Below are 55,172 nucleotides of genomic sequence, written 5' to 3' on the forward strand. Positions count from 1 at the left end.
GGCCGCATGGTCGCCTTCCATGGGCAGATGGGCATGTTCACCCGAGCCCTCGCCTATATGATGAGCCATGGCGCGGACGGCCTGAAACAGGTGGCCGAAGATGCCGTGCTCAACGCCAATTACCTGCTGCGCAGCCTCGAAGATGTGCTCGACGCGCCCTTTGGGGCGAGCGGGCCGTGCATGCATGAGGCGCTGTTCTCGGACAAAGGCTTTGCGGAAGGCTTCACGACTCTCGATCTCGCCAAGGCGCTGATCGACGAGGGCTATCATCCGATGACCATGTATTTCCCGCTCGTTGTCCATGGCGCGATGCTCGTCGAACCGACCGAGACTGAATCAAAAGACGCGCTCGATCAGTTCATCGGCGCGCTGCGTTCGGTCGTCGAACGGGCCAAGGCCGGAGACGAGACGATGCACGGTGCGCCAGTTCATGCGCCGCGCCGTCGGCTGGACGAGACCGCGGCGGCGCGCAAGCCGATCCTCGTTTGGCAGGAGCCGGAGCAGGCCGAAGCCGCCGAATAGTGGTTCAGCGGCTTACCGGGCTGTTCGCGCTGTGGACGATACTTGGCACGGCCTGGGCGTGGTTCATTCCCGAACATTTCCTCTGGGTCGTGGATGGGCGGTTCCAGCCATTCGGACAGCCGCTGATCAGCGTTCTGCTCGGCGTGATCATGCTTGGCATGGGGCTGACCCTGTCGTTTGACGACTTCAAACGGGTCGCGCAGATCCCGAAATGCGTAGCGGCCGGGGTCGCACTGCAATTCACCGTGATGCCACTCGCCGGGATCGCTATTGCTACCGGTTTTGCGCTGGAAACGGGCCTCGCGGTCGGACTTATCCTCGTCGCCTGCTGCCCGGGCGGCACGGCGTCCAATGTCGTCGCCTATCTGGCACGCGCCAATCTCGCCCTGTCGGTCACGATGACGATGGCGTCGACGCTGGTCGCAGTGATCGCGACGCCGCTGCTGACGGGCTGGCTTGCAGGCAAATATGTCGAGATCGATCGCTGGAACCTGTTCGTGAACATGGTGTCGATCGTGCTGATCCCCGTTGTTGCCGGCGTGCTGCTCAACCGCTTTTTCCCGCGTGCGACGGCAAGGATTGCAACGGTATCACCATTGGCGTCAGTCTTGGTCGTGGTGCTGATCGTCGGTGGGATTATCGCCGCTTCCAAGCCGTTGATCGAAACGCATTTCGGAACTTTGCTGCTCGCAGTCCTGCTGCTGCATATCTTCGGTTTCGGGCTGGGCTATCTGATCACACGCATGCTCGGTTTCGGCGTGAGCGAGCGCCGCACCATCAGCATCGAGGTTGGCATGCAGAATAGCGGGCTGGGATCGAGCCTCGCCTCCACGCCCGGTTTCGCGGCGCAGTTCGCAACGCCGATGCAGGCCGCGCTCGCACCGGTGCCGAGCGCGATCTCGGCTGTCTATCATGTCGTCATTGGCAGCTTGCTCGCGGCGATCTGGCGCCGCCGGTCAGCCGACACACGGTCAGAGAGCGTCCATGGAGGGTAACGAGATTTCGAGCGTAAAGCGCCATGCGCCGGCCACGCTGCGCAATCGCGAAGCGATAGCTACGGTCTTGCAGCGGATATTACCGGATGCGGGCCGGGTGCTGGAAGTCGCCAGCGGTTCGGGTGAGCATATCGTATATTTTGCGGACCGCTTCCCCGAACTCCAATGGCAGCCCAGCGATCCCGATGCGGCAAGCCAGGCATCTATCACCGCCTGGTCGGCGGATGCGCATCTGCCCAATATCGAGCCGGTGCTGGATCTGGATGCAGCGAGTGATCGATGGCCGGTTGCATCGGCCGATGCCATTTTGTGCATCAATATGATTCATATCAGTCCATGGGCGGCGACCGAGGGGTTGTTGAAGGGTGCCGCGCGGCTGCTTCGCTCGGGATCGCTGCTCTATCTTTACGGGCCGTTTCTCATTCCGGAGCGCGAAACCGCGCCCAGCAATCTGGATTTCGATCGCAGTCTGAAGGCGCGCAATCCGCACTGGGGCCTGCGTAGCATTGCCGATATCGAGCGCGCAGCGGCCGAGCGGGATTTCGTGCTCCAAGAGAGCGTCGACATGCCTGCCAATAATCTGTCCCTGATTCTGCACAAGCGTTGAAAAGCGCGGAAAAGAGCGGATTCCGGCAAAGCTTTCCGGTTTCTTTACCTTCTTCTGCTAGCCCTCGAAACTCCTGAAATCGCTATTATTTCCGCCGTTAGGAGTGGTTATGCGAAGCGCATCTCAGGGGGGCAAACGCAAGCGGGCGAAGCGTACGGCTTTGCTCACCAAGACCGCGCTTCGGGACGAGGCGGGCGGCGCCGGCGACGCGCGCATTCGCAATCTCTCCGAAAAGGGTCTTGGCGGCGTGACCAATATGAAGCTTGCGCCGGGCCTTACGGTTTCGATTACGCTGAAAGGCATCGGCTCGGTGAAGGGTCGCGTCGTGTGGACCAGCGGCAAATCCTTCGGCATGGAATTTGCCGAACCGATCGACCTCGATCAGCTGCACATGCCGAGCGGCGACATTGTCCAGGCGCCACCGCCATTTTCCGTCGCATCGCGCTATCAGCCCGTACAAGACTATAAACGCCCCGGCTTCACCCATCGGCGCTGATGCAATTCGAGAAAGATATAGGGAAGGTGGTAAGCCCTGCTGGGCTGGAACCTCAAAGGCTTCGATGCGCGTCCACCGTTTTGAGCTTAAGTTGGCCGACGCAAGGTCTGCGTCTGGGCCGAAAGCGGACATTCTGGAAGCAGGCTAGTTTGCGCGCTGTGAAAACAACGCAAGTCTGGCCAGTCACTAAAGAATGAGAAACTGCAGCCCGGGGTTTTCAAAACCCGATACTGGCGACAAAGTGGATGTGCGTCTCTCGCCCGCCAAGGAATGATCCGATGTTGAACTTCCTAAGATTTCCAATTGTCATAGTTCTCAGTTTTTTGGTGACAGTGGCTCTAGTCATTGCATTTCAGGCATGGATACCTTCTGTCGGAGGGCAAATCCTTGACCGGGTTTCTTCGATTGAAGATACGACTGCGTTGCTTTCGACAATGACCCAAGATCAGAAAGACAGTCATTTTTGGATGACCCTGCTGCTCGATTATGCGTTCCCGATCGCATATGGGGCGTTTTTTGCTGGCCTAGCGCTTCAGTTCCCTGGTCGCGTTGGCGTGGCCTTGGCAATTCCGGCCCTGCTGGTCATCATAGCGGATTTTGCCGAGAACACCGTGCAGCTGGTCGCCCTCAGCGGCAATGACGCGATGATATTCGCCAAGGAAGTGCTGACACCAGCCAAGAGTCTGTTTTTCCTCATTGCCGGAGTTATCGCCATCACATCATTGGTCTGGATCGCCGGTAAAGCTGTCTGGGCGCGACGGAATCGGACGACCGCGAGCTAGTCCGCGATCGGACTTCGCGATTACCGAGCTTGACACTGCTAGCCCAGACAGATTTGGACACCTCTGAAGTTCGAGAGGCACTGCTCACTGCGACGTATGATCAAAACGCTTATGTTAGGCTGAAGCTATCTGTGGGCTCGCTGAGCGCCACAAACCGACCGCGCTGCCACTTGTTCAGCGCGAGCTGCGTGAAGAGAATGTGGCCTTGCAGATATTTGAAGCGGCTGAGCTACTGGCAGACCCCTCTCTCATTCAGGATCTGCGAGATTTTTCGTCTAACTCGGACGACAGTCAGTTTAACGCACTCGTGGAAAGAGCCCTTGCTCCTTGCGAAGCTGCTTGTTGACGAGGTTATGTCTTTAAATGAGGCGCAAAGCGGACATTCGAGGTACCGATTGACTGCGTGACGGGCCGGCTAGTTTCGACGCCGCAATGCCCATCAGGTCGAAGCTCTAGGCTGAATCGCCAATTGTGCTACATTTGTGTGATACAAATCAGGAAATTTGCTCATAAATCATTGATATTATTACGGTGGTGAGCCCTGCTGGGTTCGAACCAGCGACCTACTGATTAAAAGTCAGTTGCTCTACCAACTGAGCTAAGGGCCCGACCACCGCGTGCGACCTAGGGACGGTTGGGCTTGCGGTCAACCGGTGTGTTGCGCTGCAGCCGGCGATAGAGCTGGCGGATCGTGCGGCCGCTCACCGGATGACGCCAATCCGGTGCGATTTCGACCAAGGGCGCCAGCACGAAATGGCGTATCGATAGTAGGGGGTGCGGAATAGTCAGCGCATCATCCGCCCAGCATCCGCTGGACCAGAGCAATATGTCGATATCGATGACCCTGTCGCCCCAGCGCTGCCCGGCGCGGCGGCCGAGTTCCCGCTCGATCACCTTGCATAGCGCGAGCATAGCGGGCGGATCATGATCCGTATGAATGCGCGCGGCAGCATTGGCATAGTTACGGCTGCCGGGTCCGAGCGGTGGCGTCGCGCGGATTGCCGAGCATCGTTCGATCTCGATGCCATGGGACTGTAAGCCCGTTATAGCTCGCGTAATTGTGCGACGCGGCGGTCCGCCGCGATAGCGGTTCGATCCAAGGCCGATCAGATAGCTTGTTTTTGACACGTCCGCCCGCCTATCGCAGCGCGATGACTGACGCCAGCGCCGCGCCATCGCCCGATTGCCAGCTTTGTCCGCGGCTGGCCGGTTTTCGCGTCAAGCAGCGCGTCGCGCATCCGGACTGGTTCAATGCGCCCGTGCCGGGGTTCGGCGATCCCGATGCCTGGCTTGCAATTGTGGGCCTTGCGCCCGGCCTTACCGGCGCGAACCGCACCGGGCGGCCCTTTACCGGCGATCATGCCGGCGGATTGCTTTACAAGACATTGGCCAAGGTCGGGATGATGCGCGGCGATTATGGTGGGCATGCTCAGGACGGGGTTACACTGGATGGCGCGATGATCCTCAACGCCGTGCAATGCGTTCCGCCGCAGAACAAACCGACTGCGGCCGAGATCAATATGTGCCGCCAGTTTCTCGTCGCGGCGCTCGAGTGCCTTCCGCGGCTTTGCACGATCATTGCGCTCGGCACCGTGGCGCACGCGTCCGTCTTGCGCGCGCATGGCGAGGTGCCGGGGCGATACAAATTCGGCCATGGCGCGGAGCACGCGCTGCCGGGCGGACATCTTCTGATCGATAGCTATCACTGCTCGCGCTACAACCAGAACACCGGTCGGTTAACCGATACGATGTTCGAAGCGGTGTTCGCGCGAGCAGTGGCGTTGCGATCCTAACGCGCCTTGCGGAAGAGCAAAGTCATCCGGTCGCTTTCGCCGATAGCGGCATATTCCTCGCGATTTTCGTCGCCGCGCGCGAAGGTGGGCGGCAGACGCCATACGCCGGTGTCGGTATCCGCCGGGTCGTTCGGATTGGCGTTGATCTCACTCGAATCGACCAGTTCGAAACCGTTGCGCTCCATCAACGCGATGATGTCGGCTTCGCGGACATAGCCATTGCTGCCATCGGCATGCTCATCGGCCCAGTCGGCGGGCGCACGGTGTTGCACCACGCCGATCATGCCATCAGGGACGAGCGCGTTGCCCAACATCGCAATCTCGGCATCGGCGATGCCCCAGCGCATCATATTGTGCAGCATGCGCACGATCAGGACGCGATCGACCTGGCCATTTAGCGCGGCAGGGATTTCGTCGGTGAAGTGGATGGGCAGCGCGGCGGCGTCGATGCCCATGGCCTCGGCCATGCGCGCGCTCCAACTGGCCACACCCTCGCGGACGCGTGTGCGGGTGTCGTCGTCGAAAACCTCGATGCTGTCGGGATTGAAGACGACACCGACAAACTGGCCATCGTCTACGAGATAGGGCGCCAGCACGCGGGTGTACCATCCGCCGCCAGGCGCATACTCGATAACAGTATCGCCCGGCCCGGTCTGGAAGAATTCCAGTGTCTCGGCGGGATGGCGATACTGATCCCGCGCCCGGTCGTCGGCGCGAATGTCCGAAGCGAGAACGGTTTCCAACGCCGCGGACGCATTACCGGATTGTGCCTGTGCCGGAACGGTGCCAGCGGCAAGCGGCACCATGCCGATAGCGAGCAAGGTAAAAAAATGAGTCTTCATTGTGCATCTCCTCTGAAACCCGCGATTGCCGGGTGCGCAAAAGAAATGCGGCCCAGCCTTCTATTGTGTGTCGGAAGATAGCGTGCGGACTGGAGATCGGCAGAGTCGTTTGTCGAAAAACCTGCCGTTGATCGATGGCTGCGTGCGATACATCGCAGGCGGCCAGCGATTTCGGCGCAGACTGCGGCCAGGCTGTGGTTGCGATATCGCTTCGGCACCGGGTGCCGGGATTTCATTGTCAGAACACTGCAACAGCAATGTTCTGACAATAAGGCCCTTTAGCGCGCCTTGCGAAACAGCAGCGTCATCCGATCGCTCTCACCGATCGCCATATAGCGGTCGCGATCCTGATCACCATGCGTCAGAACAGGCGGGAGCGCCCATACGCCCGGATCATGATTGGCGGCATCGTTCGGGTTGGCGTTGACTTCGGACGTCGAAACCAGTTCGAAGCCATTCAGGCGGAACAGGTCGATGACGTCCTGCTGCTTCAGATAGCCGCGGGTGCCGCGCGAGCGTTCCCAGGTTTCGCTGGCTGGCGCGCGATGCTGCACGACACCAACCATGCCGTCATCGGCGAGCATGGCGCGGATATTGCGGATCTCGCTATCGGCGATCGTGCCGTTGCGCAGGCCATGGATCGAGCGGAAGATCAGCACGCGGTCGATGGTGCCGGCCAGTCCCTCAGGCACCTGGTCGCTTTCGAAAGCTGTGACCGACGCGGCGGAGACGCCCGTCCATTCTTCGACACTGGCTGGGAAACGCTGTGGCCAGCTTTCGACGCGGGCGCGCTGTTCGTCCGTCAGTTCACGGCGCGCACTATCCGCGGTCACGGCCAAATAACGGCCTTGCGGCGCGACATAGGGCGCGAGCACGCGCGTATACCAGCCACCGCCCGGCGCATATTCCGCTACAGTCATATTGGGCTGCACCTGGAAGAAATTGAGCGTTTCGGCCGGATGGCGATACCGGTCGCGCGCGCGGTCGTCGGCACGGAAATCCGCTGCGAGCACCGTATAAAGACCGCTCTGCGCCGGGGCCGTTTCCGTCGCTGCCGATTCAGCCTGTGGCTGCTCTGCCGGACCCAGAACGCGGTCGAGTACGCGATCGAGCACCGATCGTTCGCGCGGCTGTTCTTCGCCCTGTGCCTGAAAAGCCAGGGCAGGCGTGGCGACAGCCGCGCCGACGGCAATCATCAAAGCAATAGTGCGGGTCATTCTACTCTCCTGTTAAGATCGTCGTTCTCGATAATGTGGTACGGCGCTTGCCGCACCCTTTAGCGGTGTTAACTACCCGCAGCCGGATCAGTTCCGCAATCGAAAAGCGCGTGATGCCAGTATAGACGACCTCACTCGTTGTACGAAGAAATCTGCCACAGCAGCTTTTGTTCGAACGATTGCAGCGGTATAGCGCGCGGTTTATTCGGGACATGAAGCAGTTAGGGGCTATCATGGACATAAGGATGAGCGCGTTCGCGGCGGCGCTGGTCGTCGCGACGCCGGTATCGGCACAACAACTCGACAATCCGGCCGAGGCATTTGGCAGCCGCGAGGCGGTCCGCTCGATCGCCTTGTCGCCGAGCGGCAACCGGGTCGTCTATCTGGGGCCGGGGCCCGGTGAGGAAACTCGGGCCTATGTTGCAGATGTTGGGGCAAGCCGCTCCCAAATCGTGACGTTGACAGACGGCGACCCGATGGAGCTCGACTGGTGCCGGTTCGTCAGTGAAGACCGGGTTGTGTGCCAGATTTACGCGATGGTGCAGGATCCCCATCAAATCTATCCGGTTACCCGGCTGTTTGCGGTTGACGATGATGGTTCGGACGCGCGGACACTTGGGCAACGCGACAATATGTATCGCAACAACCGGCAATTTGACGGCTCGATCATCGACTGGCTGCCCGACGAAGAGGGCGTCGTGATGATGACCCGCGTCTATGTGCCCGAGCAGTATCGTGGTGCGACCCGGGTCGTTGACGATGACGAGGGACTGGGCGTCGTTCGCATCGATACCGTGGATGGCGATTTCAATCGTATCGAGCGCCCGATCTGGCAGAATGTGCGATTTCTAAGCGACGGACATGGAACGGTCCGCATGCGCGCAACGATATCCGTGCGGGGCGCTACGGGCATGGCCGGAGCGAACCGCAACTATTATTACCGTTTGCCGGACAGCAATGCGTGGCGCAATTTCGGCACTTACAACGGACTCGAAAATACCGGCTTCCTGCCTGTAGCAATCGATCGCGATCTCAACGCGGTATACGGTTTCGAACGGCACAACGGCCGCGATGCTGTGTTTCGCGTGACGCTGAACGAAACGCTGGATCGGGAGCTTGTCTATGCCCATCCGGAAGTCGATGTCAGTCGATTAGTCCGGATCGGCCGCGAACGCCGCGTGATCGGAGTCGGCTATTCGGAAGACGAGAATGTCGTCGAATATTTCGATCCTGAGTACCGCGCGTTGCATCGTGCGCTTGTGAGCGCCTTGCCCGGCAATCCCCAAGTGACGTTTCTGGATGCGAGCGACGATGAGAACCGTTTACTTGTGCGTGCCGGCGCAGCCACAAGCCCTGGGCGCTATTATGTGTTCGACAAGACAGCCCAATCCTTGAACGAGATATTGCTCGCGCGCCCGGAGCTAGAAAATGTGGCGCTCGCGGAGGTGCTACCCGTTCGATATCCGGCCACGGATGGAACGATGATCCCGGCCTATCTGACGCTTCCACCCGGCAGCGATGGCAGGAATCTGCCCGCAATCGTAATGCCGCATGGCGGGCCTGAATCCCGGACTACGCTCGGGTTCGACTGGCTGCCGCAATTCTTCGCGCATCAGGGTTATGCGGTTTTGCAACCAAACTTTCGCGGCTCCTATGGCTATGGCGATCAATGGCTTGTGGAAAATGGTTTCCGCAGTTGGGAAACTGCGATCGGCGATGTGAACGATGGGGCCCGCTGGTTGATTTCTGAGGGCATAGCCAATGCCGATCAGATTGCCGGAGTCGGTTGGTCCTATGGGGGCTATGCGGTGTTGCAGTCCGGCGTTTTGGAACCCGGATTGCTCAGGGCGATTGTTGCCGTCGCCCCGGTAACCGATTTGCCCGCGCTTCGCCAGGACGCAATGGCGTTCAGCAACGGCCGCAATGTCGCGGAATATATCGGATCGGGCCCGCATCTGACGGCAGGTTCGCCCGCGCGGCATGCCGATCGCATAACCGCGCCCGTACTGCTGTTTCACGGCGATCAAGACATCAATGTCGATATCGGCCAGGGGCGCCGCATGCATGACCGGCTGAACGATGCTGGCCGCGTGAGCGAACTGATCGTCTTCGAAGGGCTCGATCATGGGCTTCGCGATTCCGACGCGCGGACCCGCATGCTCGAGCGCAGTGACAGCTTCCTCCGCGAGGCGCTGGGGCTTTAGGTCAGTATTCGCAAGGCTCGCCGTCCGGAGTGCGTCCCGCTTCGCCGGGCCGGTACTCGCAAGCGACATTTGGGGCGAGATCGGCGGCGGCGAACCATGTATCCTTCATTTCCATGGCGGCGAACATCGGGGCCTGGTCGGCATAGTGCGGTGAATCCGGGCGGGTAGTCGCCGTGCCGAACTGGTGCACGCTGCGCGAATAGACGCGGCCTCCGGCATCCCAGCCGATCTCCATGATATAGCTGTCGCCGGCCCATGCCGCATGGGCGCCATCTTCCGGGTCGCCCCAGTAGATCGCCCGGAGCGCGTCGGGACCGCCGGTTATCGGCAAATCCGTCTCGCCACGCCGCAGTCGCAGAACATCGCCGAGCGGCACGTCGAGCCGGCCATGCGTCTCTATCAGAAAGCGGACAGCACCTTCGAAAGTCTCGCGCGGGTCGGGGAGCGCATCGCCGCGATAGGCGGCCATCATGATGTGGCGCAGGACGAGCGCGGCAAGTGCGTCGGCAGAACCTTCGCCGTCGAGCGTCCAGTCCCAGCTCGCGAGCAATTGCTGCGCATCCGACAGATCGCCCGGTTCGAAATTCAGGCTCGCTATCTGCCGGAAATATGAGCCGGCTGCCGATTGCCGGGAATAGCCGGCATCATATTTGATCCGGCGGAGCTCGGGCCAGCCGATCATGCCCTCGATTGCCGCGAGCAGCTCGGCCGCGCGGTACATGCGGTTCGTTTCGTTACTTTCGACGCCGAGCAGTGGCGAGAAGCTGGCGCAATCGAGATTATCGGCTTCGGCGGTCGCGATGCAGGGTGTGCTGTTCGTGTCGAAAAGATAGCCGGACGCCGGATCGACCAGAAAGGGCATAGCTTCGAACGACGCATCGTCAGTCCACAAGGTGTCGCTCGTGTCGCCTGGTAAGATGCCGCGCCAATCGAAGCCTTCGGCACGCGCCGGGAAGCGGGCATTGTAGAGCCGCGCGATCCGGCCATCGGCATCGGCGTAGATGAAGTTGGTGGCCGGTATCGCCTGCATCCGCATAACCTCGAGCCATTCATCGAAATTCTGCGCACGCGTGAGGCGATAATATTGTTCGACCTGCCGGATCTCTCCAATCCCGGCATAGCGGATCGCGAAGGCGCCATTGTCGTTGACCATCACCGGACCGTGAATCGATCGATAGACGGTTTCGGGAATGGGCAGCACGAATGGCCCCATGCGGACATGCAGCCAGATGCGGCGGCTTTCCAGCTCCCGCCATTCGCCGTCGAAACGATAAGCGTCGCCATCTTCGTTCAGCGTCAATTCGTAGACATCGACGAGATCGGGGCGGTTGACCGTATTCGCCCAGCCGATCCGCTGATTATGACCGAGCAGGGGGACTGGCGCGCCCGGAAACAGGCCGCCCATCATGTCGAGCCCCTCGGCGCTCGTCACATGCGCTTCGTACCAGGCGACGGGACCGGTCCAGGGCTGATGCGAGTTGACGATGAGCTTGGTCTCGCCATCCGGATCGCGGCTCGGCGCGACGGCGAAGGCGTTGGACCCGCGCTCATCAGGCGGTTCGCCATTGCGCGGCGGGTCTTCGCTCGCCGCAAGCGCACTCAGCGTCCGGTCGATCCCGTAGAAGAAGGGGGAGGTGAAGGCGAAACCGGTCGCCACATCCTGGCCGGTTACCGGAAACAGTCCGCGCAGACGCAACTCTTCGGGATGCTCGGACGCATAGAGGTTGATGCCATCGGCATAGGCCTCGATCAGCGCGCGGGTATCGGTCGAGAGCTCTCTTTCATAGCCCTCTTCGACATCGCTGCGTGCATCGAACAGGTGGAAAGCATAATCCTGCGCTGCGCCTTCCGCCCCCGTGAGTTCGCCAAGCCGGCCGTGCGAACTCGCAAGTACCTCCTGCAGTGTCGCGAAATCGTCTTCGGCATGGGCATAGGCGAGGCCGAACGCGGCATCGGCATCCGTCTCTCCCATTATGTGCGGAACGCCCCAGCTATCGCGCCGTATTACGACATCATATTCGGCTTCGGGCGCGGCGATCTGTTGCTGACGGGCATACCATTGGCTGTTGAGCGCCGCGTTGATGCCCGCCAGCAAGACGAGAATCGCCACTATGACCCCGAGGATCCTCGCCAGTTTTCTTATCATGATTGCCCGTCCGATTTCCCGCCTGCCACACCATTGGCGCACGCGGGCGTCAGATCAAGCGCGGAAAGCGGGTCAGAGATCGCCCAGCCGGCAGCCCCGGGCTTCGAGTATCGGTTTCATCTCGGCATAGACGGCTGGGTGACGGGTCAGCGGGATCGTAGGATAGAGATGATGGATCAGGTGAAACTGCATACCCAGCGAACCGATATTGCCCAGCTTGCTGCGCCAAGACCGGGTGTTGCGATAGCGCCCTTTCTCCTCCGCCGGATGATGCGGCGCCCAGGAAAGAAAGAAGATGATGTAGATCAGGCCGAATTGGCGGGGTAGCCACCAGAGAAATATGGCTTCGAGCGCATAACCGCTCCACGCCAGAGCACAGAGCGTGCCGAAGAATAGGAGCTTATAGATCGCCCCGTCGAGGATCACGTCCTCGCGCCCCATCTGTTGCAAGACGGCGCCATAATTGTTGAGGCCGCTTTGCGAGCCGGGTTGCTGGCTCAGGATGGTTCGGCGGATGGAATCCAGGGGGCCTTTCGCCTTCGTGCCATGATCCGGATCGCGGTTGGGATCGTTGGTATGCTTGTGATGCTCGTAATGCGTGAGCCGCGCGACGCGATAGGGCAGGACGAGCGGGATCAGCGAGACATGGCCGATAAGCTCGTTGAGCCAGCGCCATTTGGTGCCCTTGCGGCCGATAATGTCATGCTGGGCTTCGTGCGAGGGCAGATAGCATAAGGTCACATTGGCGCAGGCGATCAGAAAGCCAACCCCTAGCGGCAATGTGCCGGTCATCACGAGCGGCCAGAGTGCCAGCCAGATCGCAAAATTGCCAAGGCCCCAAGCGACCATCAGCCACGGGACGCCGCCCATATATTTATGCGCGATCGCCTGTTCTGCGCGGATCAGCTCTTTTTTCGTCATGCCGGCGAACCGTCCGCCGTGCGACGTTACGGCGTCCATGAGACCCAGCTCCCTCTGATTTGCGCGTAGAGCCCCCATAGCCCGCCCAAAGCGAATCCGGCGGCCAGCGGGCTCAGCCCCAATGGCGGCGCCCAGTCCAGCGCGCCGAGAATCTGGGCGGTCGCGGGCGGTATAAACAGCAAACCGAAGAGCAGGGGGCCAAAGCGAAAGCCGGTCTTGAGTATCTGCAACAGCATGCGCGTCTCCTAAGCCGCCTTGACCACCACGCGGGATTCGGCAAGCGCCGCTATCCGGTCGAGAAGTGTCGTGCGAAACGCGTCCGTGGCATCTGCCGCCATACACACGTAAAAACCGCGCAGGGCGATACACCGAAACTCTTCGATCGAAATCATCCGATGAGTCCAGTCATACAAGGCCGTCCGGTATAACGCGTACATCTGTTCACCGAGCGTGCCGCTGGCGATATCGCCCCGCAACAAGCCTTCGCGCTGGCCCGCGCGGCAGGCCTGGGCCGCCATCTCGGTCGATCGCGCGTGAATCCAGCCCGAACGGCCCAGATGATCCTCCCGGGAATCGATATGCTCGCCGGCAATCATGGCGGCGCGGAAGAAATTCTCATCGGCTTCGAAGATGGCGGTCGACTGGATCACGACGGCCTCGGCTTGTTCGAGAGCTGGCACGTCGCCGAAACTCTCCAGCGCGTCTTCGATCCGGGTTACGGCCTGCTCGATAAGGGCGACGAGCACCGCATCTTTGGAGCCTATCAGATTGTAGATGGTAGGAACGGTAACCGATGCGGCCTCGGCTAAGGCGCGCAGGTTCAGCGCATCAAAGCCCTGTTCCCCAATCACACGCTGCGCCTCTCCGAGAATGGCGTCCCGGCGTCGCTGCTTGTTTACAGATCGCGTGGTCGATTCGGCCATGCGCATTAATTTGCACAGCGTTATAATTTAATCAACGTTAAAATTATTTGGCGCGCCGCTAATGATCTTCGAGCCGGCAGCCACGGGCCTCCAATATCGGGCGGAGTTCGCGATAGGCGGCGGGTGTCCGTGTGAGAGGAATCGAGGGATGGAGGTGATGGACGATGTGATACTGCATGCCCATTGATGCGATATTGCCGACCGCGCTCCGCCAATAACGGGTGTTCCGGTAGCGTCCGGTTTCGACCGCCGGGTGATGCGGAGCCCAGCTTAGGAAGAACTGGATATAGGCTGTGCCGATATGGCGGGGCAGCCACCAAAGGAGCAGCGCCTCGATGCCGAACCCGGCCCAGGCCAGCGCGCAGAGAATACCGTAAAAGACGAACTGATAGATCAACCCGTCAACGACAACGTCCGGGCGGCCGATCTTGATCAGGGCGTCGCGATATCCGCGCAGACCGCGATTGGAACCCGGCTGGCGGTTTTTGAGGCTGACCCAGATCATATGCCAGGGGCCATTGGCGCGCATGCTGTAGTCGGGATCGCGTTCGGGATCGTTGGTGTGCTTGTGATGCTCGAGATGCGTGAGCTTGGCCGCGCGATAAGGCAGGACTAGGGGAATGGTCGACACATGGCCCACAAGCTCGTTGAGCCAACGCCATTTCGTACCCTTGCGGCCGATAATGTCATGCTGGGCCTCGTGCGAGGGCAGGTAGCAGAGAATGACGTTGAGCGTCGCGATGGGGAATGCCGCCCAGACCGGAACGATACTAAATATGACGAGCGGCCACAGCGAGAGCCAGATTGCGAAATTGCCCAGCCCCCAGGCAACCGCGAACCAGGGCACGCCGCCCATATGGGCGCGCGCGATATTCTGTTCGCGCTGGGCGAGCAGTTTGTTGCCCTCTGCGGCGATGGATTTGAGTTCGCTCAGGGCCGCCATGTCAGCCAGCTTCCCCGCCATTGGGCATAGACGCCCCAAATGCCGCCGAGCAGAAATCCAGCGAGCAAGGGTGTCATCCCGAGCGGCGGCGTCCAATCTAGCACGGTCAGAATCTGTGCCGTGACAGGCGGAATGAACAACAGCCCGAACAGCAGCGGGCCGAGTTGAAAGCCAGTCTTGAGAACAGCAATCAGCATCGCGTCTACACTATTCCGTTCGTTTTCGTATGAGCGGATGTGTAGGGAAGATTGCTAAATAACTGCCTAACAACGGTTAATTTTTGCTGCGCTAGCGAAAAAAGGCGATCTGGCTCGTCAGGGCGAGCAGCGCGCCATCCTGCGACCAAATCCGCGTATGCTGGTCGCTCATGCCACGGCGCACGCGATTGCTGTCGCTTTCCACCAATATATGGTCGTTTCCGATCGCGGCGAGTTCATCTTCGGTCGCAAACTGAAAGAAGCTGTACGATACGGTCGAGCTGAAACGCGGGGTATCGGCCAGGAAGAAGGCGCGCGGCATCGGCACATCCGAGATGGCCGCCAGGCCTTTGCTATCCAGAGGACGGCCGTCTCCGTCGCGTATCCACACAGCGCTGCGCGGCCGGTCCTGCACGGTAAAGGGTGCGCCGATGACGATGCGCTGATCGAAATGTCCGAACCAGCGTGGGCCCATTCCGGGAGGAAAGGCCAGTCTTTCTGTGTCTTCGGGCGCTTTCACCTCCGGCATGACGGGCTGATAGGCGAGATCGGTTTCCTGACGGTCCGACAGGACAATATCCGCACTGAATACCAAGGGGCCATCGAGGGTGTCTTGCCGCAATTCTGAGCGATAAAAGCTGGTGCGTTTGCCAGATCGCAGGGTCTCGACACGAACGAAAACGGTACCGCCCTGGATGGCTGAAACGAAGACGGCATTGATGTTGGCGAGCGTACCCGCGACACCAGCCTCGCGTGTCACCGCACCAAGCGCCAGCGCAATTGCCCATCCGCCAAAGGCGCTGTCCATGTTCCAGAATATCTCGGTCATAGCCCGCGAATAAGCGCCGTCGCCATGCGCGCGCAGTTTCGTCTCGGTGTCGAGGATGTATTTCATTCTTTGCTCCAATCCTGGGCGGTTGCATAGCGGCTTCAACGATGCGTTGATCAATGGTCGATCGCAGTTTCCGGGAGTTAATGCTAATGAAACTGTGATGGGTCGAATTCTGCTTTCCGCAATTTTCCTTTTTTGCGCCGTTGCCGCGACTATTCGTCCTTCGGCGGACGCCGCCATGACGGTCCTTTGGCAGAATATGGGACCTTTCGAATCGCCCGAAAGCGCAGCTATCGATCTCGTGCAGGAGGCGATATTTGTCTCGAATGTCAGCGGGTACGAACGAAACGGGGCCGGTTTCATCAGTCGCTTGTCGCTGGATGGCGAAATGGTAGACCGGCAATGGCTCGCAGGGCTGAATGCGCCGACCGGACTTGCGGTACAAGGCGAGACGTTGTGGGTTGTCGATTTCGATCGACTTGTCGAAGTGGATATTCCAACGGCGTCTGTCCGCCGATCCTACCCCGTCGCCGATACTGATCCGCTTTTGAACGACATATCGGTTGGTCCGGATGGCAATGTCTTTGTAACCGGCTCAGCGAGCAACACAATTTACAGGCTTTCCGATGACCAACTCCTTGCTTGGCGAAGGGACGACGAGATTCTCCGGTTCGCGAACGGTATCTCGGTGTCAGCGGATCATGTCATTGTTGCTGCATACCATTTGGTGAAGATTGATCGCAGTGACGGCACCATCACGGAACCTATCGGTGATCCCGAACATTTATACGATCTTGAATCGGTCGTCTCTCTATGTCCCGGCCGTTATCTGATTTCGGTAATCGGAAACCGGCCGCTATACAGTTTGGAGGCTGGTGGCCGGACGGTCGCCATTGCAAGCCATGAGCCCTATTTGGCGGATTTCGATATTGCGAGAGATATGCTTGTCGTGCCTAGCGGAGATATGGTCGTGGCGTTCCGACTGTCCGAAAGTCTGCATTGCGATGGCTGACGATTTCGACTTGGCCTAAATGAAAAAGGGCGGCCCGCAAGCCGCCCTTTTGGAATGGGATCCTCCCCGAACCTTTAACGCGAATAGAATTCGACGACGAGGTTGGGTTCCATCTTCACCGGATAGGGCACTTCGTCGAGCGTCGGTACGCGGGTGAAGACGACTTTGGACGTACCGTCGGGCACGACATATTCCGGAATCTCGCGCTCGTTGAGGCTCTGGGCTTCGAGTACCAGCGCCATTTCCTGGGCCTTGGCGCGGAGGGTGATTTCGTCGCCCGGCTTGATCGTACGGGATGGGATGTTGCACTTGCCACCATTGACGCGGACATGGCCGTGATTGACGAGCTGGCGCGCGGCGAAGATCGTCGGCGCGAATTTGGCGCGATAGACGATCATGTCGAGCCGCTGCTCGAGAATACCGATGAGGTTCTGCGACGTATCGCCCTTCATCCGGCTCGCCGTGGTATAGGCGCGCTTGAACTGTTTCTCGGTGATATCACCATAATAGCCCTTGAGCTTCTGCTTAGCGCGCAGCTGTACACCGAAGTCGGACAGCTTGCCCTTGCGGCGCTGGCCGTGCTGGCCGGGGCCATATTCGCGGCGGTTTACCGGGCTTTTGGGGCGACCCCAGATGTTTTCACCCATCCGGCGGTCAAGTTTATATTTGGCGCTCTTGCGCTTCGACATCAGTCGTCTCCAATTTGCTTCATGTCAGGGTCCCGGAACGCACCGCCATGCCTGATGCATAACGCGGCCACCACTTCACCGGGGTGCGGGGCCAATTGCGAAGGCGCGCATGTGGCGTCTGTAAGGCCCAAAGTCAAGGGATTTCGGGCGGTATGAACCCGCCGCGCCGCTTCAATGCACAATGAAAAGCGGCACCGGCGGACGCCGCAGCATATGACGCGTGACGCCGCCGAAAATCAGCTCGTTCAGTCGCGAACGGCTATAGCCGCCCATCACGATATAGTCGGCCGCCAGATCGCGGGCTTGTCCGGCGAGCGTCGCGGAGACATCTTCGGCTTTTTCGGCGTCGATATGGTCTATCTTTGCAACGCCATGATCGGCCAGATATTCGACGGCCCGCGCGGCGGGGAAGCGCCGGATATCCTTGTCAATCGTCACGACGTGAACATCCGCTGCCGCGCGCAGTACGGGGAGCGCGGCGCGCATGGCGAGGGCGGATTGCGCGCTGCCGTTCCAGGCGATCATCGCGGTGCCGCTGCAATCAAAGGTTTCAATGTCTGTCGGCACGATCAGGATGGGAGTAGGGCATCGCAACAGCAGCGTCTCCGCAATCGGCTCGACCATCGCGCCGCCGCTGCTTTCCCGCATCGGACTGATGACGACGATATCGGCCAACGGCGCTTCCTCGACAAGCGCGTCCACCACATTGCCGCGATGTTCGTGCCACTCCCATTCCACATCGTAGTCCGCCATACGGGCCTCAATGATCTGACGGATCTGGCGCGCTTCGCGCTGTTCGTCTTCGGCAAGGCGGGCCATGCCGCTGGCGCTGATCGCCTGTCCTGCGCTTGGCGCCGTATGCGCGTACACGCAGACCAAAGCGCCGTTGAATGATCGTGCCAAGGCGGTCGCTGCAGTAAGGCGCGATTCCAGCCCATGATCATCATGAACCGGTAGCATGATCCGCTTCGGGCCGATGGTCGCCATGTTGGTCATTCTCCTTTTCCAATAATCATCAATCCGCGCTGTTCATCGACAATGGTGCGCGCTGCATCGTCCGGGAATCCGATGCCCGTCAGCACCTGTTCGCACAGTTCCAGACTGGCCTCGACGGTTTCCGGAACGGCGCTCGCAGCACCCTGTTTCTGCAACTCGTGCGCATGGCTGGCGTCGCGCGCCCGTGCCATAATCGGCACGTGCGGCCATTCCGCGTGCACCGCCTGGATAACATGAGCGGCGGACCCTGGCTCGTCCATCGTCGTGGCGAAGGCCGATGCGCGCTCGATCCCGAGATGCCTTAGCAGGTCGGGCTGGCTCGCATCGCCGAAATAGACACTTGCGCCGTCCGCGCGTTCGCGCGCGACCAGCTCCGGATCGCTGTCAATCGCGACATAGGGCACCCGCTGTTCGTCGAGGAGTTGCGCCAGCATCTTCCCGACGCGGCCGAAACCGCCGATGATAACCGGATTGCCGTCCTTCATCGGTTCGTCGTCGGCAGACAGGTCAGCGTCGCGTGCCCGGATCGCTTTGCCGGCGCGCCGCCCGGCGATCGCGAGCAGCGGGGTCAGGAACATGGTGACGATGACGACGAGCAGAATGAACTGGGCGACTTCCGGATCGAGCAGCGCATAGGACAGAGCGGCTGCGATGACGACGAAGGCGAATTCGCCGCCCTGGCTCATCAATATGGCCGTTTCCGCGGCCACATCCTTGGGCAGCCGCCAGATCCGCGCCAGCGTGTAGATGATCGTGCCCTTCAGTATCAGCAGGCCGAGTACCGACAGCAATACCCAGCCGATACTCGCCCAGACCGCGAGGATATCGAGGCTCATGCCGACGGAGATGAAAAACAGGCCGAGCAGCAGGCCCTTGAACGGTTCTATATCGCTCGCAATCTGATGCCGGTATTCGGTACCGGCGAATAACAAGCCGGCGAGGAACGCCCCGAGCGCCATGGAAAGGCCGGCCTCGGCAGTCAGCGCCGCCGTGGCGAGAACCAGCAGCACAACGGCGGCCATAAACACCTCGCGGCTGCCTGTGCCGCCGACGAACTGCAGGAAGGGCCGCACGATGACCCGGCCGATCAGGAAGATAGCACCGATGACGAGTAAAGCTTCGCCAATCGCCCAGACCGCCGCCAGCGCCAGCGATCCCTCCACCGATGCTCCCGCGACGCCGACGAAGAAAAGGATCGGCACGACGGCCAGATCCTGGAGCAGCAAGATACCGAAGCTGGACCGGCCGGCGGGTGCGCTGAGCCGCCGGGTTTCGGTCAGCAATTGCATCACGAGCGCCGTCGAGGAGAGGGCAAGGCACAATCCGAAGATGGTCGCGGCAACGAGCGAGTTGCCGAACAGATAGGCGATAACGCCGATCGCGATGGCGCTCACCGTGACCTGAGCGGCGCCGAGGCCAAAGACGAGCCGCCGCATACCCCATAATTGTGCGACCGACAGTTCGAGCCCGATGGTGAAAAGCAGGAAGATTACACCGAGTTCGGCGACCCGGCTGACGCCCTCGATATCGGCGATCACCATATATTCGAGAACCGGTGTATCGCCGACCAGCCGACCGATTCCGTACGGTCCTATGATGAGGCCAACGAACAGAAATCCGAGCACCGGACTGATGCCAGCACGGCGCACCAGCGGCACGACGAGCCCGGCCGCAACGAGGAAGATGATGATTTCCCGGAGGTACGGGATTTCGGGATGCACTATGGAGTCCTTGTCTCGCTGCTCTCGCTCTCGACTTTCAAGCTAGGCCGTTTAGAGACGCTCGACATGACCGAGATCAAAAGTGTCGAAGAAACCGTCGACCCAAACGACACAACGACTATGGCAGAGGTGCGCGACGGCGTCGACGCCATCGATCGCGCGATCGTGACGCTGATCGCGCGGCGGTTCGGCTATATGGACGCTGCGGCACGCATCAAGCCGACGCGCAACACGGTGCGTGACGAGGGTCGCAAGGCGGATGTGATCGCCAATGTAAAAGCCCATGCTGCCGAACTCGGCGTGTCCGTGCCTCTCGCCGCGGCGCTGTGGGAGATGCTCGTCGAAAATTCGATCGCCTATGAATTCATCCGTTACGACGAGATTCGCGATTAACGCAAAATCGGCGAAGACCTAGTGCCGGCGATAGATACACATTGTCACGCCGTCGGGCGTTGCAGCGCTCTTCGCGAGCGTCAGGTTTCGAAGCGTGACGCCGTTCTCGAACAGCCGTTTGCCCTTACCTAGAACAACCGGGAAAATCCAAAGCCGGAACTCATCGATCAAGTCATGCGCAAGCAGTGTTTGGATCAGGCACCAACTGCCGTGAACTTGAAGCAGTGGGCCGCTCTGGGCCTTGAGATCGGCAATTGCGTCGGGAACATCGCCCGTGATCGCGTGTGAATTCTGCCAGTCAAGGCCATCCGGATTCGAAGTTACGACATATTTGGTGGCCATATTCAGCATGATGGCTGGACGCTCTTCGGCGGGCGCAGTCGACCAATGTGGCGCGAACAGGTCATATGTCTTGCGTCCGAGCAGAAGGTCATAGGGTTCGTTCATCGCCTCTTCTGAGACCTGCTTCATGACTTCGTCCCAGTAATCTCTGGCCCATCCCCCTTGCGCGAAGCCGCCTGAGTCGTCCTCGTCCGGGTTGGCTGGTGCTTGCATTACGCCGTCAAGGGTCAGGAAAGTGAGTATGGCGAGCTCGCGCACGGTAATCTCCTTTTGCGTAGATCGCTGTTCTACATCGGCAATTCCATATCAGGCGCGACTTCGATTGTGCCGCCAAGCGCGATATGCGGGCAGGTGGCGGCGATCTCGATTGCCGCGTCGATAGTGTCCGCTTGTATTACCGTGTAACCGGCCAGCGGATTGGTGCCGCCGCCATCGGTTACGCCGTCAGTACCGACCGTCTTGGAGGGGCCAACGGCGAGACCGGGGTCTACGGCAGCTTCGCCAAGCCCTGCCATCCAGGCCTTCCAATCCTCCATATGTTTGGGGCCGTCCGCAGGCGGATTGAAGCTTGGGCCCGTATGATAAGCGAGTACGAATTTCGGCATGATGTTCTCCCTATAGCCGTCGATTGAAAGGACGGTGGCCGAGCTATGCCGGATATTTTAATATGTTAAAGAACATATTTTGGCCGATGCTATGGAGCTCCTGAAGGGTTGACAAACATGCCTTATAGTGCCGCTCATAAACGCGAAACGCGCGCGAAAATCGTCGAAGCTGCGCGGATTCTGTTCAATCGTCACGGGTTCGATGATGTTACGATCGATATGATAATGCGTGACGCTGGGCTCACCCGCGGCGGTTTCTACAACCATTTCGATAGCAAGGAGGCGCTATATGCGGCTGCCGTGTCGAGCTTTCTAATGGGACGCGGAGCACAATGGCGCGGCGATGCCGGAGTGGACCCCGCCAAGCCTGGCCCGGACATGGCAGAGCGGATGATTTCTGGATACCTGTCGCCGGATCATCTTGGCGATCTCGATGGTCAATGCCCCATGATCGCACTGCCGTCCGATATTGCTCGCACGAATCCACAAGTGCGCGAGGCGTATCAGTTGTTGCTAACTTCCATGGTTGGCTTGTTTGAAAACGGCCTGTCGAAAGGTTCGGATTCAATGCGTGAAACTGCCCTGTCGCTCGCGGCATTGTGCGTTGGAGGCATGGTGCTTGCGCGAACCTTGCCTGACTCTGAGCTTGCAGAGGAAATACGGGCAGCCGCGCACAGGACGGCGGTTGCAATGGCACGCAGTGCCTCAGAACTTGCCTAGCGCTTCTTCTCCAATGCCGCGATAACCCCCCGCAGCGCCTGCACATCTGGAGACGTCCATTCCGGCTTGGTGAGGATGGTTCTAAGATTGCGTTTGGTGGTCGGTGTACGGTCTGGCGGAAAGAAATAGCCGGTTGGTTCAAGCGCTGTTTCCAGATGTGCGATCAGTGCTTCAAGTTCGGCGTGCGGGGCAGGGGGCAGGCGCTCCTTCTCCGTAGGTACGGCAAGATCCGCGCCTTTCGACCATTCATAGGCGAGCAGGATGACGGCTTGGGCAAGGTTGAGCGAGCCGAAGTCCGGATTGATCGGCACCGTGACGATCGTGTTGGCGAGCGCGACATCTTCGGCGTCGAGGCCTGAACGCTCGGGGCCGAACAGGATCGCCGACGGTGCGGGTAGGGCATGGATGGCGGTCGCGGCGTCGACCGGCGTCACCACCGGCTTATCGAGTCCGCGCTTGCGAACAGTCGTTGCATAGACATGGCTGCAATCGGCAACCGCGTCGGCGACCGTATCGAACAGTTGCGCATTCTCGATCACGCTGTCGGCGCCGGATGCCGCGGGCAGGGCGCTTTCGTTCGGCCAGCCGTCGCGCGGTGCGACGATCCGCATCTCGGTCAGCCCGAAATTGAGCATCGCGCGCGCCGCTTTGCCGATATTCTCGCCAAGCTGCGGACGGACGAGGACGATCTTGGGCGGCGGGGCCTGCGCTTCGCTCACTATTCGAACAGATCCTTTACCGTTCCCGCAAACTCTTCGAAATCCTTCGCTTCGCGGAAATCCTTATAGACGCTGGCGAAGCGGATATAGGCGACGCTATCGAGCTGTTGCAGGCCTTCCATGACCATCTCGCCGATCCGTTTCGATTGGATTTCCGTCTCGCCGCTGGTTTCCAGCTGGCGCTGGATACCCGAGACCAGCTGGTCGATCTGCTCGGGTTCGACGCCGCGCTTACGACAGGCGAGGGACACGGACAGATGGATTTTGTCGCGATCGAACGGCTCGCGCCGATCCTTGCTTTTGATAACCGTCAGCTCGCGCAGTTGGATACGCTCGAACGTCGTGAAACGCGCGCCGCAGCTTTCGCATTGCCGCCGCCGCCGGATGGTCGTGCCGTCTTCGGTCGGGCGGCTGTCCTTTACCTGACTGCCGTCATGGGCGCAGAACGGGCAGCGCATCGGTGGCCTTTACAGCTCGGGATAGATCGGAAAGCGCGCACACAGCGCTTCGACCCGCTCACGGACTTCGGTTTCGATCGCCGGGTCGCCATCCTCGCCCTTTTCGCGCAGACCTTCCAGCACATCGGCCACCATATCGCCGATCTCGCGGAATTCGGCCGGACCGAAGCCGCGGGTCGTCCCGGCCGGTGAACCGACGCGGATGCCGCTGGTTTTCGCTGGGGGCAGGGGGTCGAACGGGATGCCGTTCTTGTTGCAGGTGATACCAGCGCGTTCGAGCGCCTCGTCGGCATCGCGTCCTGTCACGCCAAGTGGCCGCAAATCGATAAGCGCGACATGAGTATCCGTGCCGCCCGCGACGAGATCGGCACCGCGCTCCTTCAGCCGGCTGGCGAGCACTTTGGCGTTCTCGACCACCGCCGCTGCATAGCTTTTGAACTCTGGGCGCAGCGCTTCGCCGAATGCGACTGCCTTGGCCGCTATTACATGCATCAGCGGTCCGCCCTGGAGACCCGGGAAGACAGCCGAGTTGATCTTCTTCGCAATGGCTTCGTCATCGGTCAGCACCATGCCGCCGCGCGGTCCGCGCAGCGTCTTGTGCGTGGTTGTCGTGACGACATGGGCATGGCCGAAGGGCGTCGGATGGACGCCCGCCGCCACGAGCCCGGCAAAATGCGCCATGTCGACGAGCAGATAGGCGCCGACCATATCGGCGATCTCGCGGAAACGGGCGAAGTCGATGATCCGCGGATAGGCCGATCCGCCGGCGATGATGAGCTTGGGCTGATGCTCCTTGGCCAGCGCTTCGACCTGATCGTAATCAATCAGATGCGTGTCTTCCTTCACACCGTACTGGATCGCGTTGAACCATTTGCCCGACTGGGCCGGTTTCGCGCCATGCGTCAGATGGCCGCCCGCATCGAGCGACATGCCGAGGATTGTATCGCCGGGCGTGGTCAGCGCCAGCATGACTGCGCCATTGGCTTGCGCGCCCGAATGCGGCTGAACGTTCGCGAAGCCGCAGCCGAAAAGCTGTTTCGCGCGCTCGATGGCCAGCGTTTCAACGGAATCGGACGGGGCGCAGCCCTGATAATAGCGGCGGCCCGGATAGCCTTCGGCATATTTGTTCGTGAGCACTGATCCCTGCGCCTCGAGCACCGCCTTGGAGACGATATTCTCCGACGCGATTAACTCAATCTGCTTTTGCTGCCGCGTCAGTTCGGCTTTCAGTGCATCGGAGACGTCCGGGTCGGTTGCGCTGACCCGGTCCGAGAAAAAGCCGTCGGGCTGGACGTCGTTGAGATTGGCGGGGTTGGTGCTCATTCGAATTCCTTCAGGCGGGTTCCCGGACGGGAGCCGGATTGGAAAGCTTATCGACGCGGCGCTGATGGCGGTCGCCGCCGAAATCGGTGGAGAGGAAGGCGTCGAGACAGTCCTTGGCGGTTTCGACGCCGATCAGCCGCGCGCCCATCGCAATCACATTCGCGTCGTTATGTTCGCGCGACAGTCGGGCAGCGAGATTGTCCGATACCAGCGCGCAGCGGCAGGCGGGATTGCGGTTGACCGCCATCGAAATGCCGATTCCCGATCCGCACAGCGCGACGCCGAACTCCGCATCGCCTGCCGCAATCGCCTCGGCCAGCGCATAGCCGTAATCGGGATAATCCACGGACTGGTGATTGTGTGGCCCGAGATCAGTCACATCATGGCCGTGCGCGTCCAGCCATTCGGCGAGGGCCGCTTTCAGTTCGATGGCGGCATGATCGGACGCGATGGCAATGCTGTGCGGCATGAAACCCTCCATGGGCGGTGCATGTGCCCATTTAGTCCCGCCGGGCCGCTTTCGCCACCACCCATTGTGGTTTTTTCCACATACTATCTCTGTCCCTTGATCAGGTCTGCTAATTGTGTATTGGTGTATTAATACACAAAGACAAACAGGGAGACGTCCAATGCGCTTTCTTCGTGGCCTGTTCCTAATGGTCCTCGCCCTGCCGGCGACCGTTGTCTACGCCGAGGACGACCCAGCACCAGTCGAAGTGATGATTTTCGGCACCTATCATTTCGCCAATCCGGGTCTCGACGTTGTGAATATGGAAGCCGACGATGTGTTGGTTCCGCGTCGCCAAGCCGAACTTGAGGCGCTCGTCGCATCGCTTGCCGAGTGGGCGCCGCATCGCGTCCTCGTCGAGCGCGAATCGGATGCACCCGGCTTTATCGACCCCTCCTATGCCGAATTCGGGCCGGCGATGTTGGCCGAGACTCGTAATGAGCGCGTGCAGATCGGCTATCGGCTGGCTGGGCGTCTGGGTCATGAATCGGTGTACGGCTTTGACGAGCAGCCGGGTGAGGGTGAGCCTGACTATTTCCCGATGGGCCGCGTCAATAGTTTTGCCGAGGCGAACGATATGCAGGGCGAACTCCGGCAACTGTTCGCGATGGTGCAGGCGGTAAATGCAAGGCAGGAGGAGGCGCAGGCCACGCAGTCGCTCGCGCAGCTTCTCATGACCCACAACGATCCCGCGCAGATTCTGCCGATGCACCGCGCGCTCTATTACGGACTGCTGCAGTTCGGCGATGGCGACGATCAGCCCGGCGCCGAACTCAACGCCTATTGGTATATGCGCAACGCCAAGATGTTTGCGAAGCTGCAAATGATCGCGCAGCCCGGCGACCGCGTTTTCTTGCTCGTCGGCAGCGGGCATGCTTATTGGCTGCGCCATTTCGTCGAGGAAACGGACGGTTTCGAACTGGTCGAAGCAATGCCCTATCTGGAAGCGGCCGTCGGAGCGGAAGGAGCCGAATAGCCGCTAAAGCCGGAATTCAGTTTTCGAAACCGACGAAACGCACCGTTTCGTCGAGCGGCTTGCGGTTCGAATAGACGGCGTTGGCTGGAAAGTCCGGGTCCGGCCAGCCCATCGCGACGGCCTTCATGATGACCTGATCGTCGGGGATATTCGCATGTTCGCGTACCACTGGTGATTGCATGATGCCCTGCGAATTGATCACGCAGCCCAGCCCGCGCGACCAGGCGGCGTTGACCAGCGCCGTAGTCACCGCGCCGCAATCGAAGGCGGTGTCGTCGCTGCTCGCCAGCTCGCGGTCGTAAGTGACGATCACGCAGACCGGCGCGTCGAACTGGCGGAAGCCGCGCAACACCCAATCCTGCCGGCCTTCCTTGTCGTCGCGCGCGATACCCATCGCGCCGAACAGTTGCTTGGCGACCTCGATCTGGCGTTCCCGGTGGACGCCGGCAAAGGGCTCTCCGCGGCGAAACTCACGGCTATCCGGGACACCGGCCAGAATGTTTTCGGTGTTACCCTTGCGGATCCGGTCGAGCGGTTCGCCGGTAATGACATGGAAATGCCAGGGCTGGGTGTTCATCGACGTCGGCGAGCGCATCGCGAGGCCGAGTATCTCCTCGATCAGCTCCTGCGGGACCGGCTTGTCGAGATAGCCGCGGATCGAGCGGCGTCCCCGCACTACCTCGTCATAGGTGGATGTCTGTTTGCTCAATGTGCCGTCAGGCCGCCAGCTTCAGTTCCATCCGATCCCAGATTTCGACGAGCGCGTCGGTCAATTCGCGCATCATCGCTTCATCGTGCGTCGGGCCGGGGGTGAAGCGTAGTCGTTCGGTGCCGCGCGGGACGGTCGGGTAATTGATCGGCTGCACATAGACGCCATATTCGGCGAGCAGGATATCGCTGATCCGCTTGGCCTTTACCGGATCGCCGACCATTAGCGGGACGATATGGGTCGTCGAATCCATGACCGGCAGTCCCGCGTCGAGGAGCATAGTCTTCAAGCGTGCCGCGGCTGCCTGCTGACCGTCGCGCTCCTCGCTCGATTGTTTCAGATGCCGGATGCTCGCCAGCGCGCCCGCCACGAGAACCGGCGAGAGGCTGGTCGTGAAGATGAAGCCCGGCGCATAGCTGCGGATGACGTCGATGATCATCTTGTCCGCTGCGATATAGCCGCCCATCACGCCGATCGCCTTGGCGAGCGTGCCTTCGATAATCGTTACCCGATCGGCGACTTCGTCGCGCTCGGTAATCCCGCCACCGCGTGCGCCGTACATGCCGACAGCATGGACTTCGTCGCAATAGGTGAGGGCGTTATATTTGTCGGCCAGATCACAAATCTCGGCGATCGGCGCGACATCGCCATCCATGGAATAGACGCTCTCGAAGGCGATGAGTTTCGGCGCGTCAGGGTCTTCGGCGGCCAGCAATTCTTCGAGATGTTCGAGATCGTTGTGCCGCCAGATATGTTTTTCGCAGCCCGCATTGCGGATGCCCGCGATCATCGAAGCGTGGTTGAGTTCGTCGGAGAATACCACGCAACCAGGCAGCAATTTGCCGAGCGTCGTCAGCGTCGCTTCGTTAGAGATATAGCCCGAGGTGAACAGCAGCGCGCCTTCCTTGCCATGGAGGTCCGCCAGCTCATGTTCGAGATCGATATGGTAATGCGTATTGCCGCCGATATTGCGCGTGCCGCCCGAGCCCGCACCGACATCGTGCAGCGCCTCTTCCATCGCTTCGATCACTTTCGGGTGCTGACCCATCGAGAGATAGTCATTCGAGCACCAGACGGTAATCGGCTTGGGCCCGTTATGCCCGGCAAAGCAGCGAGCATTGGGAAAGGCGCCCTTGTTGCGTAAAATATCGATGAAAACCCGGTAGCGGCCCTCTTCGTGGAGCCGCTCAATGGCCTTCGAAAACACGCGCTGATAGTCCAAGAATCTTCCCCCGGGTTTCGGATTGCAGGTCATGTAGGGGCTGAAATCGGCCATTTCCAGCGAGAACGACTCGCAATAAGCCTAGAGCGTTTCCAATATTTCAAGACCATAGGGCGCGAGGCCGGGCCGCAGGGCTTCCGGATCGCTTCCATCTGAAATGAAGATCGCGCGGCCCGGCGAGGGGCTGTCCGGCCAGGGTTGGCCTTCGGTCAGATGCTCGACGCGCCGCTCTATGCCGTCGCCGCCGTGCACGAATGTAACCGGATGCGGCGCGGCCGCGAGCAGCTCCTTCTCGACGAGCGGGAAATGAGTACATGCGAGCACGATCGTATCGATCCGATCCCCGCTAGGCTGGCTGAACAATCCTTCGAGTATGGCCACATAGTCCTGCGGATCGGTTGGCTTGCCGCGCATCTTGCGTTCCGCCAGCGCCACGAGATCATGCGTGCCATGGCGGATGATCGTACAGTCGCTGGCGAATTCGCGCGACAGATTGTCGACATAGGGCTGACGGACGGTCGACTTCGTGCCGAGCACGCCAATGACACGCGACTTGGAGATCTCCGCGGCCGGTTTGATAGCTGGGACTGTGCCGACGATTGGGATGGCGAGCGCGGCGCGCACGGGCTCAAGCGTGATCACGGACGCCGTGTTGCAGGCGATTACGGCCAGCCGCGCATCGACATGCTCGGCTAATCGCCCGAGAAGCGCCGGTACGCGCGCGGCGAGCTCCATCTCGGGTTTCTGGCCATAGGGAAATCCGGCCTGGTCCAGCACATAGACGATCGGCGCGTTCGGCAATCGTTTCCGCACGGGTCCGAGGATCGAGAGGCCGCCGACACCGGTGTCGAGCAGGAGAATGGGCTGGTCTGCGCGCATGATCGCCTGCCATATGGCGAAGCGCGCGTGGCTGCAACGCGGCGAGAGCATGGAGGCGATTGCAGCCGCGCGCCGGGGCGCTATGACCGTCGCGTAGCGAAAGGAGCACCGTCATTTTTGATAATCCGCTCTGGCTTGCCTCAGCGATGGCGCTCGGTTTCGGCTTTCTCTTCGGCTCGGTGCCGTTCGGGCTGCTGCTGACCCGTTTTGCGGGCCTTGGCGATGTGCGCAATATCGGCTCGGGCAGCATCGGCGCGACGAACGTCCTGCGCACGGGGAACAAGGGACTGGCGGCCGCGACCGTGCTGCTCGATGCCGCCAAGGGCGCAGTCCCGGTGCTGGTCGCGGAACATCTCTGGCCCGGTACGGCGGGTATTGCCGCCGTAGGGGCGGTAGCCGGACACTGCTTTACACCGTGGCTCAGGTTCAAAGGCGGGAAGGGCTTTGCGACTGCGGCCGGCGTACTGCTGGCGCTCGCCTGGCCGGTGATGCTGGCCTGCGCGGCCATTTGGGCCGCGACGGTGTTCCTAAGCCGGATTTCCTCGGTGGCTTCCTTGGTGACCGTTGTCGCCGCTCCCGCGGTCGGTTGGGCCATGGGCTATCCACACACGGTCGCGCCCCTGATCGCGATCGCCGCCATCGTCATCGTCCAGCATCGTGCCAATATCGGCCGGCTGATGCGCGGCGAGGAACCGAAGATCGGTGGGCCCACTAATGGCTGATCCGCGCCACGCCGCCCGGGTGCGGCTGGCCCGCTCGCAAAATATCGGCCCGGTCACCTATGCGCGCTTGCTCGAACGCTTTGGTTCTGCAGAAGCGGCGCTGGACGCCATTCCCGATCTCGCGCGGCGTGGCGGCGGACGTGCGCCACGCCTCGCCGACCGGGAGGCGATTGAGGTCGAGATGGCCGAGGTAGAGCGGCTCGGGGCCGAATATATCTTCGTCAATGAACGGCCCTATCCGCCACCGCTGGCGCAGCTCCAGACGGCGCCGCCTGTATTGATCGTACGCGGCGATCTCAGCCTGCTCGCTAAACCGCTGATCGCCATGGTCGGCGCGCGTAATGCTTCCGCCGCCGCCCGGCGGTTTGCGCGCGAACTGTCCTTCAAGCTGGGCGAGGAGGGCTATGTCGTCGTCTCGGGTCTTGCGCGCGGCATCGATACGGCAGCGCACAATGGCGCGCTCGACAGCGGCACCATCGCCGTTATCGCGGGCGGCATAGATGTCTTCTACCCGCCGGAGAATGAAGCGCTGCAGCTCGATATCGCGGAGCGCGGCGTATTGATCGCGGAACAACCGCCCGGCAGCGAACCCAAGGCGCGGCATTTTCCCTATCGCAACCGGATTATTGCCGGGCTCGGCATGGGCACGATTGTCGTCGAGGCCGCACCGAAATCGGGGTCGCTGATCACCGCGCGGCAGGCCAATGAGTTCGGCCGCGAAGTCATGGCCGTACCCGGTTCGCCGCTCGATCCAAGGGCGCAAGGGTGCAACCAGCTGATCCGCGATGGAGCGACTTTGATCCAGAATGCCGACGATGTGGTGAGCGCGCTACGGCCGTTTGACGGACTGACGGTTGCAGAGCCGGATGGCGATTTCGATTCCGAGCCCGTGTCGCCCGTTGTCGAATCGCAGGAGCGCGAGCGCGTCACGGAGCTGCTCGGCCCCGTCTCCGTGCCGGTCGATGAATTGATCCGCCAATCGGGTGTCGCGCCAGCCGTCGTACAAACGGTTTTGCTAGAGCTCGAACTGGCCGGGCGTCTCGAACGCCATGCGGGCGGAAAGGTCAGTGTCGCATTGCCATCTTGACGGCGCGGATTTGCATCCCATCCTCGTACGCGTATGAGAGCCCGCCTGACTGGAGAGAATTGGCCGCCTTATGAAACTTGTAGTCGTTGAGTCGCCGGCCAAGGCGAAGACCATCGAAAAATATCTGGGAAGCGATTACCGCGTTCTCGCCTCCTACGGCCATGTGCGCGATCTGCCGCCCAAAGATGGGTCGGTCGACCCGGATGACGGGTTTGCGATGAAGTGGCAGGCCTATGGCGATAAGACCAAGCAGCTGAAAGCGATCACCGATGCGGCGAAGGACGCCGAGGAGCTGATCCTCGCGACCGACCCCGACCGCGAGGGCGAGGCTATCAGCTGGCATGTCCAGGAACTGCTGCAGAAGCGCAAAGCCCTGCCCGAGAAGGTCGAGCGGGTGGCGTTCAATGCCATCACGAAGGATGCGGTGCTCGAAGCGATTGCCCATCCGCGCGGGCTCGATGACGATCTCGTTGACGCCTATCGGGCCCGGCGGGCGCTCGATTATCTGGTCGGTTTCACGCTATCCCCGGTGCTGTGGCGCAAGCTGCCTGGTGCGCGCTCGGCCGGTCGGGTCCAGTCGGTCGCTCTCAAGCTCGTCGTCGAACGCGAGCGCGAAATCGAAGCGTTCGTCCCACAGGAATATTGGTCGGTCGCGGCGAAGATGGAGCAGGACGGAACCGAGTTCACCGCGCGGCTCGTGCGCTGGAAGGGCGAGAAGGTCGAGCGGCTGACGATCGGCGCCGAAGGCGATGCAATGGCGGCCAAGGCCGATGTCGAGAACGGCCTATTCAAGATCGTTTCCATCGAAACGCGCCCGCTGACCCGCAATCCACCGCCGCCCTTCACGACCTCGACGATGCAGCAGGAAGCTGCGCGCAAGCTCGGTTTTTCCGCCAGTCATACGATGCGGATCGCGCAGCAGCTCTACGAGGATGGTGCGATCACCTATATGCGGACGGATGGCGTCCAGATGGACGGCTCGGCGATTTCGGCGGCGCGCGGGGCGATCGCGAACCGCTACGATGCGAGCTACGTCCCGGACAAGCCGCGCGTCTACAAGAGCAAGGCGAAGAATGCGCAGGAAGCGCATGAAGCGATCCGCCCGACCGAGTTTTCGCGCGCCAAGGTTGGCAGCGCTGATCATGCCCGACTTTACGATCTGATCTACAAGCGCGCGTTGGCGAGCCAGATGGCATCCGCGCGGCTCGAGCGTACGACGGTCGAGATGGAGGAGGGCACGGGCCAGACAGCGCTGCGCGCCACCGGCCAGGTCGTCAAATTTCCGGGCTTCATGGCGCTCTATACCGAAGGCCGCGACGATGATGGCGATGAGGATTCGAAACTCCTGCCCGTTATGGCCAAGGGCGATGCGCCCGCGAAAAAGGGCGTGGAGGCCGAACAGCATTTCACCCAGCCGCCGCCGCGCTATTCCGAAGCCAGTCTGGTCAAGAAGATGGAGGAACTCGGTATTGGCCGACCGTCCACCTATGCCTCAATCCTCAAGACGCTCAAGGATCGCGAATATGTACGCGTCGAGAAGAACCGCTTCTTCCCCGAAGAGAGCGGGCGGCTTGTCACCTCCTTCCTGCAGCGCTTCTTCGAACGCTATGTGAGCTACGACTTTACCGCGGGTCTCGAGGAGGAGCTCGACGATATCTCGGGTGGTCGCGCGCAGTGGCAGGAAATCCTCCAGGCCTTCTGGCAGGACTTCAAGCCCAAGACCGACGAGGTCATGGAACAGAAGCCGTCGGACATTACGGCGGAGCTCGACAAGTTTCTCGAACCGCTGCTATTCCCCGAGAAAGAAGATGGGTCCGACCCGCGCTTGTGCCCGCGTTGCAAGGATGGGCGGCTGTCGTTGCGCGGCGGTCGCTACGGCGCCTTTATCTCCTGCTCCAACTATCCGGCTTGCAAATATACGCGGCAGTTCGGCCAGCGCGGCGGCGATCAGCAGGATCATGGCGAGGACGAGGTTCTCGGACAGGATCCCGAGACGGGCGAGGATATCGAGTTCAAGACCGGCCGGTTCGGTCCCTATGTGGAAATGGGTCAGGGCGAGGGCGAGAAGCCCAAGCGTGCGTCTATCCCCAAGGACGTCGCCCGCGCCGATGTGGACTTAGAGATGGCGGTCAAGCTGCTATCGCTGCCCCGCATCGTCGGCGAGCATCCGGAAACCGGCAAGGAGATCGAAGCGGCGATCGGCCGGTACGGTCCCTATCTGCGCCATGACGGCAAATATGCGAAGCTGGAGACGACAGCCGAAGTCTTTGAAATCGGCATGAATGCAGCCGTTGTGAAGATCGCCGAAGCCAAGAATAAGGGCGGACGCGGGCGTGGTGCACGCGAGCCACTCAAAGTTCTCGGTAAGCATCCGCGGACCGAGGAAGAGATCAAGCTGATGGACGGTCGCTATGGCCCGTACGTCACCGACGGCACGACCAACGCGACGATCCCCAAGACCGTCGACAAGGACGAACTGACGCTCGAAGAGGCGGCGCAACTGATCGACGAGCGCGCGGCCAAGGGACCGGCGAAAAAGCGCAAGCGCAAGACGACGGCGAAAAAGAAGAAAGCGCCCGCCAAGAAGAAGGCATCAGCGAAGAAGAAGGCCTAGCCGCGGTATCTAGGAGCCTGGCTCTAGTTCCCGAGATTGCCCAGCAGCATCAGCGCCGTCCACGCGCCGAGCGCCGCGATAACCAGCCATGTCAGGATCACACCCACGGCGCGGGGCCAGGGTGGGCCGCCCTTGTCGGGTGGGTCCATGTAGAGCCCCAGCGCATGCAGAACGCGCGCGACGACAAAGACACCGGCCACTACCATGAGGCCCATATGATTGGCCCGGCTCATCTCCAGCAGCGCGACCATGATGATGACGATCGGCGCATGTTCGGCGAGATTGCCATGGGCGCGGCTCGCACGCGTCAGCTTCTCGTCCTCGCCCATTCCGAAGGCCTGTTGCGTACGAAAGCGGTTGCGGACCGTATCGACGGCGAGCAGCAGGAGCAGGGCGGCCATCGCTGCCGCAAGCGCGGCGGTTACGGGTAAAGTCATCGCATATCTCCCCCAAATCTGCGCCTATAGTGTGACGAGGCGATCCTCTCCCAGGCTCGTCATCAGGCTCACCAGTCCGCCAGCTTCGACGCCTGGCCCAAGCTGATCGATGGTCAATCCTGCCAGCGCCATCCCGCCCTGACAAGCGATCAGCCGGACCCCGAGGTGAGTAGATTCCCGCCGGATTTCGGCCAGTGTCGGCAGTCCGCTCGCATGCTGATCGGCATCGCCCGGTGCAGGGGAAACGTCTGCAAGAAGGGTCACGGCGCGGCCTTCTAAGAATATGCGCGTCTCCGCACCTGTCGCCGCATGCGCGGCGGCTATCGATAGCGCGGAATGGAAACGCTCGGGATCACTGCCGGTGAGGATGATCGTCAGACCCCGCATGACGGACATCCCGGGTCTTTCGGCAGGGTCAGGGTGCGCACACGCAAGGCCAGCGCGTCGAACAGCAGAAGCTTGCCAGCGCTGTCCTCGCCAAACGGGACAGTCTGCCGGATCGTCTCCATCGCCGCAATGCTGCCCATGATACCGGCCAGCGCGCCGAGCACGCCCTGATCAGCGCAACTCGCGTCCGGCCGATCCGGGTCCGATCCGACGAAGCAGCGATAGCAGGGCTTGTCCGCTTCCCAGCCGCGGAAGACGCCGAGCTGCCCCTCGAACTGGCCGATGGCGGCGGAAACGAGCGGTATGCGGCGTTCCAGAGCGGCATCGGCAACCAGCAACCGCGTCTCGAAATTGTCCGAGCCGTCGACGACGATGTCGGCACCATCGAGAAAGGCGTCGACCGTGCTGGTATCGATCCGCTGTGCGATCATCTCGACCGCGCAGTCCGGATTGAGCCGCGCAACGGCCTTCGCCGCCTCCGCCACCTTCGGCATACCGACCGTGTCAGTTGCATAGAGCGTCTGGCGCTGAAGGTTGGACAGCGCGATCATATCGTCATCCGCGATACGCAGCGTTCCGACTCCGGCCGCAGCGAGATACTGGATCAGGGGCGATCCGATGCCGCCAGCGCCGACGATGGCGACCGTCGCGCTGCGCAGCTTCTTCTGACCGTCCCCGCCGATTTCCTTGAGAACGATATGCCGGGCATAGCGTTCGAGCTGTGCGTCGGTGAGCGTCATCGCCGCGCCATTAGCGGCCCGTGGAGCCGAACCCGCCAGCGCCTCGCTCGGTATCGTCGAGCTCGTCGACTTCGGTCAGAGCTGCGCGCTCGACCGGTGCAGGCACCAATTGTGCGATCCGCTCGCCGCGCAGCGCCGAGAAGGGCTCTCTGCCAAGATTGGCGAGGATGATCTTCACCTCGCCGCGATAATCGCTGTCGATCGTGCCCGGCGTGTTGAGACAGGTGACTCCATGTTTGAGCGCGAGGCCGGACCGTGGCCGGACCTGCACCTCATAGCCATCGGGAATGGCAATCGCGAAACCGCTCGGAACCGCCATCCGCTCGCCGGGCTGCAGCGTGAAATCCTCGGCCGTCACGACATCCATGCCGGCCGCACCGGCGCTCGCATAGGCCGGCATGGGCAGGCCTTCGGCATGGGGCAGGCGCTTGATCCGGATATCGATCTCAGGAAAGGGCATCGGCGATTCTCTCGGCAAGTTTTCGGGCCACGTCGCGTTTGGGCATCTGGGTCCAGCTTTCGACGCCATCGGCGGTGATGACATGCACGCTGTTCTCCGCGCCGCCCATCACGTCTCCCGATACATCGTTCGCGACGATCCAGTCGCACCCTTTGCGGTCGAGCTTGGCCTTGGCATAGCCCACCACCTTGTCCGTTTCGGCGGCAAACCCGATCAGCAGGGCAGGGCGTTTTTCGCTGCGGCCGAGACCGGCAAGGATATCCGGGTTTTCGATCAGTTCGAGCTCGGGCGGGCCGCCGCTTTCGCCTTTCTTGATCTTGCGGTCAGATGCCTCGGCGCGCCAGTCGGCAACCGCCGCCACGAGTATCGCGACATCGGCGGGGAGGGCCGCATCGACTGCGGTCTGCATCTCGACGGCGGTCTGCACGTCGACCCGCGTCACGCCGCGCGGCGTTTCCAGCGAAACCGGCCCGGACACAAGCGTGACATCCGCCCCGAGCCGCGCAAGCGCTTCGGCGATCGCATAGCCTTGCTGGCCCGAGGACCGGTTGGCGATATAGCGGACCGGGTCGATGGGCTCATGGGTCGGACCGGCTGTGACGATCGCGCGTTTGCCGGCGAGCGGTGTCGATTGGGTCGCGCCATCTCCGTCCAGTACATGCTCTATCTCGGCAATTACCGCTTCGGGTTCGGGCAGACGGCCTTCGCCATGTTCGCCGCAGGCCATCGGGCCCTTATCGGGATGCAGGATGATCACGCCGTCCTCGCGCAGTTGCGCGACATTGCGTTGGGTCGCTGCGTGCTCCCACATGCGCACATTCATCGCGGGCACGGCCATCACCTGCGTGTCGGTTGCGAGCAGAAGGGTTGTCGCGAGATCGTCGGCAATGCCCGCGGTCATCTTGGCCATCAGATCCGCCGTGGCCGGGCACACAACGATCAGGTCCGCTTCGCGCGAAAGCTGGATATGGCCCATTTCGGTCTCATTCTTGAGATCCCATAGGCTCGTATAGACCTGCTCTTCGGAGAGGGCGGCGAGGCTCATCGGCGTTACGAATTGTGCGCCGCCATCTGTCAGCACGCAGGTTACGGCGCCACCGGCCTTGCGGATCAGGCGGATCAGTTCGCACGACTTGTACGCCGCGATACCGCCGCCGATGACGAGCAGGACCCGTTTTCCGTTCATGCCGGACGATGTGCGCATTGAAGTGGCCGATGTCGAGTCATGGGGCCGGCCATCGCTCATGGTCGATCTCGTCGAACCGAAGCGGGGCGTCGAGGCGGAACAGGATGTAAGCGCGCTCCCGCACGGTCAGCGCGCCATGTTTTTCAGCGAGGTCGATCAGGGGCCAGAGATAGTCGGTTTGCCCGTCTTCCAATTTTATCGATTTGCGCAGACCGATAAAAATTTCGGCCGGATATCGAACATGATGTCCGCACAGATACTCCAGAAAGCCTGCCCAATCTTCCAGCGTCCACGGTTGCCACGTGGCCACGTCGAAACCGATGAATTGGGTCGTGCTGACGATGACGTCGAACTTGCCGAGTTCCGCTGGCAAGGGTTGCCGGAGACGCATGGGGCTTCGGATCGAATCTATGCCGAGCAGTTCGAGGATGTCGCGATGGATTTCGCGCTCGTTCATATCAAGCGCAATGCTGTCATGTCCGAAGGCGTTGGTTATGGCGAGCAGCTGACCGCTGATGGCGCCCAAATTGAGGACCGAGCACGGCTTTCGCATGTCGATATTCAGCATGAACGCGAATTCGGTATGGTAGGCGAGCCAGCGTGCGATATCGAGATATTTCGCGTGCGACGCGCTGTCGGCATTGCTAAGCTGATCGCGATATTCGCGCTGCAGCGCTGCATAGGCATCGCGATCTATGGTCGCTGCGGTGCGGTCGAAAATTTCCCGTTTGCGCGGGAGCATCATCGTCTCCCGCCAGCCTGCCAGCCTCTCCTCAAGCGGTGCCGAAGGATCGTAGACGGCCATTTCCGGGGCAGTCTCGTCCGTGCGCCGCTCGAACCATTTCAAGCTCTTCACAGCAACAGGCTTCCGGCGAGTCCGGCGGCGAACGCTGCGATTGCGACCGCAGCATAGCGCCAGCCTCCCCCGACTCGCACCCGCTCGATTTCGCGCAGCGGCGGCAAGGGCGGCGCGCCGCCGGGATCGGGAAATTCCGCTTCGAGCCGCCGGACCAGTTGCGGTAACCGCGCCAATGTGCCGAAGTCTTCGCGAATGCGATCCGCGATTGCGGCCTCCGGGCCGAGTTCGCTGCGTAGCCATTCGCTCACGAAGGGCTTGGCCGTTTCCCACATATTGATATCGGGATCGAGGCTCGTGGCCACGCCTTCCACCATCACCATGGTCTTCTGCAGCAACAGCAGGTGCGGCTGGGTCGGCATGTCGAAATCGCGGGTGATCGCGAACAGGCCGTCGAGCATCTGTCCGATCGAAATGTCCTTCACCGGCAGACCGCGGATTGGCTCGCCGACCGCCCGCAGCGCCGTCGCGAACTCGGCGACATTATGGTGCGGTGGAACATAGGCCGCTTCGAAATGAATTTCCGCGACCCGCCGGTAGTTTCCGGTGATCAGGCCATAGAGAATCTCCGCGAGCCATAGCCGGGCGCGGCGGTCGATGCGGCCCATGATGCCGAAATCGATGGCGGCGATCTTGCCGTCCGGCAGGACGAAGAGATTGCCTTGATGCAAATCGGCGTGGAAAAAGCCCTCCGAGATCGCCTGCCGCAGAAACGCGCGCACGAGTGTTTTCGCCAGCGCCGCGCGGTCATGCCCGGCGGCGTCGAGCGCGGCGCGATCCGAAATCTTGATCCCGTCGAACCATTGCAGCGTCATCACGCGCCCGCCGGTCCGCTGCCAGTCGATTTCCGGAATGACGAAATCGGGTTCGGCGGTCATGCCTTCGGCGAGTTCCGATGCAGATGCGGCTTCGCGGCGCAGATCAAGTTCGCGCGCCGTCCATCGCTTGAAGGTTTCGATCGTCAGCCGCGGGCGGAGGCGGGCAAGTTCGCCGCCCATGGCTTCGACCTGCGCGGCCGCCCATTCATAGGTTTCGATATCGCGGGCGAAGACCTTCTCGATGCCGGGCCGCAACACCTTGATGGCTACCGTCCGCCCGTCCGTCGTTTCGGCCTTGTGGACCTGTGCGATGGATGCCGCGCCGACCGGGTCGGTCTCGATGCGCGAAAAAAGCTGGTCGAGCGGTTTGTCGAACGACTGCGCGATCGTCTCCTCGATCCGGTCGAATGAGACCGGAGGCAGCCGGTCCTGCAATCGTAGGAGATCGTGGGTGGCCTCTTCGCCGACAAGATCGGGGCGAGTCGCCAAGGTCTGGCCAAGCTTGATTGCCGCCGGGCCGATCGCCTCAAGGGCGTCGGCATAGGCCGGCTTTTTCGGCACCCGGGCGCCGAAGCGGGCAACCCGGATCATCCGCTTGACCGGCACCGGCGTCATCGGATCGCGCTCGATCCCGCTCAGCGCGCCATGCCGTGCGAGCATCCGGCCCCATTTTAACAGCCGCCAGATATGGGTGCGGGCTCGGGTCAAATCCGGTAGCCGCTGTGAATGGCGACCAGTCCGCCCAGCATCGCTTCGGCCTTGCATTGCACGAAACCGGCCTCTTCGATCATCCCCTTGAACGCATCCATGTCTGGGAAGCGGCGAATCGATTCGATCAGATAGCGATAGCTATCCTCATCCTCGGCCAGCACCTTGCCGATTTTTGGGATGAGCTTGTGCGAGTAGAGATCATAGGCTTCGGCGAATCCCGGCCAGACTGTGGTCGAAAATTCGAGGCAGAAGAAACGGCCACCGCGTTTCAGCACACGATGCGCTTCGTTCAGCGCCTGCTGGACATGGGTAACATTCCGAATGCCCAACGCGATCGTGTACGCATCGAAGCTTTTGTCGGCGAAGCTCAGTGTTTCGGCATTTTCCTGAGCCCAGATCAGGCCTTCGATTCTGCGCTTTTCCGCGCGATCGATGCCGACCTGCAGCATCTCGGCATTGATATCGGCCACGGTTATCGCCGCGCCCGATCGCGCCAGGCGAAACGCGATATCGCCGGTGCCGCCCGCCATATCGAGTATCGTCTCGCCAGCCCTTGGTTTGACGCGCCGGACGAAGCGATCTTTCCAGAGCCTGTGCGTCCCGGCCGACATCGCATCGTTCATAAGATCGTAGCGTGACGCGACGTTTGAGAAAATGCCACCGACGCGCTTCGTCTTTTCGTCCGGGGCTATGTCCTCATAGCCAAAAGAAACATTCTCTTCGTTCATGCCTGCCTGCCAAATGGGAAGGCTTGATGCTCTAGCCAAGCCTTGCCGCGCCCGCAAACGCATCTTAGCTGCAATGCCATGCCTGAGCTTCCCGAAGTCGAAACTACCGTGCGCGGATTGGAGCCGGTCCTCCGCGGCGAACGGCTGGTGCGGGTCGAACCGCGCAGGCCCGATCTGCGCCGTCCGATTCCGGCCGACCTGCGCCAGCGGATGACGGGCGCGATCGTCACCGCCCTTGGGCGGCGCGCGAAATATGGATTGATCGACACGGATCGCGGCGACACGCTGATCTTCCATCTGGGCATGTCGGGGCGCTGGCGGCTCGATCCTGACGAGATCGGCCCGCATGACCATCTGGTGATCGAGACAGGCTCGGGGCGAACCGTCGCACTCAACGATCCGCGCCGATTCGGTTCGCTGGATTTGCTGGCGACCGATGCACTGCAGGATTTTCCGCCTTTCGCGACGCTTGGCCCCGAACCGTTGGGCGCGGATTTCACCGTCGAGTATCTGGCGGGCGCGCTGGACGGGCGTACCGGCTCGATAAAGGCGCTGTTGCTCGACCAGCGAGTCGTTGCGGGTCTCGGCAACATCTATGTGTGCGAAGCACTGAACCAGGCGCGCATCGCGCCGGGCACACAGGGCCGTCGGATACGCCCGGTGCGTCTGGAGCGGCTCGTTGACGCTATCCGCGACATCATCGCCTCCGCCATCGAGGCAGGCGGATCGAGCTTGCGGGACTATGCGCAGCCCAATGGCGAGCTCGGTTACTTCTTCAAGAGCTGGCGCGCCTATGGACGGGAAGGGGAGCCGTGCCAGTGCGGCGGTACGATCCGGCGGCGTGTCGATAGCGGCCGTTCGACTTTTTACTGCCCCCAGTGCCAGCGGTGAGACGGACGCGAGAGGCTTGACCTTGAGCGCCGCGATAGCTAGGTGCCTGTCGCTTGCGGTGCGGCGAAGGCTGCGCCTTTTTATTTTGACATGATCGAGGTTTATTATGGCCAATACGCCCCAGGCCAAGAAACGCATTCGCCGTAATAATCGGCGCGCTGTTGTGAACACCAACCGGGTGAGCCGGATCCGCACTTTCATCAAGCGGGTCGAAACGGCTGTCGAAGCCGGCGACAAGAAGGAAGCCACCGAAGCGCTTCAGGCCATGCAGCCGGAACTGGCGCGCGGCGTTGCGAAGGGAATCTTCCACAAGAATACGGCATCGCGGAAGCTTTCGCGCCTCTCCAAACGGGTTGCGGCTCTGAAATAATTCGGCCGGTCCGTCGCGATCGGCAGCCGTCGCGCCGATCGGCAATGCGAAAAATTTCTTTCAGAATAGTTACACTTGGAATCTCAACGAGTCGCGCGAATTTCGAATCGATTCGGGATTGCCAAATGTGGATGAAAATCTTTTAAAAACAATCTATTGATGCGAGTTTGCTCAAGATTGGCAGCTCTCCGTGTCAACCCCATTTATTTCAAAATTTTGACTGTCGCCCCCCTTGCGTTGGGCGCGTTAACAATTCATCAAACAGCTTCTCGGTCGGTAGCGATTCTTCCCGACCGGCACAGTCGCCAGAGTAAAGTGCAATGCGAAAACGCCTGTTTTCGCAGAGGGGGTTCTTCGTCCGGCAACTGTGTGATCCAGGCGAGCTAAAAGCGCCGGATCATGTCGGACGGAGTGGGTAGCAAAGGGGAGGACTCCTGAGTGGTGCGTGATACGGGTATCGGTGAAGCGGATGCGGGCGTTGTGAGCGGGCACGAGCCTTTCGAAGCAGCATGGGAAGCAATTAGAAACGGTCTTCGGCGCGATCTTGGCGCGCGGACTTTCGATCATTGGCTGAAGCCGATGAAGCTGATCTCCTATGAAGAAGAGGCTGGTCAGATCCGCCTCGAACTTCCTTCGCACTTCATGGCCGATTGGGTGCGCGAACATTATTCGGACCGGCTGCGCTATGCGTGGCGCGCGACGGTGCCCAGCGTGCGCGAGATCGATATCGTCGCGGCGGAAGGCGCCTCGCGTCCGGCGCTCTTCATCGTCGGCGAAGAAGATGTCTTGCCGCCGACCGAACAGCTTTCGGGCACCAGCGGCGACAGCATCGGAACGCCGCTCGAGAATCGCTACGTCTTCTCCAACTTCGTGACGGGCACCGCCAACGAGGTGGCGTTCAATGCAGCGCGCATGATGGCCGATGTCGGCGTGCCGATGTTCAGCTCGCTTTACATTCATGCGGGCACGGGCCTCGGCAAGACTCATCTGCTTCACGCGATCGGTCATGAGTTTCTGCGGCAGAAACCGCGCTCGAATGTGCTCTATATGTCGGCTGAAAAGTTCATGTATGAATTCGTGTCCGCGATGCGTGACAAGGATACGATCGGGTTCAAGCAGAAGCTGCGCTCGGCCGATCTTCTGCTCGTCGACGACGTTCAATTCATTGCCGGCAAGGAAGCGACGCAGGAAGAATTCTTTCATACAATCAACGAGATAATTGCAACCGGCCATCGTCTCGTGATCAGCGCCGATCGTCCGCCGCATGAACTGGGCGCGGTCGACAAACGGATCGCCTCGCGCCTTGCGGGCGGGCTGGTGACCGACCTGCGGCAGCCCGATCTCGACCATCGCCGCCGCATCGTCGCGCACAAATTGGGACAAATGCCGCAGGCCGATATGCCGAAGGACGTGGCCGATTTCCTCGCCCAGCGCTTCTCGGCGAGCATTCGCGAACTCGAAGGCGCGCTGACCCGTGTCGTCGCCTATTCGCTGCTGTCCAAGCGTCCGATCGATCTGCCCTTTGCGCAAGAAACACTGGCGGACCTGCTGCGCCACTCGCAGCGCCGCATCACGATCGACGAGATCCAGCGCAGCGTGTGCGAGCATTACGGCATCCGGCATGCCGAGATGACATCGGCGCGCCGGGCCCGCGAAGTGGCGCGCCCACGCCAGGTGGCAATGTATCTGGCGAAGCGCTTGACCCCGCGGTCACTGCCCGAGATCGGCCGGCGCTTCGGCGGCCGCGATCACACGACCGTGATTCACGCGATCAAGCGGATCAAGGAATTGCGCGCGGCCGATAGCGAACTCGATTCGGACGTGCGTTCGCTTCTGCGCAAACTCGAAAACTAGAAACTAAACAAATAGGGCGCGGCTCTCTCTATTGGGAAGCCGCGCCCATTTACGTTCCGGGAAACGTTTCTAGCCGTCTTCGCGCGGCATCACCGTGATGCGGACTTCCTCGCCCGAATTGCCGGGAAAGCCGGTGAACATCGCTTCGACCAGATTGGGCACAAGTTCGGTAAGGGCATCGTTGCGCGAGCGCGCCCGGGCGCGGCCCTCGAAGACGGATTCGCCATTGGACGCACGATCGATTCGCAGCTCGAGCTCACTTGTATAAAGCGTGTAACTGCGGACACGGGGATAGCCGAAGCCGCTGTCGAAAAACGGATCGTACCAGCCGAAATGGTAAGGCGAGCGCCAGCCCCAGCCCCAGGGGCGATAGAAGGCCGAACGATAGCCCCAGAATCCGCGATGGAAGCCGGGACTCGTGACAATGCGTTCGCGTCCGTCGTCCACGCTATACTGCATCGTCACCACGAGCGTCGCGTCCTGTGCCGAGGGTGCGGCGGCATATCCATATTCGCCGAGTTCTAGCGCGACCAGATTGGCATAGGTGGCGAATTCGAGACCGCCAGCCAGCGCTTCATCGGCGGGCTGGATGTAGAAGCTTTCGCCCTGCGGCGCGGGCATTTGCTGGAACCGTGCGACGTCCGCGCGGAACGGTGTCGTGCAGGCCGCGATAGCCAGCATCGCGATGGGCGCGGCAAGGGTAAATAATCTCCGGGACATGGCGGGTCTCCGTAACCAGTTACAGCCAACTATATTATATCAGACTGCGCTATACCAAGTCGCCTGAACCCCGATTGAACGTTCCATGAACGAATTGTCGCTACCGTCCGCTGAGCAAGCCCAAAGCGCGATAGGCGTCTGCCAGGATAGGCGCACCGGTGGCTGCCGCTTTCTCCGCGCCCGCCTGCAGGATCGAATCGAGCGTCGTCGCATCGTCCTTGAGCGCGTTGAAATTCGCCGAAATCGGTTCGAGCACCGAAACGGTGAGATCGGCCAGTGCCGGCTTGAAATCGCCAAAGCCTTTGCCGGCGAAATCGGCCAGTACCGCATCCGGATCGGTTTCCGCCAAGGCCGCGTAGATCGTCACGAGGTTGCGCGCCTCGGGCCGTTCCGCCAGCCCATCCATGGTGTCGGGCAGGGGATCGGGATCGGTGCGCGCCTTGCGGATTTTCTTTGCGATCGCATCGGCATCGTCGGCCAGGTTGATCCGGCTCATGTCCGAAACGTCCGACTTGGACATCTTCGCCGAGCCGTCCCGGAGCGACATGATCCGCGCAGCCGTCGCGCCGATATAGGGTTCGGGCAGGACGAAGGTCTCGGTGCCGGTATCGGTGTTGAACTTTTCCGCGATATCGCGCGCCAGTTCGAGATGCTGTTTCTGATCCTCGCCGACCGGCACATGCGTGGCATTGTAGAGCAATACGTCGGCGGCCTGGAGAACCGGATAGGCGAAGAGTGCGATGCTCGCGCCCTCCTTATTCTTGCCGGACTTGTCCTTGAACTGCGTCATGCGGTTGAGCCAACCCATGCGCGCTGTGCCCGACAGCAGCCATTGCAGTTCGGCATGCGCGGGTACGCGCGCCTGGTTGAACAGTGTCGAGCGGTCCGGATCGATGCCCGACGCGATCAGCGCCGCCGCCATCTCGCGCGTGCCGGCACTGAGTTCGGCCGCGTCGATCGGCATTGAAATGGCGTGCAGATCGGCGAGGAAGAACAGGCATTCGCCCTCGTCCTGCATCTTCACCCAGTTCTGAATCGCGCCGAGATAATTGCCGAGATGGAGATTACCGGTGGGCTGGATGCCAGAAACGACACGCATCAGTTGGGGGCCTTTCGCTTGACGAGGAGGGCGATCTTGGAGCGATCGATGGCGCCGGTCAGCGCCGCCGCGCCGAAATAGACGAGCATGCCCGCGCTGACCAGTGCCGCGATGGACGCGACACGTTCGAACACGCTGCCGCCGAACCAGTCGCTCAGATAGGGCAGGAGATAGAAGAGCATCGCTGTCATCGCGCCCGTCGCCAGAAGCTGGCTCAACAGCCGCCGGACAAGCGGCGCGTTCAGCGCATAATGACCGCGCTTTCGCATAATCGCGTAGAGCATGAAGACGTTGAGCCATGCGCCGATCGCCGTCGCCGACGCAATGCCGACAATGCCGAGCCGGTCGATCATCAGCACGTTGAAGGTGATGAAGAAGATCAGCACGAGGGCCGCGGCATAGACGGGCGTGCGTGTATCCTTGCGCGAGAAAAAGGCCGGCGTGAGCACTTTGATGAGCACATAGGCCGGCAGCCCCGCGACGAGTGCCGCGAGCACATTGCTCGTGATTCGCGCATCGTCCGCGTCGAACTGCCCGCCGAGGAAAAAGGCGTTCACGAAGGCGGGCGCGCAGATCATCAGCGCTGCCGCCGCCGGGAATGTCAGGAGCATCGCGAGCTCGATGGCGTTCGATTGGACGCGATCGGCCTGTGCTTTGTCGTCTGCGCCGATATGGCGGGACAAGGCAGGGAGGATAGCGGTGCCCAATGCAATGCCGATCACGCCGAGCGGCAACTGGTTCAGCCGGTCCGCGAAGTTCAGATGGCTGACCGACCCGCTCGGCAATTGCGTTGCGAAGAAGAGCTGCACGAGCTGACTGATCTGATAGACGCCCGCGCCGAACGCGGCGGGCAGGATGATGATGCCAAGCTCTTTGACGTCCTTGGTCAGGCGCGGGCGCTGGAACCGCAGCCGAAATCCACTGCGTTTCATCCAGAACCAGAGCCATGCCAGCTGTACGACGCCGCCCAGCGCCACGCCGCCCGCGAGCAGATAGGCGATCAGCACCGTATCGCCATCCGCGATTTGGCTCCCGATCAGCAGCGCCGCGATCAGCACGAGGTTGAGCAGGATCGGAAAACTCGCCCCGGCCGCGAATCGCGACATGGAGTTGAGGATCGCGGCGAGCAGCGCGACCATGCTGATCAGGAAGAGATAGGGAAAAGTGATCCGCGCCAGCGCGACGGTCAGTTCGAACTTGCCGGGCACCTCTTGGAAGCCACTGGCCATCAGCCAGATGATCGCCGGCATCGCGATCTCGAACAGCGCGACGAACAGAATCAGGATCGGTACGAAGACCGACACGACTTCGCTCGAAAATTCTTCTGCGTCCTCAAGCTCGCCATCCTTGCCGAGCTTGCGGCTGAACAGCGGTACGAAGGCAGCGGCAAAGGCGCCCTCTGCGAACAGCCGGCGGAAGATATTGGGTAGCTGAAAGGCGACGAAGAAACTGTCCGCCGCCATGCCGGGCCCGAGTATGCGTGCGAGCAGCATGTCCCGCACGAACCCGGCGATGCGGCTGACCATCGTCAGGCCGCCGATCGTTCCGGTGGCCCGAACCAGGTTCATGGCGTGCGGCCGGCCCCTGCCATCGGCCCCGTCATGCTAGGCTCAGGCCTGGCCGATCGGCGAATCGATATTGACATTGTCGGAGCCGCCCTGCGCGAGCTGCGCCTTTTGCTGCATATAGAGCGCGGCGAAATCGATCGGCTCGAGCATCAGCGGCGGGAAATTGCCGTCGCGCACAGTGTCCGCGAGGATACGCCGGGCAAAGGGGAACAGAATGCGCGGTGCTTCGACGAGCAGAAACGGCTCGCGCTGCTGCTCTGGCACATTGGTCAGTCCAAACAGGCCAGCATAGGCGAGTTCGACCTGAAAAGCCGTGCCCTGTTCGAGCTTGGCGCTGACATCGATCTTGAGCAGCACTTCCCAGACATTTTCACCCGCGCCATTGCTGCCGATATTGAACTGCACATCGATCTTCGGCGTTTCGTTCGCCTGGTAGACGCCCGGCGAGTTCGGATTTTCGAACGACAGATCCTTCACATATTGTGCGAGGATGTTGACGCGCGGCGCTTCGTCCGGCGCGCCGGCTGCTGCTTGATCGGGTGCGTCGCCCTGTTCGTCGGCCATGATTATATACCTCAATTCCCTGATTGAATGGATGCGCGCGAAATTGCGCGATTTCGCGATGCCCGCTAGCAGCAGGGCGCAAGCAGGGCAATGGCGCTGCCCGGCTTGTCAGGGGACAGGCGGCACTGCAGGATGATGCGATGACTACAAGGATTCTCGCTCTTGGAATGTTCACCGTGGCCGTCGCGATGACGCCGCTACATGCGCAGAATGAACAGCCTGCGCCGCACGATCTGGCGATTGCGGCAGGATACAAGGCTGCCTTTCTGTGCAGTGGCATTTTCAATGCCGGGCAGACCGAAGCGGAAGTCGCCGCCGACGATTTGACGCGCATCTACGCCGCATATCGGCCGCTGATCGGCGACCTGCCGGTCGAAATCGATTCCGAACGCCAGCGGGTGAGCGTCCGCTTTTCCGACGACATGCCACCGCGCGTTGCACAATGGCGACCGCAGCTCGGCTGTGCGCAATTGCCAACGGGCGCCGATCCCGAGGGGCTGTTGCAACCGGTAATGCTGGGCGCGGATATCGACGCGCCGGACTTGGCGGTAACCGATGCGCGCGCCTGGCCACACGGTGATGCAAATGCGGTTCGCGTGCTGCCGGACGGACTGCAGGCAGAACTCGATAATGTTCTTGCGTCGGCGCTCGACCGGGTCACCTATGGCGCAGGCACGGAGACAACGGCCGTACTCGTCGTGCAGGATGGCGATATCGTTGGGGAGCAGTATCGCGCCGGCTACAACATGCACCGGCCGCAGCGCACCTGGTCCGTGGCGAAGAGCATCGCGGCCACGGTGATCGGCCGCGCCGTCCACCAGGATATCGTCGATCTCGATCGGCCCGTGCCCGTTCCGGCGTGGCAGACGCCCGGCGACCCACGCGCGGCGATCAACTGGCATCACCTCTTGCATATGAGCAGCGGGTTATGGAGTCCGTTTGCCGGCAATCGCACCGATGATGTCTATTTCGGCGGCCAGCTTGTCACCGATTCGATTCCGGCGCTCCCGCTCGAGGCCGTACCGGGCACGCGCTGGCGCTATGCCAATAATGATACGCTGCTGGCCGTGCGCGCCCTGCGCTTCGCTCTCGGCGATGGCGATCGCGCGCTCGCTTATCCGTTTACCGAGCTACTGTGGCGCGTCGGCATGACCCGGACCACGTCCGAAACTGACTGGCAGGGCAATTTCATTCTTTCGAGTCAGGTTTGGACGACGGCACGCGATCTGGCGCGCATGGGGCTACTGTATCTGAACGACGGCGTGTGGCAGGGCGAGCGGCTGCTGCCCGAAGGCTGGTCCGCCTATGTCGCGACGCCCGCGCCGGACCAGCCACAGGGCAGGGGCGGTGTCGGCTATGGCGCGCAATTCTGGCTGTTCGGTCCGGAGCAGGGGCTGCCCGAAGGTACATACGCAGCTATGGGCAATCGCGGCCAATATGTAGTCATCGTCCCGGCGCGAAATATCGTGATCGTCCGGCGCGGGTTCGATGCTGTGGGCGATGGCGAGCGGTTCGATATTGCGCGTTTCAGCCGGGATATTTTGGCCGTGCTGGGTGATCGATAGGGTAAAATACGGCGTAAGCCCCATTCCCTATTTGAAACGCGCCGCCACGAAGCCTATGTATGGGCTGATTTTTCGAGTGGAGGCCTTGTGGTCGAGATTATTCTTCTTGCGATGGTGGCCGTATTTGTCGGCCTGCGGCTGTTCAGCGTATTAGGACAGCGCACCGGTCACGAACAGGAGCCGCGCATGCCGCGCCCGGTGGAAGCTCCGCCACCCGTGCAACAGCGGCCGCAGCCCGTTCCGGATCTGACGCCGGCAAATGAACAGGAACCGGATGGGCTGGTGCTGCCTGCCGCATCCGGCGGTATCCGCAAGATCGCATCCGCCGACTCGTCCTTCGACATCAACGAATTTCTGATCGGCGCGCAGGCAGCATACCGCATGATCCTCGAAGCCTTTTGGAAAGGCGATCGCGACGATCTGGAGCATCTCGTCAGCGAAGAAGTGATGGAAAGCTTCAACGCCGCGATTGATGCGCGCGAAGCCGAAGGTCATGAGCTCGACAATAAGCTGATCATGATCGACCGGACGCAGATCGAAATGGCGGAATATGATTCGGGCACGGCGCGGATTACCCTGCGCTTCGATGCCGATATCGCTGGCGTGACGCGCGACAAGGACGGTAACGTTATCGCCGGATCGCTCTCGGACGCGGTCGAAACGCACGATATCTGGACGTTCGCGCGCAATGTCCGCGATGCCGATCCCAACTGGAAACTGATCGAAACCGACGAGGCGTCGTGATCAAGCTGCGGAGCGCTGGCGCGCTCCTGCTGCTTTCCGCGCTGACCGCCTGCGCCGGCATCATCCCGCCGGCTGCCGAGCGCGCATCCCGTCCGCCGCCACCTGAGACGGTTCCACCGGCTCCCGCTCCGCCAGCCGCTACTCCAGCGCCGCCCGCCGCAGCCAACGCGCTGGGGCAGGGCGTTCGTTCAGGACCACCTGTTGAATCGTTGGAGATCAGCCGGACACAGGCGGAGCGGGCGCTGAGCACCTTTCGGATATCCTGCCCGTCGCTGCTTCGTAGGGAAGATAGCACGGGCCTGACAACCTCTACCGACTGGACACACGCATGCGAGGCTGTGTCCTCCTGGCGCGGCGATCCGCAGGATTTCTTCGCCGCGCATTTCCGCGCGGTCGAAGTCGGCTCGGGGCAGGCTTTCGCGACCGGCTATTATGAGCCAGAAATCCCCGCCGCCCGCGAGCAGCGCGATGGCTATGAATGGCCGGTCTACGCGCTGCCCGATAATGTGCCACAGCCTTGCGCACCCGAATGCGGCGAGAATGCCTCGCTGACGCGCGCCGCGATTGAAAATGGCGCGCTGGACGGGCAGGGGCTCGCGATCGCCTGGGCCCGCGATCTCGTCGATCTCTATTTTCTGCAGGTGCAGGGGTCGGGCATTTTGCGGCTGCCGGATGGCGATGCGATGCGGATCGGCTATGCCGGCAATAACGGCTATCCCTATACGAGCATTGGCCGGTTGATGCGCGATCGCGGGTTGCTCGGCGACGGGCAGACGACGGCCGAGGGCATCGCGACATGGCTGCGCGACAATCCCGACCGTGGCCGCGAGATCATGCAGGAAAATCGCCGCTACATATTCTTCACGGAAGTGAATGGGCCGGGACCGCTGGGTTCGCTCGGACAGCCGGTCACGCCGCGCGGTACGGTGGCGGCCGACCCCGATTTTGTGCCGCTCGGCGCGCCGGTCTTTCTCGACCTCGAACATGATGTCGCCGACGGACTGTGGATCGCGCAGGACACCGGCAGTGCGATCCGGGGCGCCAACCGGTTCGACACATTCTGGGGTGCGGGCGACGAGGCCTATGCCATTGCCAGCGGCATGGCGAGCCGAGGTCAGGCCTATGTGCTGATCCCGAGAACCGCCGCCGCCCGCCTGCTACGCGCTGACTAAATGGCGGAGCGCGATCTCAGCGCGGACGAACAGGCGCTCTGGAACAAGGTGATCGAGACCGTTGAGCCGCTCGATCGCGGACCGCAAACGGATTTGCCGACAAACTCCAAGCCGTCACCACGCGCCGATCTCTCCGCGTACGCCGTGCCTAAACTGCCCGAGCGCAAATCGGCGCCCGGCCCGGGCAAGACGCTGGATGCGAGTTGGGACCGGAAGCTGACGCGCGGCCGGGTCGATCCCGACGTTACGATCGACCTGCACGGCCACAGCCTGAACTCGGCCTATGACCGGCTGGATCGCGGGCTGGGGCAGGCCATTGCCTCGCACGCCCGCATCGCGCTGCTGATCACGGGCCATGCGCCAAAGGGGGAGGGGCCGGTGACGCGCGGCAAGATTCGCGCGGCGGTTGGCGACTGGCTGGCGGCATCGCGCCATGCACCGCATATCGCTGCGGTGCGCGGCGCCCATCCGCGTCATGGCGGGCGCGGCGCGCTCTATATCGTCTTGAGACGGCGCGCGAGCGCGTCGTAGATCCGCGCGCCAAGCCCGTCGGCCTGGAGCGGATAGAGAAACGGTTCGACCAGCTCCAACTCCATCAGCAGCATTTCTCCATCCGCGCCGCGGACCATATCGACCCGCGCATAGAGCGGTGTTTCATCGAGCGTTTCGAGAATAGACGTAGCAGAGGCGGTGTCCGCCGCGTCCGGCGTGTAACGCTCTTCGCGCCCGCCATAGGAGGACTGGATGCGATAGTCGCCATCGGTCGCTGACTTGATCAGCCCGTGCGAGAAGGCTCCGTCGACAAAGACTAAACTCATCTCACCTTCGCTCTGGATCGCCAGCAGGAAGGGCTGGGCCATCATCGGCTCCGGCATGGGCGGCACCGGATCGCCGCGCTTGAGGCGAAACTGCCCTTCGGCATTCGCGCCGACCTGGCGCTTGATCACAAGACTGTCGCTGCCCAGCGCGTCAAAAGCTTGGGCAATATCGGCATCGGTCGGGCGATCGAGCCACGCGGTCGGCACGGTTCGCACACCGCGCTCGGCGAGATCTCGCAGATAGGTTTTGCGGCAATTCCAGCGGACTGTCGCGCAATCGTTGAATAGCTTCGTCTGTGATTCGATCTCGGCAATATGATCGAGGAAGCTCTCCAGATTGTCCTGATAGTCCCAGGCCGAGCCGATCAGCACGGCATCGAACTGGCTCCAATCCGCAGTGTCGTCATCCCAGGAGATCGCCTCGATCGTCGCGCCACGTGCCGCGAAAGCAGCGTGAAAGCACGCTATCATCTGGTCATGCTCGATCGCGTCGGGTCGCCGCTCCGGCGAATCCGGCAGAGTCAGACGGCAGGCGAGATAGGCAATCCGCATGGTGGCCTTCCTTCAGGCCAACGCGCGGCGCAGCACGCCTTCACAGATATCGGTCGGCGCATGGACGTTAGCATTCGCAACCGCCGCGTGGCGCTCGTCCATCACTGCGTTAAGGAGATCAAAATCGATGTCCGGACAGGCGATCAGCGTTCCAAGCGGCTCCATCGGATCGATTGCATCGGTCATCACGACGCGTGTAACCGGGCTATTCCCCCTTGCCTAGCAGGAGTGCGCCATGCCCAAGCTCGATCTCGATGCGATCCCGCAAACCAATATGACGGGCTATCCACCCGAACATCGGGCCGAGGTTGCCGAGCGCTGGTATCGGCGGCTCGCGCCGGCTGGCGGCCTTAGCGACTTCGGTGTCAGCCATGTCGAGCTGAAGCCGGGCGCCTGGTCGGCGCAGCGCCACTGGCATGAGGATGAGGACGAGTTCGTCGTGATGCTTGCGGGGGAAGCGGTGCTTGTCGACGATACTGGCCGAAAGCCGATGCGGGCCGGCGACTGCGCGGCTTTTCCGAAGAATGACGGCAATGGGCATGTGCTGATCAACGAGAGCGATGAAAGCTGCATCTACATCGCCGTCGGGCGGCCAGCCGCCAGCGACTGCCACTACCCCGATATCGACATGCATCTCGAAAACGGCCGCGGTTTTCGGCGTAAGGATGGCAGCGACTTCGACTGGAGCTGAGCCGGAAAAGCGCTATTCGGGCGCTTCCTCATAGCGCTCGATGATCCACGGTTCCTCCTGCGCGGCCTTGATCCATTCGCGCACCCAGCTATGGGCGAGCACGGCCTGGACATAGCCTTGGGCGAAGGGCGGGAGTTTTACCGAATAGGTCACGAAGCGCGTGCAGACTGGCGCATACATGATGTCCGCCGCGCAGAAATCGCCGAACAGGAAGGGGTTTTCGCCACCATGGCGCGCCCGGGCTTGCGCCCAGATTTCGAGGACGCGGCCGATCTCGCTGGCGACCTCCGTGCTGAGCGGCCGCGCTGGGAATACCTTGCGGACATTCATCGGCAGGTCGCGGCGCAGGTTGGGAAAACTGGAATGCATTTCCGCGGCCATGGACCGCGCCATGCCCCGCGCGCGTTCGTCTTTCGGCCAGAAACGATCCCGCCCGACCTTGTCGGCGAGCCAGTCGATGATCGCGAGGCTGTCCCAGACCACCGTGTCGCCGTCCCACAGCACCGGGACTTTGCCCGAAGACGCGGCAAACTCGTTGCCCTCGCGGCGTTTTTCCCATTCCTCGTTGAACAGGGGTACGGTGACTTCCTCGAAGGACAGACCGGATTGTTTGAGCGCCAACCAACCGCGCATCGACCAGGAGGAATAGGCCCTATTTCCGATGATCAGTTTCATGCACGGCCTTTCTCAGTTTGTTTGGCTATCCGATGGCTTGGATAACGGCTTTGCGCAGTTCGTCTACACCCAATCCGGTTTCGCTCGACGTCGTCAGGATGTCGGGGTGGGCTGCGGCATGCGTCTTGGCTTGTTCGGTGAGCTTAGCAGCCGCGTCCACCAACGCCTCGTCTTTCAGCTTGTCGGACTTGGTCAGCACGATGCGGTAGCTCACTGCCGCCTCGTCCAGCATGTCCATGAGTTCACGGTCGATATCCTTGAGGCCACGGCGGGCATCGATCAGCAGTAATGTGCGTTTGAGCGTCGGGCGGCCGCGCAGGAAATCGTTGATGAGGTGCCGCCAGCGTTTCGCGACCTGCGGCGGAGCCTTGGCGAACCCGTAACCGGGCATATCGACGAGCCGGAATTGCGGCGGGTTGCCGACTTCGAAGAAATTCAGCTCCTGCGTGCGCCCCGGCGTGTTCGAAGCGCGCGCGAGCCCCTTGCGGTTGGTCAGCGCATTGAGCAGCGTTGACTTGCCGACATTGGATCGGCCGGCAAAGGCCACTTCGGGCAGGTCGGCATTGGGCAGGAACTCCAGGCTCGGCGCAGATTTCAGGAAGTCGATCGGTCCGGAAAATGTCTTCCGGATCATCTCTTCCATCGCAGCCTGATCGGTCATGTTCTAGGCCGTAAACCCACACACAGGGCGCTCGAGGCGTGCAAATGGCGAACATATCGGGCCGAAACACGCGCCGCGCAGGCTGGTTGCCTGTGCAAGCGTGTTTCGGTTCGAGATGGAAGCCATTTGAACGTCCCTACGGGATTTGACCGAAATGGCCCATCCCGACGTCGAAAAGTCTGGAAATATTGACATATTCCTGCGCCTTTCCTCCTTGTGCTGGGCCATTTCGCTTCAAACCGCGAACGCCCTGTGTGCGGGTTTACGGCCTATGTTTCGTCTTTCACCATCTTTGCCTGCTCCTTCAGTCGCGGATCGCGGCTGTAGAGCCATTTCTGCTGGGCGATGGTGAGGATGTTGGACGTTACCCAGTAGAGCTGCAGCCCGGCCGCGAAGGGTGCCATGATGACCATGAAGACCCAGGGCATGATGCTGAAAATCTTCTGCTGGGTCGGGTCCATGGGTGCCGGGTTCAGCTTGAACTGCAGCCACATGGTGATGCCGAGCAGGATCGGCAGGATGCCGATCGCAAACCAGGTCGGCGGGGTGAAGGCCAGCAGGCCGAACAGGTTGACCGGGGTGAGAGGGTCCGGTGCCGAGAGATCCTGCAGCCAGAGCATGAACGGCTCGTGGCGCATTTCGACCGACAGCATCAGCACCTTGTAGAGCGCATAGAAGATCGGGATCTGCAGGAAGATCGGCAGACAACCCGCGAGCGGATTGACCTTCTCGCGCTGATAGAGCGCGAGCACCTCCTGCTGCATCTTCGGCTTGTCGTCTTTGTAGCGCTCCTGGATTTCCTTCATCTTCGGCTGCACGGCGCGCATCCCGGCCATGGAGCTGAACTGTTTCTGCGCGATCGGGAACATCAGGCCGCGCACGATGAACGTCATCAGAATGATCGCGACGCCGAAATTGCCGACTGTCGTGAACAGCCAGCTCAAGAGATAGAAGAGCGGTAGTTCGAACCAGTAGAACCAGCCCCAATCGATCGCCCGGTCGAGCTGGTTGATACCCGCTTCGACTTCATAGCGTTCGAGCAGGTGCGTTTCCTTGGCGCCGGCGAAGAAATAGGTTTCGGTCGTCAGCGCGCGGCCGCCTTGGATAACGGTCGGCTGTCCGGTGAAAACCGCCTGATAGCGATCGTCGGGCAGCGCCATGAAGGCGGCATCCACCGTGCGGTCGCCAGCCGGCGCCAGCGCGCCGAGCCAATATTTGCCGTTAAAGCCGAGCCAGCCATTTTGCAGCGAGAAGCGCTCGCCCGCTGATCCGGCCTCGTCGAGATCGCTGAAATCGAGATCGCGGTGCAGGACATCGTCCCAGAAGCCCGCCGGACCGGTATGGATCAGCCATGTATCGGGATCGGGCACCGCGCCGCTGCGCATTTCGCCCCGGTGCATGAGCAGCGCATACGGCCGCGTGCTGATCGGTGCACTGCCTGTGTTGCTTACCCGTTGGGCGATCGTGAACAGAAAATCCGCGTCGACCTGAAGCTCGATCTCGAAGAGCTGGCCCGTACCATTGCGCCAACTCAGCGTGACCGGGTTGTCGGGTGTGAGCCGTTCGCCATCCGCTTGCCAGACCGTATCGCCGTCCGGCATTTCGATGCCTTCACCAGCCCAGCCGAAATGCGCGAAATAGGTCTCGTCCGTATCGTCGGGCGCGAGCAGCCGGATCGGCGGGGAGTCCGCGTCGATCTCTTCGCGATAATCGAGCAGCACGAGATCGTCGATACGGGCGCCGCGCAGATTGACCGTGCCCTCGAGGCGGGGCGTTTCGATCGCGATGCG

At 61.5% G+C, this 55,172-nt stretch carries 61 protein-coding genes and 1 tRNA gene (2 of these 62 only partly in view); 22 read left to right on the forward strand and 40 right to left on the reverse strand.

The window, feature by feature from the left end:
• The 5 genes from gcvPB to Q0974_RS10205 form a co-directional block, all read left to right on the forward strand.
• Positions 1 to 522 carry the 3' end of an aminomethyl-transferring glycine dehydrogenase subunit GcvPB gene (gcvPB, locus tag Q0974_RS10185; protein ID WP_299327204.1) on the forward strand. The gene continues 1,041 nt to the left of window position 1, outside the view, so the window shows 522 of its 1,563 coding nt (coding positions 1,042–1,563); its start codon lies beyond the left edge, outside the window; it ends in the stop codon at positions 520 to 522.
• Positions 522 to 1,517, forward strand: a complete 996-nt coding sequence (locus Q0974_RS10190; RefSeq protein ID WP_299327206.1) for a bile acid:sodium symporter family protein — start codon at positions 522 to 524, stop codon at positions 1,515 to 1,517. Before gcvPB ends, Q0974_RS10190 begins: the two co-directional genes overlap by 1 nt.
• A complete protein-coding gene (locus Q0974_RS10195) occupies positions 1,507 to 2,124 on the forward strand; it encodes a DUF938 domain-containing protein (protein WP_299327208.1) in 618 nt (205 codons plus the stop codon). Before Q0974_RS10190 ends, Q0974_RS10195 begins: the two co-directional genes overlap by 11 nt.
• A gap of 109 nt (positions 2,125 to 2,233) precedes the next feature.
• Positions 2,234 to 2,620: a PilZ domain-containing protein gene (locus tag Q0974_RS10200; RefSeq protein WP_299327210.1), complete on the forward strand. Its 387-nt coding sequence runs from the start codon at positions 2,234 to 2,236 to the stop codon at positions 2,618 to 2,620.
• A 278-nt stretch (positions 2,621 to 2,898) separates the two neighbouring features.
• Positions 2,899 to 3,402, forward strand: coding sequence for a hypothetical protein (locus Q0974_RS10205; protein WP_299327212.1), 504 nt, complete (start codon positions 2,899 to 2,901; stop codon positions 3,400 to 3,402).
• 532 nt (positions 3,403 to 3,934) lie between these two features.
• Here Q0974_RS10205 and Q0974_RS10210 read toward each other — a convergent pair.
• Positions 3,935 to 4,010 (reverse strand) — tRNA-Lys (locus tag Q0974_RS10210).
• Positions 4,011 to 4,026: 16 nt separating this feature from the next.
• The gene (gene folK, locus Q0974_RS10215; protein ID WP_299327214.1) at positions 4,027 to 4,530 is read right to left on the reverse strand and encodes a 2-amino-4-hydroxy-6-hydroxymethyldihydropteridine diphosphokinase; all 504 of its coding nucleotides are present in this window, start codon (positions 4,528 to 4,530) and stop codon (positions 4,027 to 4,029) included.
• A gap of 23 nt (positions 4,531 to 4,553) precedes the next feature.
• Here folK and Q0974_RS10220 point away from each other — a divergent pair, with 23 nt between their 5' ends.
• Entirely contained in the window at positions 4,554 to 5,195 is a 642-nt protein-coding gene (locus Q0974_RS10220) for a uracil-DNA glycosylase (protein ID WP_299327216.1), read from the forward strand.
• Here the strand turns inward: Q0974_RS10220 and Q0974_RS10225 are convergent.
• Both Q0974_RS10225 and Q0974_RS10230 read right to left on the reverse strand, forming a co-directional pair.
• Positions 5,192 to 6,037: a methyltransferase gene (locus Q0974_RS10225; protein WP_299327218.1), complete on the reverse strand. Its 846-nt coding sequence runs from the start codon at positions 6,035 to 6,037 to the stop codon at positions 5,192 to 5,194. The two genes, Q0974_RS10220 and Q0974_RS10225, sit on opposite strands and share 4 nt — an antisense overlap.
• 278 nt (positions 6,038 to 6,315) lie before the next feature.
• Positions 6,316 to 7,254, reverse strand: a complete 939-nt coding sequence (locus Q0974_RS10230; protein ID WP_299327220.1) for a hypothetical protein — start codon at positions 7,252 to 7,254, stop codon at positions 6,316 to 6,318.
• Between the two features lie 245 nt (positions 7,255 to 7,499).
• Here Q0974_RS10230 and Q0974_RS10235 point away from each other — a divergent pair, with 245 nt between their 5' ends.
• On the forward strand, positions 7,500 to 9,458 hold the full coding sequence (locus Q0974_RS10235) for a prolyl oligopeptidase family serine peptidase (RefSeq protein ID WP_299327222.1): 1,959 nt from the start codon (positions 7,500 to 7,502) through the stop codon (positions 9,456 to 9,458).
• A gap of 1 nt (position 9,459) precedes the next feature.
• Here the strand turns inward: Q0974_RS10235 and Q0974_RS10240 are convergent, their stop codons facing one another.
• The 7 genes from Q0974_RS10240 to Q0974_RS10270 all read right to left on the reverse strand — a co-directional run bounded on the left by Q0974_RS10240 (position 9,460) and on the right by Q0974_RS10270 (position 15,483).
• Positions 9,460 to 11,568 carry a penicillin acylase family protein gene (locus Q0974_RS10240; RefSeq protein ID WP_299327224.1) on the reverse strand — a complete coding sequence of 703 codons (2,109 nt, stop codon included), beginning with the start codon at positions 11,566 to 11,568 and terminating at the stop codon, positions 9,460 to 9,462.
• 108 nt (positions 11,569 to 11,676) lie between these two features.
• Positions 11,677 to 12,564, reverse strand: coding sequence for a fatty acid desaturase (locus tag Q0974_RS10245; RefSeq protein WP_299327226.1), 888 nt, complete (start codon positions 12,562 to 12,564; stop codon positions 11,677 to 11,679).
• Complete coding sequence (locus tag Q0974_RS10250) at positions 12,552 to 12,761, reverse strand: hypothetical protein (protein WP_299327228.1); 210 nt, start codon at positions 12,759 to 12,761, stop codon at positions 12,552 to 12,554. The genes Q0974_RS10245 and Q0974_RS10250 overlap by 13 nt, the downstream gene beginning before the upstream one ends.
• A gap of 9 nt (positions 12,762 to 12,770) precedes the next feature.
• Positions 12,771 to 13,448 carry a TetR/AcrR family transcriptional regulator gene (locus Q0974_RS10255; RefSeq protein ID WP_299327230.1) on the reverse strand — a complete coding sequence of 226 codons (678 nt, stop codon included), beginning with the start codon at positions 13,446 to 13,448 and terminating at the stop codon, positions 12,771 to 12,773.
• A gap of 58 nt (positions 13,449 to 13,506) precedes the next feature.
• A complete protein-coding gene (locus tag Q0974_RS10260; protein ID WP_299327232.1) occupies positions 13,507 to 14,391 on the reverse strand; it encodes a fatty acid desaturase in 885 nt (294 codons plus the stop codon).
• A complete protein-coding gene (locus Q0974_RS10265; protein ID WP_299327234.1) occupies positions 14,379 to 14,588 on the reverse strand; it encodes a hypothetical protein in 210 nt (69 codons plus the stop codon). Before Q0974_RS10265 ends, Q0974_RS10260 begins: the two co-directional genes overlap by 13 nt.
• 91 nt (positions 14,589 to 14,679) lie before the next feature.
• Positions 14,680 to 15,483 carry a thioesterase family protein gene (locus tag Q0974_RS10270; protein WP_299327236.1) on the reverse strand — a complete coding sequence of 268 codons (804 nt, stop codon included), beginning with the start codon at positions 15,481 to 15,483 and terminating at the stop codon, positions 14,680 to 14,682.
• Between Q0974_RS10270 and Q0974_RS10275 the strand changes: the two genes are divergently transcribed.
• Entirely contained in the window at positions 15,473 to 16,432 is a 960-nt protein-coding gene (locus Q0974_RS10275; protein ID WP_299327238.1) for a hypothetical protein, read from the forward strand. The two genes, Q0974_RS10270 and Q0974_RS10275, sit on opposite strands and share 11 nt — an antisense overlap.
• A gap of 74 nt (positions 16,433 to 16,506) precedes the next feature.
• Here the strand turns inward: Q0974_RS10275 and rpsD are convergent, their stop codons facing one another.
• The 3 genes from rpsD to Q0974_RS10290 all read right to left on the reverse strand — a co-directional run bounded on the left by rpsD (position 16,507) and on the right by Q0974_RS10290 (position 19,838).
• Positions 16,507 to 17,121 carry a 30S ribosomal protein S4 gene (gene rpsD / locus Q0974_RS10280; RefSeq protein ID WP_299327240.1) on the reverse strand — a complete coding sequence of 205 codons (615 nt, stop codon included), beginning with the start codon at positions 17,119 to 17,121 and terminating at the stop codon, positions 16,507 to 16,509.
• 171 nt (positions 17,122 to 17,292) lie between these two features.
• Positions 17,293 to 18,117 carry a universal stress protein gene (locus Q0974_RS10285; protein WP_299327242.1) on the reverse strand — a complete coding sequence of 275 codons (825 nt, stop codon included), beginning with the start codon at positions 18,115 to 18,117 and terminating at the stop codon, positions 17,293 to 17,295.
• The gene (locus Q0974_RS10290; protein WP_299327244.1) at positions 18,114 to 19,838 is read right to left on the reverse strand and encodes a cation:proton antiporter; all 1,725 of its coding nucleotides are present in this window, start codon (positions 19,836 to 19,838) and stop codon (positions 18,114 to 18,116) included. The genes Q0974_RS10285 and Q0974_RS10290 overlap by 4 nt, the downstream gene beginning before the upstream one ends.
• Before the next feature lie 66 nt (positions 19,839 to 19,904).
• On the opposite strand from Q0974_RS10290, the gene Q0974_RS10295 reads away from it, so the two are divergent.
• Positions 19,905 to 20,231, forward strand: coding sequence for a chorismate mutase (locus tag Q0974_RS10295; protein WP_299327246.1), 327 nt, complete (start codon positions 19,905 to 19,907; stop codon positions 20,229 to 20,231).
• A gap of 18 nt (positions 20,232 to 20,249) precedes the next feature.
• Here the strand turns inward: Q0974_RS10295 and Q0974_RS10300 are convergent, their stop codons facing one another.
• Together Q0974_RS10300 and Q0974_RS10305 are read right to left on the reverse strand one after the other, a co-directional pair.
• Positions 20,250 to 20,831 (reverse strand): dihydrofolate reductase family protein, encoded by a 582-nt coding sequence (locus Q0974_RS10300; RefSeq protein ID WP_299327248.1) that lies wholly within the window; start codon positions 20,829 to 20,831, stop codon positions 20,250 to 20,252.
• Between the two features lie 29 nt (positions 20,832 to 20,860).
• A complete protein-coding gene (locus tag Q0974_RS10305; protein ID WP_299327250.1) occupies positions 20,861 to 21,178 on the reverse strand; it encodes a YciI family protein in 318 nt (105 codons plus the stop codon).
• Positions 21,179 to 21,295: 117 nt separating this feature from the next.
• Between Q0974_RS10305 and Q0974_RS10310 the strand changes: the two genes are divergently transcribed.
• The gene (locus tag Q0974_RS10310; protein WP_299327252.1) at positions 21,296 to 21,898 is read left to right on the forward strand and encodes a TetR/AcrR family transcriptional regulator; all 603 of its coding nucleotides are present in this window, start codon (positions 21,296 to 21,298) and stop codon (positions 21,896 to 21,898) included.
• Here Q0974_RS10310 and Q0974_RS10315 read toward each other — a convergent pair.
• Genes Q0974_RS10315 through rpiB form a run of 4 tightly spaced genes read right to left on the reverse strand, consistent with a single transcriptional unit; the run spans position 21,895 to position 24,867 of the window.
• Entirely contained in the window at positions 21,895 to 22,617 is a 723-nt protein-coding gene (locus tag Q0974_RS10315; RefSeq protein WP_299327254.1) for an RNA methyltransferase, read from the reverse strand. The two genes, Q0974_RS10310 and Q0974_RS10315, sit on opposite strands and share 4 nt — an antisense overlap.
• Positions 22,617 to 23,075: a transcriptional regulator NrdR gene (gene nrdR / locus Q0974_RS10320; protein ID WP_299327256.1), complete on the reverse strand. Its 459-nt coding sequence runs from the start codon at positions 23,073 to 23,075 to the stop codon at positions 22,617 to 22,619. Before nrdR ends, Q0974_RS10315 begins: the two co-directional genes overlap by 1 nt.
• Positions 23,076 to 23,084: 9 nt before the next feature.
• A complete protein-coding gene (gene glyA, locus Q0974_RS10325) occupies positions 23,085 to 24,398 on the reverse strand; it encodes a serine hydroxymethyltransferase (RefSeq protein WP_299327258.1) in 1,314 nt (437 codons plus the stop codon).
• A gap of 10 nt (positions 24,399 to 24,408) precedes the next feature.
• Positions 24,409 to 24,867, reverse strand: coding sequence for a ribose 5-phosphate isomerase B (gene rpiB / locus Q0974_RS10330; RefSeq protein WP_299327260.1), 459 nt, complete (start codon positions 24,865 to 24,867; stop codon positions 24,409 to 24,411).
• A gap of 160 nt (positions 24,868 to 25,027) precedes the next feature.
• Here rpiB and Q0974_RS10335 point away from each other — a divergent pair, with 160 nt between their 5' ends.
• Positions 25,028 to 25,882 carry a DUF5694 domain-containing protein gene (locus Q0974_RS10335; protein WP_299327262.1) on the forward strand — a complete coding sequence of 285 codons (855 nt, stop codon included), beginning with the start codon at positions 25,028 to 25,030 and terminating at the stop codon, positions 25,880 to 25,882.
• A gap of 16 nt (positions 25,883 to 25,898) precedes the next feature.
• Here Q0974_RS10335 and Q0974_RS10340 read toward each other — a convergent pair whose 3' ends face one another.
• The 3 genes from Q0974_RS10340 to murI all read right to left on the reverse strand — a co-directional run bounded on the left by Q0974_RS10340 (position 25,899) and on the right by murI (position 28,692).
• The gene (locus tag Q0974_RS10340; RefSeq protein WP_299327264.1) at positions 25,899 to 26,558 is read right to left on the reverse strand and encodes a nitroreductase; all 660 of its coding nucleotides are present in this window, start codon (positions 26,556 to 26,558) and stop codon (positions 25,899 to 25,901) included.
• A 40-nt stretch (positions 26,559 to 26,598) separates the two neighbouring features.
• Positions 26,599 to 27,813: a 5-aminolevulinate synthase gene (hemA, locus tag Q0974_RS10345; RefSeq protein WP_299327266.1), complete on the reverse strand. Its 1,215-nt coding sequence runs from the start codon at positions 27,811 to 27,813 to the stop codon at positions 26,599 to 26,601.
• Positions 27,814 to 27,894: 81 nt separating this feature from the next.
• Positions 27,895 to 28,692: a glutamate racemase gene (gene murI / locus Q0974_RS10350; RefSeq protein WP_299327268.1), complete on the reverse strand. Its 798-nt coding sequence runs from the start codon at positions 28,690 to 28,692 to the stop codon at positions 27,895 to 27,897.
• Between the two features lie 146 nt (positions 28,693 to 28,838).
• Here murI and plsY point away from each other — a divergent pair, with 146 nt between their 5' ends.
• The 3 genes from plsY to topA all read left to right on the forward strand — a co-directional run bounded on the left by plsY (position 28,839) and on the right by topA (position 33,115).
• The gene (gene plsY, locus Q0974_RS10355; protein WP_299327270.1) at positions 28,839 to 29,414 is read left to right on the forward strand and encodes a glycerol-3-phosphate 1-O-acyltransferase PlsY; all 576 of its coding nucleotides are present in this window, start codon (positions 28,839 to 28,841) and stop codon (positions 29,412 to 29,414) included.
• Positions 29,407 to 30,501, forward strand: coding sequence for a DNA-processing protein DprA (gene dprA, locus Q0974_RS10360; protein WP_299327272.1), 1,095 nt, complete (start codon positions 29,407 to 29,409; stop codon positions 30,499 to 30,501). Before plsY ends, dprA begins: the two co-directional genes overlap by 8 nt.
• A gap of 70 nt (positions 30,502 to 30,571) precedes the next feature.
• Positions 30,572 to 33,115, forward strand: a complete 2,544-nt coding sequence (gene topA, locus Q0974_RS10365) for a type I DNA topoisomerase (protein ID WP_299327273.1) — start codon at positions 30,572 to 30,574, stop codon at positions 33,113 to 33,115.
• A 23-nt stretch (positions 33,116 to 33,138) separates the two neighbouring features.
• Here the strand turns inward: topA and Q0974_RS10370 are convergent, their stop codons facing one another.
• The 8 genes from Q0974_RS10370 to Q0974_RS10405 are packed head-to-tail and all read right to left on the reverse strand — an operon-like array spanning position 33,139 to position 39,438.
• Positions 33,139 to 33,552, reverse strand: a complete 414-nt coding sequence (locus Q0974_RS10370; RefSeq protein ID WP_299327274.1) for an MAPEG family protein — start codon at positions 33,550 to 33,552, stop codon at positions 33,139 to 33,141.
• Positions 33,553 to 33,576: 24 nt separating this feature from the next.
• A complete protein-coding gene (locus Q0974_RS10375) occupies positions 33,577 to 33,948 on the reverse strand; it encodes a DsrE family protein (RefSeq protein ID WP_299327275.1) in 372 nt (123 codons plus the stop codon).
• A complete protein-coding gene (gene moeB, locus Q0974_RS10380) occupies positions 33,927 to 34,679 on the reverse strand; it encodes a molybdopterin-synthase adenylyltransferase MoeB (RefSeq protein ID WP_299327276.1) in 753 nt (250 codons plus the stop codon). The genes Q0974_RS10375 and moeB overlap by 22 nt, the downstream gene beginning before the upstream one ends.
• A 10-nt stretch (positions 34,680 to 34,689) precedes the next feature.
• Positions 34,690 to 35,139: a dUTP diphosphatase gene (gene dut / locus Q0974_RS10385; RefSeq protein WP_299327277.1), complete on the reverse strand. Its 450-nt coding sequence runs from the start codon at positions 35,137 to 35,139 to the stop codon at positions 34,690 to 34,692.
• Positions 35,126 to 36,325: a bifunctional phosphopantothenoylcysteine decarboxylase/phosphopantothenate--cysteine ligase CoaBC gene (gene coaBC / locus Q0974_RS10390; protein WP_299328485.1), complete on the reverse strand. Its 1,200-nt coding sequence runs from the start codon at positions 36,323 to 36,325 to the stop codon at positions 35,126 to 35,128. The genes dut and coaBC overlap by 14 nt, the downstream gene beginning before the upstream one ends.
• A 37-nt stretch (positions 36,326 to 36,362) precedes the next feature.
• A complete protein-coding gene (locus Q0974_RS10395) occupies positions 36,363 to 37,181 on the reverse strand; it encodes a hypothetical protein (RefSeq protein ID WP_299327278.1) in 819 nt (272 codons plus the stop codon).
• Entirely contained in the window at positions 37,178 to 38,707 is a 1,530-nt protein-coding gene (gene ubiB / locus Q0974_RS10400) for a 2-polyprenylphenol 6-hydroxylase (protein WP_299327279.1), read from the reverse strand. The genes Q0974_RS10395 and ubiB overlap by 4 nt, the downstream gene beginning before the upstream one ends.
• Entirely contained in the window at positions 38,704 to 39,438 is a 735-nt protein-coding gene (locus tag Q0974_RS10405; RefSeq protein ID WP_299327280.1) for a class I SAM-dependent methyltransferase, read from the reverse strand. The genes ubiB and Q0974_RS10405 overlap by 4 nt, the downstream gene beginning before the upstream one ends.
• 78 nt (positions 39,439 to 39,516) lie before the next feature.
• Here Q0974_RS10405 and mutM point away from each other — a divergent pair, with 78 nt between their 5' ends.
• The 3 genes from mutM (at position 39,517) to dnaA (ending at position 42,553) form a co-directional block, all read left to right on the forward strand.
• Positions 39,517 to 40,329 (forward strand): bifunctional DNA-formamidopyrimidine glycosylase/DNA-(apurinic or apyrimidinic site) lyase, encoded by an 813-nt coding sequence (gene mutM, locus Q0974_RS10410; protein WP_299327281.1) that lies wholly within the window; start codon positions 39,517 to 39,519, stop codon positions 40,327 to 40,329.
• Between the two features lie 106 nt (positions 40,330 to 40,435).
• Positions 40,436 to 40,699, forward strand: coding sequence for a 30S ribosomal protein S20 (gene rpsT, locus Q0974_RS10415; RefSeq protein ID WP_299327282.1), 264 nt, complete (start codon positions 40,436 to 40,438; stop codon positions 40,697 to 40,699).
• 441 nt (positions 40,700 to 41,140) lie between these two features.
• A complete protein-coding gene (gene dnaA / locus Q0974_RS10420) occupies positions 41,141 to 42,553 on the forward strand; it encodes a chromosomal replication initiator protein DnaA (protein ID WP_299327283.1) in 1,413 nt (470 codons plus the stop codon).
• 69 nt (positions 42,554 to 42,622) lie between these two features.
• Here the strand turns inward: dnaA and Q0974_RS10425 are convergent, their stop codons facing one another.
• The 4 genes from Q0974_RS10425 to secB form a co-directional block, all read right to left on the reverse strand.
• The gene (locus Q0974_RS10425; RefSeq protein WP_299327284.1) at positions 42,623 to 43,273 is read right to left on the reverse strand and encodes a DUF4136 domain-containing protein; all 651 of its coding nucleotides are present in this window, start codon (positions 43,271 to 43,273) and stop codon (positions 42,623 to 42,625) included.
• Between the two features lie 100 nt (positions 43,274 to 43,373).
• Positions 43,374 to 44,372 (reverse strand): tryptophan--tRNA ligase, encoded by a 999-nt coding sequence (gene trpS / locus Q0974_RS10430; protein WP_299327286.1) that lies wholly within the window; start codon positions 44,370 to 44,372, stop codon positions 43,374 to 43,376.
• A complete protein-coding gene (gene murJ, locus Q0974_RS10435; RefSeq protein ID WP_299327291.1) occupies positions 44,372 to 45,940 on the reverse strand; it encodes a murein biosynthesis integral membrane protein MurJ in 1,569 nt (522 codons plus the stop codon). The genes trpS and murJ overlap by 1 nt, the downstream gene beginning before the upstream one ends.
• A gap of 42 nt (positions 45,941 to 45,982) precedes the next feature.
• Positions 45,983 to 46,504, reverse strand: a complete 522-nt coding sequence (gene secB, locus Q0974_RS10440; protein WP_299327293.1) for a protein-export chaperone SecB — start codon at positions 46,502 to 46,504, stop codon at positions 45,983 to 45,985.
• A gap of 140 nt (positions 46,505 to 46,644) precedes the next feature.
• Here secB and Q0974_RS10445 point away from each other — a divergent pair, with 140 nt between their 5' ends.
• The 4 genes from Q0974_RS10445 (at position 46,645) to Q0974_RS10460 (ending at position 50,516) form a co-directional block, all read left to right on the forward strand.
• On the forward strand, positions 46,645 to 48,069 hold the full coding sequence (locus tag Q0974_RS10445) for a serine hydrolase (protein WP_299327295.1): 1,425 nt from the start codon (positions 46,645 to 46,647) through the stop codon (positions 48,067 to 48,069).
• An 87-nt stretch (positions 48,070 to 48,156) separates the two neighbouring features.
• Positions 48,157 to 48,813, forward strand: coding sequence for a Tim44/TimA family putative adaptor protein (locus Q0974_RS10450; protein WP_299327297.1), 657 nt, complete (start codon positions 48,157 to 48,159; stop codon positions 48,811 to 48,813).
• 338 nt (positions 48,814 to 49,151) lie between these two features.
• Positions 49,152 to 49,985 (forward strand): MltA domain-containing protein, encoded by an 834-nt coding sequence (locus tag Q0974_RS10455; RefSeq protein ID WP_366943591.1) that lies wholly within the window; start codon positions 49,152 to 49,154, stop codon positions 49,983 to 49,985.
• Positions 49,986 to 50,516, forward strand: coding sequence for a Smr/MutS family protein (locus Q0974_RS10460; RefSeq protein ID WP_299327299.1), 531 nt, complete (start codon positions 49,986 to 49,988; stop codon positions 50,514 to 50,516). It begins immediately after the preceding gene.
• On the opposite strand, the gene Q0974_RS10465 is transcribed toward Q0974_RS10460, so the two are convergent.
• Together Q0974_RS10465 and Q0974_RS10470 are read right to left on the reverse strand one after the other, a co-directional pair.
• The gene (locus tag Q0974_RS10465; protein WP_299327300.1) at positions 50,480 to 51,355 is read right to left on the reverse strand and encodes a hypothetical protein; all 876 of its coding nucleotides are present in this window, start codon (positions 51,353 to 51,355) and stop codon (positions 50,480 to 50,482) included. The two genes, Q0974_RS10460 and Q0974_RS10465, sit on opposite strands and share 37 nt — an antisense overlap.
• A gap of 12 nt (positions 51,356 to 51,367) precedes the next feature.
• Positions 51,368 to 51,541, reverse strand: coding sequence for a hypothetical protein (locus Q0974_RS10470; RefSeq protein WP_299327301.1), 174 nt, complete (start codon positions 51,539 to 51,541; stop codon positions 51,368 to 51,370).
• A 49-nt stretch (positions 51,542 to 51,590) separates the two neighbouring features.
• On the opposite strand from Q0974_RS10470, the gene Q0974_RS10475 reads away from it, so the two are divergent.
• Positions 51,591 to 52,046 (forward strand): cupin domain-containing protein, encoded by a 456-nt coding sequence (locus Q0974_RS10475; protein WP_299327302.1) that lies wholly within the window; start codon positions 51,591 to 51,593, stop codon positions 52,044 to 52,046.
• Positions 52,047 to 52,058: 12 nt separating this feature from the next.
• Here the strand turns inward: Q0974_RS10475 and Q0974_RS10480 are convergent, their stop codons facing one another.
• From Q0974_RS10480 to yidC, 3 genes are all read right to left on the reverse strand, one after another.
• On the reverse strand, positions 52,059 to 52,721 hold the full coding sequence (locus tag Q0974_RS10480) for a glutathione S-transferase family protein (protein WP_299327303.1): 663 nt from the start codon (positions 52,719 to 52,721) through the stop codon (positions 52,059 to 52,061).
• 25 nt (positions 52,722 to 52,746) lie between these two features.
• Positions 52,747 to 53,382, reverse strand: coding sequence for a ribosome biogenesis GTP-binding protein YihA/YsxC (yihA, locus tag Q0974_RS10485; protein WP_299327304.1), 636 nt, complete (start codon positions 53,380 to 53,382; stop codon positions 52,747 to 52,749).
• A gap of 269 nt (positions 53,383 to 53,651) precedes the next feature.
• Positions 53,652 to 55,172 carry the 3' portion of a membrane protein insertase YidC gene (gene yidC, locus Q0974_RS10490; RefSeq protein ID WP_299327305.1) on the reverse strand. 222 nt of this gene lie beyond the right edge of the window, so 1,521 of the gene's 1,743 nt are visible here — the last part of the coding sequence; its start codon lies off the right edge, out of view; its stop codon occupies positions 53,652 to 53,654.

This window comes from Parasphingopyxis sp., from assembly GCF_028279465.1.
Classification (GTDB): domain Bacteria; phylum Pseudomonadota; class Alphaproteobacteria; order Sphingomonadales; family Sphingomonadaceae; genus Parasphingopyxis.

Coding starts and splice junctions, on each gene's coding strand:
- Q0974_RS10195 (WP_299327208.1), top strand. CDS start 1,507: ATGGAGGGTAACGAGATTTCGAGCGTAAAGCGCCATGCGCCGGCCACG.
- Q0974_RS10200 (WP_299327210.1), top strand. CDS start 2,234: ATGCGAAGCGCATCTCAGGGGGGCAAACGCAAGCGGGCGAAGCGTACG.
- Q0974_RS10205 (WP_299327212.1), top strand. CDS start 2,899: ATGTTGAACTTCCTAAGATTTCCAATTGTCATAGTTCTCAGTTTTTTG.
- Q0974_RS10220 (WP_299327216.1), top strand. CDS start 4,554: ATGACTGACGCCAGCGCCGCGCCATCGCCCGATTGCCAGCTTTGTCCG.
- Q0974_RS10225 (WP_299327218.1), bottom strand. CDS start 6,037: ATGAAGACTCATTTTTTTACCTTGCTCGCTATCGGCATGGTGCCGCTT.
- Q0974_RS10230 (WP_299327220.1), bottom strand. CDS start 7,254: ATGACCCGCACTATTGCTTTGATGATTGCCGTCGGCGCGGCTGTCGCC.
- Q0974_RS10235 (WP_299327222.1), top strand. CDS start 7,500: ATGAGCGCGTTCGCGGCGGCGCTGGTCGTCGCGACGCCGGTATCGGCA.
- Q0974_RS10245 (WP_299327226.1), bottom strand. CDS start 12,564: ATGGACGCCGTAACGTCGCACGGCGGACGGTTCGCCGGCATGACGAAA.
- Q0974_RS10250 (WP_299327228.1), bottom strand. CDS start 12,761: ATGCTGTTGCAGATACTCAAGACCGGCTTTCGCTTTGGCCCCCTGCTC.
- Q0974_RS10255 (WP_299327230.1), bottom strand. CDS start 13,448: ATGGCCGAATCGACCACGCGATCTGTAAACAAGCAGCGACGCCGGGAC.
- Q0974_RS10260 (WP_299327232.1), bottom strand. CDS start 14,391: ATGGCGGCCCTGAGCGAACTCAAATCCATCGCCGCAGAGGGCAACAAA.
- Q0974_RS10265 (WP_299327234.1), bottom strand. CDS start 14,588: ATGCTGATTGCTGTTCTCAAGACTGGCTTTCAACTCGGCCCGCTGCTG.
- Q0974_RS10275 (WP_299327238.1), top strand. CDS start 15,473: ATGTATTTCATTCTTTGCTCCAATCCTGGGCGGTTGCATAGCGGCTTC.
- Q0974_RS10270 (WP_299327236.1), bottom strand. CDS start 15,483: ATGAAATACATCCTCGACACCGAGACGAAACTGCGCGCGCATGGCGAC.
- rpsD (WP_299327240.1), bottom strand. CDS start 17,121: ATGTCGAAGCGCAAGAGCGCCAAATATAAACTTGACCGCCGGATGGGT.
- Q0974_RS10285 (WP_299327242.1), bottom strand. CDS start 18,117: ATGACCAACATGGCGACCATCGGCCCGAAGCGGATCATGCTACCGGTT.
- Q0974_RS10295 (WP_299327246.1), top strand. CDS start 19,905: ATGACCGAGATCAAAAGTGTCGAAGAAACCGTCGACCCAAACGACACA.
- Q0974_RS10305 (WP_299327250.1), bottom strand. CDS start 21,178: ATGCCGAAATTCGTACTCGCTTATCATACGGGCCCAAGCTTCAATCCG.
- Q0974_RS10310 (WP_299327252.1), top strand. CDS start 21,296: ATGCCTTATAGTGCCGCTCATAAACGCGAAACGCGCGCGAAAATCGTC.
- nrdR (WP_299327256.1), bottom strand. CDS start 23,075: ATGCGCTGCCCGTTCTGCGCCCATGACGGCAGTCAGGTAAAGGACAGC.
- glyA (WP_299327258.1), bottom strand. CDS start 24,398: ATGAGCACCAACCCCGCCAATCTCAACGACGTCCAGCCCGACGGCTTT.
- rpiB (WP_299327260.1), bottom strand. CDS start 24,867: ATGCCGCACAGCATTGCCATCGCGTCCGATCATGCCGCCATCGAACTG.
- Q0974_RS10335 (WP_299327262.1), top strand. CDS start 25,028: ATGCGCTTTCTTCGTGGCCTGTTCCTAATGGTCCTCGCCCTGCCGGCG.
- murI (WP_299327268.1), bottom strand. CDS start 28,692: ATGCGCGCAGACCAGCCCATTCTCCTGCTCGACACCGGTGTCGGCGGC.
- plsY (WP_299327270.1), top strand. CDS start 28,839: ATGGCGCTCGGTTTCGGCTTTCTCTTCGGCTCGGTGCCGTTCGGGCTG.
- dprA (WP_299327272.1), top strand. CDS start 29,407: ATGGCTGATCCGCGCCACGCCGCCCGGGTGCGGCTGGCCCGCTCGCAA.
- topA (WP_299327273.1), top strand. CDS start 30,572: ATGAAACTTGTAGTCGTTGAGTCGCCGGCCAAGGCGAAGACCATCGAA.
- Q0974_RS10370 (WP_299327274.1), bottom strand. CDS start 33,552: ATGACTTTACCCGTAACCGCCGCGCTTGCGGCAGCGATGGCCGCCCTG.
- Q0974_RS10375 (WP_299327275.1), bottom strand. CDS start 33,948: ATGTCCGTCATGCGGGGTCTGACGATCATCCTCACCGGCAGTGATCCC.
- moeB (WP_299327276.1), bottom strand. CDS start 34,679: ATGACGCTCACCGACGCACAGCTCGAACGCTATGCCCGGCATATCGTT.
- dut (WP_299327277.1), bottom strand. CDS start 35,139: ATGCCCTTTCCTGAGATCGATATCCGGATCAAGCGCCTGCCCCATGCC.
- coaBC (WP_299328485.1), bottom strand. CDS start 36,325: ATGAACGGAAAACGGGTCCTGCTCGTCATCGGCGGCGGTATCGCGGCG.
- Q0974_RS10405 (WP_299327280.1), bottom strand. CDS start 39,438: ATGAACGAAGAGAATGTTTCTTTTGGCTATGAGGACATAGCCCCGGAC.
- mutM (WP_299327281.1), top strand. CDS start 39,517: ATGCCTGAGCTTCCCGAAGTCGAAACTACCGTGCGCGGATTGGAGCCG.
- rpsT (WP_299327282.1), top strand. CDS start 40,436: ATGGCCAATACGCCCCAGGCCAAGAAACGCATTCGCCGTAATAATCGG.
- Q0974_RS10425 (WP_299327284.1), bottom strand. CDS start 43,273: ATGTCCCGGAGATTATTTACCCTTGCCGCGCCCATCGCGATGCTGGCT.
- trpS (WP_299327286.1), bottom strand. CDS start 44,372: ATGCGTGTCGTTTCTGGCATCCAGCCCACCGGTAATCTCCATCTCGGC.
- murJ (WP_299327291.1), bottom strand. CDS start 45,940: ATGAACCTGGTTCGGGCCACCGGAACGATCGGCGGCCTGACGATGGTC.
- secB (WP_299327293.1), bottom strand. CDS start 46,504: ATGGCCGACGAACAGGGCGACGCACCCGATCAAGCAGCAGCCGGCGCG.
- Q0974_RS10445 (WP_299327295.1), top strand. CDS start 46,645: ATGACTACAAGGATTCTCGCTCTTGGAATGTTCACCGTGGCCGTCGCG.
- Q0974_RS10460 (WP_299327299.1), top strand. CDS start 49,986: ATGGCGGAGCGCGATCTCAGCGCGGACGAACAGGCGCTCTGGAACAAG.
- Q0974_RS10465 (WP_299327300.1), bottom strand. CDS start 51,355: ATGCGGATTGCCTATCTCGCCTGCCGTCTGACTCTGCCGGATTCGCCG.
- Q0974_RS10470 (WP_299327301.1), bottom strand. CDS start 51,541: ATGACCGATGCAATCGATCCGATGGAGCCGCTTGGAACGCTGATCGCC.
- Q0974_RS10475 (WP_299327302.1), top strand. CDS start 51,591: ATGCCCAAGCTCGATCTCGATGCGATCCCGCAAACCAATATGACGGGC.
- Q0974_RS10480 (WP_299327303.1), bottom strand. CDS start 52,721: ATGAAACTGATCATCGGAAATAGGGCCTATTCCTCCTGGTCGATGCGC.
- yihA (WP_299327304.1), bottom strand. CDS start 53,382: ATGACCGATCAGGCTGCGATGGAAGAGATGATCCGGAAGACATTTTCC.